49 protein-coding genes and 1 pseudogene (1 of these 50 running past the window's edge) are annotated in these 57,671 nt (G+C 59.3%); 22 read left to right on the plus strand and 28 right to left on the minus strand.

Annotated features, from left to right (window positions below; translation table 11 throughout):
* The 4 genes from AB4N47_RS17730 to AB4N47_RS17745 all read left to right on the plus strand — a co-directional run.
* On the plus strand, positions 1–1,031 hold the final stretch of the coding sequence (locus AB4N47_RS17730; RefSeq protein ID WP_056783195.1) for a glycosyltransferase. Its footprint begins 1,561 nt before the window's first position; only the last 1,031 of its 2,592 coding nucleotides appear in the window; the start codon falls outside the window, past its left edge; it ends in the stop codon at positions 1,029–1,031.
* A 242-nt stretch (positions 1,032–1,273) separates the two neighbouring features.
* A complete protein-coding gene (gene dapE, locus AB4N47_RS17735) occupies positions 1,274–2,425 on the plus strand; it encodes a succinyl-diaminopimelate desuccinylase (RefSeq protein ID WP_071174532.1) in 1,152 nt (383 codons plus the stop codon).
* Positions 2,425–3,234: a putative RNA methyltransferase gene (locus AB4N47_RS17740; protein ID WP_341638562.1), complete on the plus strand. Its 810-nt coding sequence runs from the start codon at positions 2,425–2,427 to the stop codon at positions 3,232–3,234. The genes dapE and AB4N47_RS17740 overlap by 1 nt, the downstream gene beginning before the upstream one ends.
* 75 nt (positions 3,235–3,309) lie before the next feature.
* The gene (locus AB4N47_RS17745) at positions 3,310–3,687 is read left to right on the plus strand and encodes a hypothetical protein (RefSeq protein ID WP_016771488.1); all 378 of its coding nucleotides are present in this window, start codon (positions 3,310–3,312) and stop codon (positions 3,685–3,687) included.
* Between the two features lie 69 nt (positions 3,688–3,756).
* Here AB4N47_RS17745 and AB4N47_RS17750 read toward each other — a convergent pair whose 3' ends face one another.
* The gene (locus AB4N47_RS17750) at positions 3,757–3,966 is read right to left on the minus strand and encodes a cold-shock protein (protein ID WP_016771489.1); all 210 of its coding nucleotides are present in this window, start codon (positions 3,964–3,966) and stop codon (positions 3,757–3,759) included.
* Between the two features lie 236 nt (positions 3,967–4,202).
* Here AB4N47_RS17750 and plsB point away from each other — a divergent pair, with 236 nt between their 5' ends.
* From plsB to AB4N47_RS17765, 3 genes are all read left to right on the plus strand, one after another.
* Positions 4,203–6,704: a glycerol-3-phosphate 1-O-acyltransferase PlsB gene (plsB, locus tag AB4N47_RS17755; protein ID WP_341638561.1), complete on the plus strand. Its 2,502-nt coding sequence runs from the start codon at positions 4,203–4,205 to the stop codon at positions 6,702–6,704.
* A gap of 119 nt (positions 6,705–6,823) precedes the next feature.
* The gene (locus tag AB4N47_RS17760) at positions 6,824–7,222 is read left to right on the plus strand and encodes a YbaY family lipoprotein (protein ID WP_324174979.1); all 399 of its coding nucleotides are present in this window, start codon (positions 6,824–6,826) and stop codon (positions 7,220–7,222) included.
* A 27-nt stretch (positions 7,223–7,249) separates the two neighbouring features.
* On the plus strand, positions 7,250–7,939 hold the full coding sequence (locus tag AB4N47_RS17765) for a DUF4197 domain-containing protein (RefSeq protein ID WP_016771492.1): 690 nt from the start codon (positions 7,250–7,252) through the stop codon (positions 7,937–7,939).
* Here AB4N47_RS17765 and AB4N47_RS17770 read toward each other — a convergent pair.
* The 3 genes from AB4N47_RS17770 to AB4N47_RS17780 all read right to left on the minus strand — a co-directional run bounded on the left by AB4N47_RS17770 (position 7,936) and on the right by AB4N47_RS17780 (position 14,215).
* Positions 7,936–9,327 (minus strand): Fic family protein, encoded by a 1,392-nt coding sequence (locus AB4N47_RS17770; protein WP_341638560.1) that lies wholly within the window; start codon positions 9,325–9,327, stop codon positions 7,936–7,938. The genes AB4N47_RS17765 and AB4N47_RS17770 overlap by 4 nt on opposite strands.
* Positions 9,328–10,039: 712 nt before the next feature.
* Complete coding sequence (locus AB4N47_RS17775; protein ID WP_341639180.1) at positions 10,040–13,108, minus strand: efflux RND transporter permease subunit; 3,069 nt, start codon at positions 13,106–13,108, stop codon at positions 10,040–10,042.
* A 6-nt stretch (positions 13,109–13,114) separates the two neighbouring features.
* Entirely contained in the window at positions 13,115–14,215 is a 1,101-nt protein-coding gene (locus AB4N47_RS17780) for an efflux RND transporter periplasmic adaptor subunit (RefSeq protein WP_071174527.1), read from the minus strand.
* 94 nt (positions 14,216–14,309) lie between these two features.
* Between AB4N47_RS17780 and AB4N47_RS17785 the strand changes: the two genes are divergently transcribed.
* Complete coding sequence (locus tag AB4N47_RS17785) at positions 14,310–14,963, plus strand: TetR/AcrR family transcriptional regulator (protein WP_313870105.1); 654 nt, start codon at positions 14,310–14,312, stop codon at positions 14,961–14,963.
* 76 nt (positions 14,964–15,039) lie between these two features.
* Here AB4N47_RS17785 and AB4N47_RS17790 read toward each other — a convergent pair whose 3' ends face one another.
* Complete coding sequence (locus AB4N47_RS17790; protein WP_445941218.1) at positions 15,040–15,822, minus strand: class I SAM-dependent methyltransferase; 783 nt, start codon at positions 15,820–15,822, stop codon at positions 15,040–15,042.
* A 92-nt stretch (positions 15,823–15,914) separates the two neighbouring features.
* On the opposite strand from AB4N47_RS17790, the gene AB4N47_RS17795 reads away from it, so the two are divergent.
* Entirely contained in the window at positions 15,915–16,535 is a 621-nt protein-coding gene (locus AB4N47_RS17795; protein WP_056783179.1) for a hypothetical protein, read from the plus strand.
* Positions 16,536–16,538: 3 nt separating this feature from the next.
* Here AB4N47_RS17795 and AB4N47_RS17800 read toward each other — a convergent pair whose 3' ends face one another.
* From AB4N47_RS17800 to ppc, 7 genes are all read right to left on the minus strand, one after another.
* Positions 16,539–17,231 carry an extensin-like domain-containing protein gene (locus AB4N47_RS17800; protein ID WP_341639179.1) on the minus strand — a complete coding sequence of 231 codons (693 nt, stop codon included), beginning with the start codon at positions 17,229–17,231 and terminating at the stop codon, positions 16,539–16,541.
* 2 nt (positions 17,232–17,233) lie between these two features.
* Positions 17,234–18,070 carry an isocitrate lyase/PEP mutase family protein gene (locus AB4N47_RS17805; protein WP_341639178.1) on the minus strand — a complete coding sequence of 279 codons (837 nt, stop codon included), beginning with the start codon at positions 18,068–18,070 and terminating at the stop codon, positions 17,234–17,236.
* A gap of 30 nt (positions 18,071–18,100) precedes the next feature.
* Positions 18,101–18,961 (minus strand): DUF72 domain-containing protein, encoded by an 861-nt coding sequence (locus AB4N47_RS17810; protein WP_341639177.1) that lies wholly within the window; start codon positions 18,959–18,961, stop codon positions 18,101–18,103.
* On the minus strand, positions 18,961–19,269 hold the full coding sequence (locus tag AB4N47_RS17815) for a hypothetical protein (RefSeq protein ID WP_042606956.1): 309 nt from the start codon (positions 19,267–19,269) through the stop codon (positions 18,961–18,963). Before AB4N47_RS17815 ends, AB4N47_RS17810 begins: the two co-directional genes overlap by 1 nt.
* A gap of 258 nt (positions 19,270–19,527) precedes the next feature.
* A complete protein-coding gene (tsaB, locus tag AB4N47_RS17820; protein ID WP_186569528.1) occupies positions 19,528–20,202 on the minus strand; it encodes a tRNA (adenosine(37)-N6)-threonylcarbamoyltransferase complex dimerization subunit type 1 TsaB in 675 nt (224 codons plus the stop codon).
* Positions 20,203–20,297: 95 nt separating this feature from the next.
* Positions 20,298–20,948 carry an adenylate kinase gene (gene adk, locus AB4N47_RS17825; RefSeq protein ID WP_024011750.1) on the minus strand — a complete coding sequence of 217 codons (651 nt, stop codon included), beginning with the start codon at positions 20,946–20,948 and terminating at the stop codon, positions 20,298–20,300.
* Between the two features lie 300 nt (positions 20,949–21,248).
* The gene (gene ppc / locus AB4N47_RS17830) at positions 21,249–23,879 is read right to left on the minus strand and encodes a phosphoenolpyruvate carboxylase (RefSeq protein ID WP_341639176.1); all 2,631 of its coding nucleotides are present in this window, start codon (positions 23,877–23,879) and stop codon (positions 21,249–21,251) included.
* A gap of 213 nt (positions 23,880–24,092) precedes the next feature.
* Here ppc and AB4N47_RS17835 point away from each other — a divergent pair, with 213 nt between their 5' ends.
* The 3 genes from AB4N47_RS17835 to AB4N47_RS17845 all read left to right on the plus strand — a co-directional run bounded on the left by AB4N47_RS17835 (position 24,093) and on the right by AB4N47_RS17845 (position 26,065).
* Positions 24,093–24,437, plus strand: coding sequence for a hypothetical protein (locus AB4N47_RS17835; RefSeq protein WP_016771500.1), 345 nt, complete (start codon positions 24,093–24,095; stop codon positions 24,435–24,437).
* A 379-nt stretch (positions 24,438–24,816) separates the two neighbouring features.
* Positions 24,817–25,221 carry a DUF4398 domain-containing protein gene (locus tag AB4N47_RS17840; protein WP_024011747.1) on the plus strand — a complete coding sequence of 135 codons (405 nt, stop codon included), beginning with the start codon at positions 24,817–24,819 and terminating at the stop codon, positions 25,219–25,221.
* Between the two features lie 55 nt (positions 25,222–25,276).
* Positions 25,277–26,065: an OmpA family protein gene (locus AB4N47_RS17845; RefSeq protein WP_024011746.1), complete on the plus strand. Its 789-nt coding sequence runs from the start codon at positions 25,277–25,279 to the stop codon at positions 26,063–26,065.
* A 173-nt stretch (positions 26,066–26,238) separates the two neighbouring features.
* On the opposite strand, the gene AB4N47_RS17850 is transcribed toward AB4N47_RS17845, so the two are convergent.
* The 13 genes and pseudogenes from AB4N47_RS17850 to AB4N47_RS17910 all read right to left on the minus strand — a co-directional run bounded on the left by AB4N47_RS17850 (position 26,239) and on the right by AB4N47_RS17910 (position 41,224).
* A complete protein-coding gene (locus tag AB4N47_RS17850) occupies positions 26,239–26,568 on the minus strand; it encodes a hypothetical protein (RefSeq protein WP_076566070.1) in 330 nt (109 codons plus the stop codon).
* Positions 26,565–27,470 (minus strand): alpha/beta hydrolase, encoded by a 906-nt coding sequence (locus AB4N47_RS17855; protein ID WP_341639175.1) that lies wholly within the window; start codon positions 27,468–27,470, stop codon positions 26,565–26,567. Before AB4N47_RS17855 ends, AB4N47_RS17850 begins: the two co-directional genes overlap by 4 nt.
* A 152-nt stretch (positions 27,471–27,622) precedes the next feature.
* Entirely contained in the window at positions 27,623–28,873 is a 1,251-nt protein-coding gene (locus AB4N47_RS17860) for a flavohemoglobin expression-modulating QEGLA motif protein (RefSeq protein WP_166554750.1), read from the minus strand.
* A 186-nt stretch (positions 28,874–29,059) separates the two neighbouring features.
* Positions 29,060–29,773, minus strand: a complete 714-nt coding sequence (locus tag AB4N47_RS17865) for a TetR/AcrR family transcriptional regulator (protein ID WP_016771505.1) — start codon at positions 29,771–29,773, stop codon at positions 29,060–29,062.
* Positions 29,774–29,878: 105 nt separating this feature from the next.
* Positions 29,879–31,381 (minus strand): lysine--tRNA ligase, encoded by a 1,503-nt coding sequence (gene lysS / locus AB4N47_RS17870; protein ID WP_024011743.1) that lies wholly within the window; start codon positions 31,379–31,381, stop codon positions 29,879–29,881.
* A gap of 79 nt (positions 31,382–31,460) precedes the next feature.
* A protein-coding gene (prfB, locus tag AB4N47_RS17875; RefSeq protein ID WP_099758102.1) for a peptide chain release factor 2 occupies positions 31,461–32,556 on the minus strand; the annotation gives its coding sequence in 2 pieces (ribosomal slippage) (positions 31,461–32,483 and positions 32,485–32,556; 1,095 coding nt in all).
* Between the two features lie 235 nt (positions 32,557–32,791).
* Positions 32,792–33,793 carry a response regulator gene (locus AB4N47_RS17880; RefSeq protein WP_024011741.1) on the minus strand — a complete coding sequence of 334 codons (1,002 nt, stop codon included), beginning with the start codon at positions 33,791–33,793 and terminating at the stop codon, positions 32,792–32,794.
* 48 nt (positions 33,794–33,841) lie between these two features.
* A complete protein-coding gene (gene cheB, locus AB4N47_RS17885; RefSeq protein WP_073476109.1) occupies positions 33,842–34,852 on the minus strand; it encodes a chemotaxis response regulator protein-glutamate methylesterase in 1,011 nt (336 codons plus the stop codon).
* Positions 34,849–37,119 (minus strand): response regulator, encoded by a 2,271-nt coding sequence (locus AB4N47_RS17890; RefSeq protein ID WP_460154295.1) that lies wholly within the window; start codon positions 37,117–37,119, stop codon positions 34,849–34,851. Before AB4N47_RS17890 ends, cheB begins: the two co-directional genes overlap by 4 nt.
* The gene (locus tag AB4N47_RS17895; protein ID WP_341639173.1) at positions 37,116–37,799 is read right to left on the minus strand and encodes a chemotaxis protein CheW; all 684 of its coding nucleotides are present in this window, start codon (positions 37,797–37,799) and stop codon (positions 37,116–37,118) included. Before AB4N47_RS17895 ends, AB4N47_RS17890 begins: the two co-directional genes overlap by 4 nt.
* A pseudogene (locus tag AB4N47_RS17900) lies at positions 37,796–39,069 on the minus strand (CheR family methyltransferase). The gene AB4N47_RS17895 and the pseudogene AB4N47_RS17900 overlap by 4 nt, the downstream one beginning before the upstream one ends.
* Positions 39,066–39,602, minus strand: a complete 537-nt coding sequence (locus AB4N47_RS17905) for a chemotaxis protein CheW (RefSeq protein WP_341639171.1) — start codon at positions 39,600–39,602, stop codon at positions 39,066–39,068. The pseudogene AB4N47_RS17900 and the gene AB4N47_RS17905 overlap by 4 nt, the downstream one beginning before the upstream one ends.
* A complete protein-coding gene (locus AB4N47_RS17910) occupies positions 39,602–41,224 on the minus strand; it encodes a methyl-accepting chemotaxis protein (RefSeq protein WP_039762401.1) in 1,623 nt (540 codons plus the stop codon). The genes AB4N47_RS17905 and AB4N47_RS17910 overlap by 1 nt, the downstream gene beginning before the upstream one ends.
* A 438-nt stretch (positions 41,225–41,662) precedes the next feature.
* Between AB4N47_RS17910 and AB4N47_RS17915 the strand changes: the two genes are divergently transcribed.
* The 9 genes from AB4N47_RS17915 to AB4N47_RS17955 all read left to right on the plus strand — a co-directional run bounded on the left by AB4N47_RS17915 (position 41,663) and on the right by AB4N47_RS17955 (position 52,937).
* Positions 41,663–42,178, plus strand: a complete 516-nt coding sequence (locus tag AB4N47_RS17915; protein ID WP_007949952.1) for an Hcp family type VI secretion system effector — start codon at positions 41,663–41,665, stop codon at positions 42,176–42,178.
* Between the two features lie 135 nt (positions 42,179–42,313).
* On the plus strand, positions 42,314–44,356 hold the full coding sequence (locus AB4N47_RS17920; protein WP_341639170.1) for a type VI secretion system Vgr family protein: 2,043 nt from the start codon (positions 42,314–42,316) through the stop codon (positions 44,354–44,356).
* Complete coding sequence (locus tag AB4N47_RS17925) at positions 44,346–45,086, plus strand: DUF4123 domain-containing protein (protein ID WP_341639169.1); 741 nt, start codon at positions 44,346–44,348, stop codon at positions 45,084–45,086. Before AB4N47_RS17920 ends, AB4N47_RS17925 begins: the two co-directional genes overlap by 11 nt.
* Positions 45,083–49,936, plus strand: coding sequence for an RHS repeat-associated core domain-containing protein (locus AB4N47_RS17930; RefSeq protein WP_445941217.1), 4,854 nt, complete (start codon positions 45,083–45,085; stop codon positions 49,934–49,936). Before AB4N47_RS17925 ends, AB4N47_RS17930 begins: the two co-directional genes overlap by 4 nt.
* Before the next feature lie 15 nt (positions 49,937–49,951).
* The gene (locus AB4N47_RS17935) at positions 49,952–50,377 is read left to right on the plus strand and encodes an SMI1/KNR4 family protein (protein ID WP_341639168.1); all 426 of its coding nucleotides are present in this window, start codon (positions 49,952–49,954) and stop codon (positions 50,375–50,377) included.
* Between the two features lie 490 nt (positions 50,378–50,867).
* Positions 50,868–51,131, plus strand: a complete 264-nt coding sequence (locus AB4N47_RS17940; RefSeq protein ID WP_341639167.1) for a hypothetical protein — start codon at positions 50,868–50,870, stop codon at positions 51,129–51,131.
* 289 nt (positions 51,132–51,420) lie between these two features.
* The gene (locus AB4N47_RS17945) at positions 51,421–51,891 is read left to right on the plus strand and encodes a hypothetical protein (protein ID WP_341639166.1); all 471 of its coding nucleotides are present in this window, start codon (positions 51,421–51,423) and stop codon (positions 51,889–51,891) included.
* 189 nt (positions 51,892–52,080) lie between these two features.
* On the plus strand, positions 52,081–52,455 hold the full coding sequence (locus AB4N47_RS17950) for a hypothetical protein (protein ID WP_341639165.1): 375 nt from the start codon (positions 52,081–52,083) through the stop codon (positions 52,453–52,455).
* 11 nt (positions 52,456–52,466) lie between these two features.
* A complete protein-coding gene (locus AB4N47_RS17955) occupies positions 52,467–52,937 on the plus strand; it encodes a hypothetical protein (protein WP_341639164.1) in 471 nt (156 codons plus the stop codon).
* Between the two features lie 170 nt (positions 52,938–53,107).
* On the opposite strand, the gene AB4N47_RS17960 is transcribed toward AB4N47_RS17955, so the two are convergent.
* Positions 53,108–53,830, minus strand: a complete 723-nt coding sequence (locus AB4N47_RS17960; RefSeq protein WP_341639163.1) for a tellurite resistance TerB family protein — start codon at positions 53,828–53,830, stop codon at positions 53,108–53,110.
* 177 nt (positions 53,831–54,007) lie between these two features.
* Positions 54,008–54,193 (minus strand): hypothetical protein, encoded by a 186-nt coding sequence (locus AB4N47_RS17965; RefSeq protein ID WP_016771524.1) that lies wholly within the window; start codon positions 54,191–54,193, stop codon positions 54,008–54,010.
* Between the two features lie 403 nt (positions 54,194–54,596).
* Here AB4N47_RS17965 and AB4N47_RS17970 point away from each other — a divergent pair, with 403 nt between their 5' ends.
* Entirely contained in the window at positions 54,597–56,225 is a 1,629-nt protein-coding gene (locus AB4N47_RS17970; RefSeq protein ID WP_341639162.1) for a glucan biosynthesis protein D, read from the plus strand.
* A 178-nt stretch (positions 56,226–56,403) separates the two neighbouring features.
* Here AB4N47_RS17970 and AB4N47_RS17975 read toward each other — a convergent pair whose 3' ends face one another.
* Positions 56,404–57,510 (minus strand): NADH:flavin oxidoreductase/NADH oxidase, encoded by a 1,107-nt coding sequence (locus tag AB4N47_RS17975; protein ID WP_130912396.1) that lies wholly within the window; start codon positions 57,508–57,510, stop codon positions 56,404–56,406.
* Positions 57,511–57,671 lie beyond the last annotated feature (161 nt).

Here is a 57,671-nt window from a genome sequence, read left to right on the forward strand (position 1 = left end):
ACCCGAACTGGCTCAAGCACATGGTGCCGCACTTCGCCGACCCAAAAATCGCCGTAGTGCAGTCGCCGCAGGATTATCGCGACCAGAACGAAAGCACCTTCAAGAAGCTCTGCTACGCCGAATACAAGGGCTTCTTCCATATCGGCATGGTCACTCGCAACGACCGTGACGCGATCATTCAGCACGGCACCATGACCATGACCCGCCGTTCCGTGCTGGAAGAATTGGGCTGGGCTGACTGGTGCATCTGTGAAGACGCCGAACTCGGCCTGCGCGTGTTCGAGAAGGGCCTGTCGGCGGCGTATTACCACGACAGCTACGGCAAGGGCCTGATGCCGGATACCTTCATCGACTTCAAGAAACAGCGTTTCCGCTGGGCCTATGGCGCGATCCAGATCATCAAGCGCCACACCCGCAGCCTGCTGCGCGGCAAGGACACCGAACTGACCCGTGGTCAGCGTTATCACTTCCTCGCCGGTTGGCTGCCGTGGGTTGCCGATGGCATGAACATCTTCTTCACCGTTGGCGCGCTGTTGTGGTCGGCGGCGATGATCATCGTGCCGCAACGGGTCGATCCGCCGCTGCTGATTTTCGCGATCCCGCCACTGGCGCTTTTCGTGTTCAAGGTCGGCAAGATCATCTTCCTCTACCGCCGCGCCGTCGGTGTGAATCTGAAAGATGCGTTCTGCGCGGCGCTGGCCGGGCTGGCGTTGTCGCACACCATCGCCAAAGCGGTGCTGTACGGTTTCTTCACCAGCAGCATTCCGTTCTTCCGCACGCCGAAAAACGCTGACAACCACGGTTTCTGGGTGGCGATCAGCGAGGCTCGCGAGGAGCTGTTCATCATGCTGTTGCTGTGGGGCGCGGCGCTGGGGATCTTCCTGGTGCAGGGCATTCCGAGCAATGACATGCGCTTCTGGGTGACCATGTTGCTGGTGCAGTCGTTGCCATACCTGGCGGCGCTGATCATGGCGTTCCTGTCGTCGCTGCCCAAACCTGTGGCCAAAGCTGAGCCGGCACCGGTCGTCTAAATCCGCAACGCAGCACTAAACGGCGGCCAATGGTCGCCGTTTTGCTTTAAGATAACCGCCATTTTGCGGGGCTTGGCGTGATAACCGGTCTGACTGACCACCCCTGTCCCTTGTGGGCGCGAGCCTGCTCGCGAAGGCGTTGTAACATTCAACCTTTAAGGTGCCTGGTAGACCGCTTTCGCGAGCAGGCTCGCTCCCACATTAGAAGCCCAAGCTCATACCCCATGATCCCGGAGTTTTCCATGACGGCCCACGCCGACCTATCGCCGACCCTTCAACTGGCCATCGACCTGATCCGCCGTCCTTCCGTGACCCCAATCGATGCCGACTGCCAGAAGCAGATGATGCAGCGCCTGGGCGATGCCGGTTTCACCCTGGAGCCGATGCGCATCGAAGATGTGGATAACTTCTGGGCCACTCATGGCAACAACGACGGCCCGGTGCTGTGCTTCGCCGGCCACACCGACGTGGTGCCGACCGGTCCGGTTACCGCATGGCAGATCGATCCGTTCAATGCCGTGATCGACGAACATGGCATGCTCTGCGGCCGTGGCGCGGCAGACATGAAAGGCAGCCTGGCATCGATGACCGTCGCCGCTGAACGTTTCGTCGCCGACTATCCGAACCATAAAGGCAAGGTCGCTTTCCTGATCACCAGCGACGAAGAAGGCCCGGCGCATCACGGCACCAAGGCTGTCGTCGAACGTCTGGTCGCGCGCAAGGAGCGCCTGGACTGGTGCATCGTTGGCGAACCGTCGAGCACCACCCTGGTCGGCGATGTGGTGAAAAACGGTCGTCGCGGTTCCCTCGGCGCCAAGCTCACGGTCAAAGGTGTGCAAGGTCACGTGGCCTATCCGCATCTGGCGAAGAACCCGATCCACCTCGCCGCTCCGGCGCTGGCAGAGCTGGCCGCCGAGCACTGGGACCACGGCAACGATTTCTTCCCGCCGACCAGTTTCCAGATTTCCAACCTCAATTCCGGCACCGGCGCGACGAACGTGATCCCGGGTGATCTGGTGGCGGTGTTCAACTTCCGTTTCTCCACCGAATCGACCGTCGAAGGCCTGCAGAAACGCGTTGCCGACATCCTCGACAAGCATGGTCTGGACTGGCACATCGACTGGGCGCTGTCCGGCCTGCCATTCCTCACCGAACCGGGCGCGCTGCTCGATGCGGTGTCGTCGAGCATCAAGGACATCACCGGTCGCGAGACCAAGGCGTCGACCAGCGGCGGCACCTCCGATGGCCGTTTCATCGCGACCATGGGCACGCAAGTGGTTGAACTGGGCCCGGTCAACGCGACCATCCACCAGGTCAACGAGCGCGTGCTGGCAGCCGATCTCGACGTGCTGACCGAAATCTATTACCAGACCCTGATCAAGTTGCTCGCCTGATGCTCGCGTGCCCGATCTGCAGTGAGCCGCTCAATGCGGTAGAGAACGGCGTGGTCTGCCCCGCCGGGCATCGGTTTGACCGTGCGCGTCAGGGTTATCTGAACCTGTTGCCGGTGCAGCACAAGAACAGCCGCGACCCGGGCGACAATCAAGCGATGGTCGAGGCGCGGCGTGATTTCCTCAACGCCGGGCATTACGCGCCGGTGGCCAAGCGTCTGGCTGAATTGGCGGCGAGTTACGCGCCGGAGCGCTGGGTCGACATCGGTTGTGGCGAGGGTTACTACACCGCGCAAATCGCCGAAGCTTTGCCGAACGCTGATGGCTACGCGCTGGACATCTCCCGCGAAGCGGTCAAACGCGCCTGCAAACGCAACCCGGCGATCACTTGGTTGATCGCCAGCATGGCCCGCGTGCCATTGGCTTCAGGCAGTTGCCAGTTTCTCGCCAGCGTCTTCAGTCCGCTGGATTGGGAGGAAGCCAAGCGTCTGCTCAGCGTCGGCGGCGGGCTGATGAAAGTCGGCCCGACCCGTGGCCATCTGATGGAATTGCGCGAACGCCTGTACGACGAAGTGCGCGAGTACACCGACGACAAGCACCTGGCCCTGGTGCCGGCAGGCATGGCCTTGGCGCACAGCGAAACCCTGGAATTCAAGCTGACCCTGGACAAGCCCGAGGACCGCGCCAACCTGTTGGCGATGACGCCTCACGGCTGGCGTGCCAGTGCCGAGCGTCGTGCGGCGGTGATCGAGCAGGCCGAGCCGTTCGAGACCACCGTATCGATGCGCTACGATTATTTCGTTCTTCAATAACTTTTGGTCTCGGGCACAGGCCCGGGGCCGGCTAAATCCGCGAATGGATTTTTCAGACCCGCAGTGAGGACATCCATGCGCCAACCGGACATCGAGATTTACCTGAAAGACGCCGACGTCGACCACAAGGCCATCGCCGCCTGGCTCGGCCAAGCGCTGGGCCCGTGCAGCGACTGGGTGCAGAAAGGCCAGACGTACAAGTGCAAGGCCGGCAACGTGCCGGTGACCTGGCTGCCGAAAGCCGTGGGCAAGTGGAACAGCCTGTTCCTGGAAAGCGACCAGACCCCCTGGGACGACGACATCGCCTGCGCCCGCGCAGCCTTCGCGGCACTGAACGTCGAGGTGCGCTGCGCACCGGGAACGTGGGTCGAAGAAGAAGGTGAAGAAACCGCCGATCGCTGGATTCGCATCAGCGAAGACGGGGAAGAAGAAATCACCTGGAAGACCGCTTAGCGGCAGCTACAAGCTTCAAGCTTCAAGCTGAACTGCTTGCAGCTTGAGGCTTGAGGCTTGCAGCTGCTTTTACAGACCTACAACATCCTCAGCCTGCAATCCCTTCTCGCCGGTGATCACCGCGTACTCAACCTGCTGACCTTCGGTCAGCGAGCGGTGCCCTTCGCCGCGTATCGCGCGGTAGTGCACGAACACGTCCACGCCGTCGTCGCGCTGGATAAAGCCATAGCCTTTGGCGTCGTTGAACCACTTCACGTTGCCGGTTTCGCGTGTTGCCATCTGTTCATACTCCTTTTTTATTATTGAACGGGCTTTTCGCAGGAAAGCCTTCGAGGAACGTCAGCCTGCGTCCGACGTCCATGAGAGGGCACCGGCAACAGAGCGCCGAGTATATGACAGGTGCGGAAACTCTCAACAGGAGATTACTTCGGCGCTTTTTTGCCGATTTTCGCCTAATACGGCAAACTGTCCGCCCCGAGCGCCTGCTCGGTTTTATTCACTCACGCAGAAGCCGTATGACCCGTTCCCCGTTCCGCCGTCTTGTGTTTGGCACCCTGCGCCGCCTGTTGTATCTCTGGGTTCGCTCCGAGACCATCAATCAGTCGTCGTTCACCCTCAACCTCGACCGCAGTCGTCCGGTGTTCTACGTCCTGCAAAACCCCTCGCTGACCGATCTGGCGGTGGTTGACACAGAGTGCACCAAGGCCGGTTTGCCACGCCCGGTGCTGGCGGTGTCGGTGGGTTCACTCATCGAACCAGCGGCGTTTTTCTATTTGACGCCGGACCCGGACTGGCTCGGTCGCCAGGACAAACGCGGCGCGCCGCCGACTCTCACCCGTCTGGTCAGCGCGCTGACTCAGAATGCTGCCGAAGACGCGCAGATCATTCCGGTCAGCGTGTTCTGGGGCCAGTCCCCGGACAGCGAAAACAGTCCGTGGAAACTGTTGTTCGCCGACAGCTGGGCAGTCACCGGACGCCTGCGCCGACTGCTGAGCATCATCGTCCTCGGGCGTAAAACCCGCGTGCAGTTTTCCGCGCCGATCCATCTGCGCGAACTGATCGATCACAACAAGGGCCACGAGCGCACCGTGCGCATGGCCCAGCGCATCCTGCGCGTGCACTTCCGCAATCTCAAAGCTGCGGTGATCGGCCCCGACATTTCCCACCGGCGCAATCTGGTCAAAGGCCTGCTCAATCAGCCGTTGGTCAAACAGGCGATCCTCGACGAAGCCGAGCGCGAAAAAATCTCCCCGGAAAAAGCCAAGGCCCAGGCCCTGCGCTACGGCAACGAGATCGCCTCGGACTACACCTACACGGCGATCCGTTTTCTCGAAGTGGTGCTGAGCTGGTTCTGGAACAAGATCTACGACGGCATCAAGGTCAACCACATCGAGGGCGTGCAGAACGTCGCGCAAGGTCACGAAGTGATCTACGTGCCGTGCCATCGCAGCCACATCGATTACCTGCTGCTTTCCTATCTGCTGTTCCGCAACGGCCTGACCCCGCCGCACATTGCTGCCGGGATCAACCTGAACATGCCGGTGATTGGCAGCCTGCTGCGTCGCGGCGGTGCGTTCTTCATGCGCCGCACCTTCAAGGGCAATCCGTTGTACACCTCGGTGTTCAACGAATACCTGCACACGCTGTTCACCAAAGGTTTCCCGGTCGAGTATTTCGTCGAGGGCGGTCGCTCGCGCACCGGGCGCATGCTGCAACCGAAAACCGGCATGCTCGCGATCACCCTGCGCAGTTTCCTGCGTTCGTCGCGGATGCCGATCGTCTTCGTGCCGGTGTACATCGGATACGAGCGCGTGCTCGAAGGCCGCACCTACCTCGGCGAACTGCGTGGGGCGAGCAAGAAAAAAGAATCGATCTTCGATATTTTCAAAGTGATCGGCGCGCTCAAGCAGCGCTTCGGTCAGGTCGCGGTCAACTTCGGTGAGCCGATCAAACTGGCCGAATTTCTCGACGCCGAGCAACCGGACTGGCGCCAGCAGGAGCTCGGCCCGCAGTTCAAACCGGCGTGGCTCAACGAAACCACCAACCGCCTCGGCGAGAAAGTCGCCCGGCACCTCAACGAAGCGGCGGCGATCAATCCGGTGAATCTGGTAGCGCTGGCCCTGCTGTCGACCACGCGCCTGGCGCTGGACGATCGGGCCATGGCGCGGGTGCTGGATCTGTATCTGGCGCTGCTGCGCAAAGTCCCGTATTCGCCACACACCACCTTGCCGGAAGGCGATGGCCGGGCGCTGATCAAGCATGTGAAAGACATGGATCTGCTCGCCGAGCAGAACGATGCGCTCGGCAAGATTCTGTATCTGGACGAGCAGAACGCGGTCCTGATGACTTACTACCGCAACAACGTCCTGCACATTTTCGCTCTGCCGTCGTTGCTGGCGAGTTTCTTCCAGAGCACCTCGCGCATGAGCCGCGAGCAGATCCTGCGCTACACCCGCGCGCTGTATCCGTACCTGCAATCGGAGCTGTTCATCCGCTGGAACCTGGACGAACTCGACGCAGTGATCGATCAGTGGCTGGAAGCGTTCGTCGAGCAGGGCCTGCTACGTTTCGAGAAAGACCTGTACCTGCGCCCGGCGCCGAGTTCGCGGCATTTCGTGCTGCTGACACTGCTGTCGAAAAGCATCGCGCAGACCCTGCAGCGCTTCTACATGACCGTATCTTTGCTGCTCAACAGCGGCCAGAACAGCATCAGCGCCGAAGAGCTGGAAGACCTCTGCACGGTCATGGCCCAGCGTCTGTCGATCCTCCATGGCCTGAACGCCCCAGAGTTTTTCGACAAGAGTCTGTTCCGCCACTTCATCCAGACCCTGCTCGACCTCGACGTCCTGCGCCGCGACGAAGCCGGCAAGCTCAGCTACCACGAACTGCTCGGCGAGCTGGCCGAAGGCGCGGCCAAGCGCGTGTTGCCGGCGGAGATTCGCCTGTCGATCCGCCAGGTCGCGCTGCACCGCAGTGAAGATGCGGCGGATCAGATCACGCCACAGCCTGAGGCTTGAAGCCTTACCCCTGTGGGAGCGAGCCTGCTCGCGAAGACGGAATGTCAGTCGACATTTAGTTTGACTGACCCAGCGCTTTCGCGAGCAGGCTCGCTCCCACATTGAAAGGAGATTCACCCATGAAAAAACTGTTGACCCTCGCCGCCGCCACCCTGCTCAGCGCCTGCCAATCAACCACCCCCGCCGGCAAGGCCAGCCTCGACGGCGAAGTCTTCTACCTGCAACGCATCGCCCTGCCCCCGAGCGCGACCCTGAGCGTCAGCCTGCAGGACGTGTCGCTGGCCGATGCACCGGCCATCGTCCTCGCCGAACAGAACGGCCCGATCAAAAGCCAGGTGCCGCTGCCGTTTCATTTGAGCTACGATCCGGCGCAGGTCAAATCCGGCCACCGTTACTCGGTCAGCGCGCGCATTGAAGTCAACGGCGAGCTGATGTTCATCACCACCGAAAACCACGCCGTGCAACTCGACGGCAACGACCCGCAGCCGCTGAAAATTCGCGTCGACGCCGTTCGTTAATCCATTTTTCGCCACAAGGAAGCCGCCATGCGCCGCCCTACCCTTCGCTTCGCCGCCGCCTGCGCCGGTCTGCTGATCTCCGCCAACGCCTTGGCCTTGTCGCTCAACGACCTGTCGCAACAAGACGCCACCGGCGGCCTCAAGGACGCCCTGACCCAAGGCGCCCAGATCGCCGTGAAACAACTCGGCACCCCGGGCGGCTTCAGCAACAACCCCGAAGTGAAAATCGAACTGCCGGGCAAACTCGGCAAAGCCGCGAGCAAGATGAAAGCCTTCGGCATGGGCGCCCAGGTCGAAGAACTGGAAACCGCGATGAACAAAGCCGCCGAATCCGCCGTGACCCAGGCCCAGCCCATCCTCGTCGATGCAGTAAAGAAAATGAGCGTGGCCGACGCCAAAGGCATCCTCAGCGGCGGCAACGATTCGGCGACCCAATACCTGAACAAATCCAGCCGCGAACAGATCCGCGCGAAATTCCTGCCCATCGTCAAGCAAGCCACCGACAAGGTCGGCGTCGCGCAGAAGTACAACGCCTTTGCAGGTCAAGCTGCGGCTTTCGGTGTCGTCGACGCCAAGAGCGCCAACGTTGAAAGCTACGTTACCGAACAGGCGCTCAATGGTTTGTTCGAGATGATTGGCAAGCAGGAAGAAACGATTCGTCAGAACCCTGCCGCTGCGGCGACGAGTCTGGCGAAGAAGGTGTTTGGTACGCTTTAAGTCGTTACAACATGGGGGCGATTCAATTCGCTCCCATGCTTGCCTCCACGTAAAGAACTTCGTAAAAAAAACACCCACTCCCGCCCCATCTTCCTTCTCTCAAAAAGCTGCAATTGGTCCAGCTCTTCCAGAATCGACGCCGCCTCGCTACCCGAGCAGGAAAAATTTTCCGCGACATTGCTCGCCGTAAACTCCTTCGCCTCCCCGCTTTTAGCCACCTGATAAACCGCGCGCTGCCGTTCCGTCAGTTGAGCAATTACGCCAGAGCTCGTCAGCCAGCGCTCAAAGTCCTGAGTGTCTGCCAGACTCTTGCGGTACACAGTTATAAAACCGACCACGGCTCGCAAAATCACCGCGCATTGAAACTCGATGAAATAAGTCAGATCCAGCTCATCTGCCTCGGTGTGCAGGTAGGAGCGTCCGTATTTCACCGGTGCATTGCGCAGCAGCAGACTGATCGCAATGTAGCGAAACGCCGCGAACTCATGTTTGAACATGAACCAGTAAAACAAGGCTCTCGCGACCCGCCCGTTACCGTCGCGAAACGGATGTTCATAACCCATGGCGAAATGCAGCGTCACGGCCTTGATCAGTGGATGCAGATAATTTTTGTCCAGAATCGAGGCAGCGGGCCGGTTGATCCAGGCGGACAACCTCGCCAACCGCGCAACCAATCCTGCAGCAGGAGGTGGTCGGTGCACGGTGTTGCCTGAACCATCCTGAACAACCACCTCATCATTGGTCCGGAACAATCCGGGGGAATACTGCTCGTCATCGATCCCCTCCACACCCACTCGATGGATCTCTGCAATCAGCTCAATGCTCAGAGGTTCATAACGCTTTTCCCAAGCGAAATTCATCATTCGATAATTACCCATTACCATGCGCTCATCCGGCGTCCGCGGCTGGCGCTGATGCTTGAGCATGTCCTTGGCAACACGAGTAGTGGTCGCCGCGCCCTCCAACTGGCTACTGGCGATGGCTTCGTCTTCGATCAGGTCATTGAGCAGACAAGAGAAATGCGCCCGCTCACCGATCTGACTGGTCATGTAATCCAGCGCGGCCGTACTGGCGTAACGATCCACCACAGCCAAGGTTTTCTGCGCCAACGGCGTTGGCACGTATTTGCCCCACTGCACCGGCTCGCCCAACGGCAACAAATGAATGTACTGGGCCGCCCGCGCCTTCTTCACCAACGCCCAACAAAGATTCGCGTCCAACCCTACCGCCCAGCGAAAGCGCAACGCCTCGAATGGCAGATAGCGCCCCTGATCATCGAGCGGCTTGAGCAGCGCCAGATAATCCGCAAGTCGTTGCTTGTGTGGCGAGCGGGCCAACAGGTCGAAAACAGGATCCGTTCTGCCGGCTATTGTCGGTGGTTTCTTCATCAGACAGACTCAAGGACTCGGAAAAGCAGAACCCGGAGTACAGCATTGGACGGCCAGCGCCTCAAGATCGGAGGATTCTGAAAAAGCTGTAGGAAGGCAGCGTGAATTGGCGATTCGAAATGAATTGGCTGTCAGACCGCCTTCGCGAGCAAGCTCGCTCCCACAGGAGATCGAGTACATCTGATGGAGAATGGTTGGCCGAGAGGGCGGCATCGCGAGCAGGCTCGCTCCTGCAACTGGAATCGTGGCATCCGGGAAAATCTGGTCGGCTGTCAGGCCGCCTTCGCGAGCAGGCTCGCTCCCACAAAAGCAAAAGCAAAGCAGCACAGCTGCCCGCGGCGAAGCCGCCCCACTCAACAATGAGCGCAAGCTCGAGTGCTCTTGATCTTGATCCACCGGCGACGTCGGAAGGCTGAGTGGAGGGATTGATCCGGGCGTGGGAGCGCAGCGACCGTCTGGCGCAGCCAGACACAGCGGAAGGAGGTGCAGCGAAGCAAACCGGAGCCGCTGCGCCCGGATCGATCCCGCAGCGAAGGAACCCGAGCCTGCGAGGGCCGAACGTAGGAGCAAGCGTTTTGGGTTACCTTTTTGGCGTTTGAAAAAGGTGACCCGCCGTAAGGGCGGAACCGTAATCAGCAACACCCACAGCAACGGATATACACCCAAAACCCCACGTCATGGTCGGCCCGAAGGCCGCCACGACACAAAAACCTCAAGCCTCCTTACGCACCCGAAACCAGGCCGCATACAACGCCGGCAAAAACAACAGCGTCAGCGCAGTCGCAACAATCAACCCGCCCATGATCGCCACCGCCATCGGCCCGAAAAACACACTGCGCGACAGCGGAATCATCGCCAGTACCGCCGCCAGCGCCGTCAACACAATCGGCCTGAAGCGCCGCACCGTAGCCTCGATAATCGCCTGCCAGGGCCTGAGCCCCGATGTAATATCCTGCTCGATCTGATCGACCAGAATCACCGAATTGCGCATGATCATCCCGGACAACGCGATGGTCCCGAGCATCGCCACAAACCCGAACGGCTGGCGGAACACCATCAGAAACAGGGTCACCCCGATCAGGCCCAGTGGCGCGGTGAGAAACACCATCGCCGTGCGCGAGAAACTGCGCAACTGCACCATCAGCAAGGTCAGCACCACGACAATGAACATCGGCACCCCGGCATTCACCGACTTCTGTCCGCGCTCGGAATCCTCCACCGTGCCGCCGACATCCAGCAGATAACCATCGGGCAACTCAGCGCGAATCGGGTCCAGCGTCGGCATGATCTGTTTGACCAGCGTCGCCGGTTGCTCCTTGCCATAAATGTCAGCGCGTACGGTCACGTTCGGCAGGCGGTTGCGGTGCCAGATGATGCCTTCCTCGAAGCCGTATTCCAGCGTGGCAATCTGCGACAACGCCACACTGCGACCGTTATCCGTCGGCACCGCAAGGCTCGGCAACAACGACAATTCAGTGCGCTCGTGCACGGTGCCGCGCAGCAGAATCTCGATCAATTCGTTGTCTTCGCGGTACTGGCTGACCGTCGAGCCGACCAGCGAACTCTGCAGGAATTTCGCCAGATTGGCGGTGCTCACACCGAGGGCGCGGGCGCGATCCTGATCGATGTTCAGATAAACAACTTTGCTCGGTTCCTCCCAGTCCAGGTGCACATTGACCACATGCGGATTCTCGCGAACCTTTGCTGCCACCTTGCGCGCCAACGCACGGACTTCTTCGATGTGCTCGCCCGTGACGCGGAACTGCACCGGATAGCCAACCGGCGGGCCGTTTTCCAAACGGGTGACCCGCGAACGCAGAGCCGGGAACTGTTCGTTGAGGGTTTCGATCAACCAGCTGCGCAGCGACTCGCGCTCTTCGATGGTTTTCGCCAACACCACAAACTGGGCAAAACTCGCCGCTGGCAGTTGCTGATCCAGCGGCAGATAGAAACGCGGCGAACCGGTGCCCACATAGGCGACGTAATTGTCGATGCCGGCGTGCTCCTTGAGCAGCGCTTCGAGGCGTTTGACTTCACTGGTGGTGTTGGCCAGCGAAACGCCTTCGGCCAGTTTCAGGTCGACCATCAACTCCAGCCGGTTGGAAGCCGGGAAGAACTGCTGCGGGACGAAACGGAACAGCATCACCGAGGCAATGAACAGGCCCACAGTCAGCACGATCACAGTCTTGCGATGCGCCACGCACCACTCCACCAGACGCCGGACGCGCTGATAGAACGGCGTCGCATACGGATCCGGTTGACCATCGCCAGTGCCGTGTTTTGCCGCGTGAATTTTCGCCAGATCCGGCAGGAGTTTTTCCCCCAGATACGGCACGAACATCACCGCCGCGACCCATGAGGCGAGCAAGGCAATGGTCACCACCTGGAAAATCGAACGGGTGTATTCGCCGGTGCCGGACTGCGCAGTGGCAATCGGCAGGAAGCCGGCGGCGGTGATCAACGTGCCGGTGAGCATCGGGAACGCGGTGCTGGTCCAGGCATAACTCGCTGCGCGAATGCGGTCGAAGCCCTGCTCCATTTTGATCGCCATCATTTCCACGGCAATGATCGCGTCATCCACCAACAAGCCCAGCGCCAGCACCAGCGCACCGAGGGAAATCTTGTGCAGACCGATGCCGAGGTAATACATGCAAGCGAAGGTCATCGCCAGCACCAGCGGAATGGTCAGCGCGACGACCATGCCGGTGCGCACGCCGAGGGAAAAGAAGCTCACCAGCAAGACGATCGCCAACGCCTCGACCAACACCTGGACGAACTCGCCGACGCCGGTTTTTACCGCTGCCGGCTGATCGGACACCTTGCGCAACTGCATGCCGGCCGGGAGGTTTTTCTGGATCCGCGAGAACTCGCCCTCCAGTGCCTTGCCCAGGACCAGAATGTCGCCGCCATCCTTCATCGCCACGGCCAAACCGATCGCGTCGTCGCCCATGAAACGCATGCGCGGCGCCGGTGGGTCGCTGAAACCGCGACGCACATCGGCGATATCGGAGATGCGGAACGTACGATCGGCGACGCGGATCGGAAAGTTCTTTATCTCATCGACTGTCTGAAAATTCCCCGAGACGCGTAGCTGCAAGCGCTCGCTGCCGGTTTCGAAGAACCCCGCCGTGGACACCGCGTTCTGTTCCTCCAGCGCCTGCTGCACCGCCGCCAGCGGCAAGCCGAGGGTGGCGAGCTTGACGTTGGACAGCTCGACCCAGATTTTCTCATCCTGCAACCCAAGCAGTTCGACCTTGCCGACGTCCTTGACCCGTTGCAGCTGGATCTGGATGCGGTCGGCGTAATCCTTGAGCACGGCGTAGTCGAAGCCATCGCCGGTCAACGCATAGATATTGCCGAAGGTGGTGCCGAACTCATCGTTGAAGAACGGCCCCTGGATCCCCGGCGGCAAAGTCTGGCGGATGTCGCCGACCTTCTTGCGCAACTGGTACCAGAGATCAGGGATCTGCTTGGAGTGCATCGAGTCGCGGGCGATGAAGGTGACCTGGGATTCACCGGGGCGTGAGAACGACATGATGCGTTCGTACTCGCCGGTTTCCATCAGCTTCTTTTCGATACGTTCAGTGACCTGGCGCGAGACCTCCTGCGCGGTCGCACCGGGCCAGCGGGTCTGAATGACCATCGCCTTGAAAGTGAACGGCGGGTCTTCACTCTGGCCGAGTTTGGTGTAGGACAACGCGCCGACAACGGCGAGCAAAAGCATCAGGAACAGTACGATCTGGCGATTACGCAACGCCCATTCGGAGAGGTTGAAGCGCATCGGGGCTTACTCCTTGTTCGCCAGATTGACCACACGATTGGAGCGATCCACTGGCCGCACCTGCTGGCCGTCGAGCAATACGTGAACGCCGGCAGCCACCACCCAATCGCTGGCATTCAGGCCTTCAAGCACCGCCACGCTCTTTTCGCCGAACGGACCGACCCGTACCGGAGTTTTCTTCAACGTGTTGTTGCCGTTGACCACCCAGACGTAAGTCGCGCCGTTTTCAGCGGTCAGCGCGGAAAGCGGTATCGATAACGAGACATTGTCGGCCGATTGCACAAATACCCGGGCGCTCTGCCCCAGTTCAGCCGGGACTTTGCCGCTGGTGAACGAGATACGCGCAGCAAAAGTGCGTGAGCGCGGATCGGCGGACGGGGACAACTCGCGGATCTGCCCGGCGAAGCGTTGATTCTGCTGTGCCCACAATTCCACGGTAACCGGCTGACCAACCTTGAAGCGGCCAAAGCTTTGCTCCGGCAGGCTGATCAACACTTCGCGCTCACCATCGGTGGCAAGGGTGAACACGGTTTGCCCGGCAGCGACCACTTGACCGACTTCCACCGAACGCTTGGCCACCACACCATCCTGTGGCGCACGCAGCACCGCGTAACTGGCCTGGTTGGTCGAAACGTTGAATTCGGCTTTGATTTGTTTAAGGCGGGCTTCGCCAGAGCGATATAGATTTTCGGCGTTGTCGTAGGCCGAGCGGCTGACCATCTGCCGATCCATCAGGGTTTTATAGCGATCCCGTTCGGCGCGGACCAGGTTCAGATTGGCCTCGGCGGCGGCAACCTGCGCGCGGGTGGCTTCCAGTTGCAGACGCACGTCCTGCGGGTCGAGTTCGGCCAGGGGCTGATCGGCCTTGACGCGCTGGCCTTCGTCGACCAATCGTCGGCTGACTTTGCCGCCGATGCGGAACGCCAGATCAGGCTCATAGCGGGCTCGCACCTCGCCCGGATAACTTTCCATCGCCTGCGCCGAAGGCTCGGGCTGTACCACCATGGCCGGGCGTACGGTGACTTTGGTCACCTCTTCCTGACCGCACGCCGATAACAGGAACGCCAGACTGACTGGCACGGCAAAGGACAACGCATGGCGGAACATGGTGACGGACCTTTCGCGAATGAGGCTTGGAATATTTATACTGGCGGGTATGGTATTAATAGCAAACTCACCAGTCCAGTATTAAAAGCGAAGAATGTCGAACAATCTTTCAGCTCCAAACGGCCCGGGCCGCCCCAAGGATCTGGCCAAGCGCCAGGCGATCCTCGATGCGGCGAAAACCCTGTTTCTCTGCCATGGCTACGCCAACACCAGCATGGACGCGGTGGCCAGCGAGGCCGGCGTGTCGAAGCTGACGGTCTACAGCCATTTCAACGACAAGGAGACGCTGTTCTCCGCCGCCGTCGTCGCCAAATGCGAGGAACAATTGCCACCGCTGTTCTTCGAATTGCCGGACGGCATCGCGGTGGAAAATGTATTGCTGAACATTGCCCGGGGCTTCCACCAACTGATCAACAGCGATGAATCAGTGAACCTGCACCGCCTGATCATGGCGCTGGGCAGTCAGGACCCGAAGCTGTCTCTGATTTTCTTCGAGGCCGGCCCAGAGCGCGTGGTCAACGGCATGGAAGGTCTGCTGACGAAAATCCATGCAACCGGCGCGCTGAGCATCGACCAGCCACGCAACGCCGCCGAGCACTTCTTCTGCCTGATCAAAGGCGCGGGAAATTTTCGTTTGTTGTACGGCTGCGGCGAGCCGCTGACCGGAGAGGCAGCGGAACGGCATGTGCGGGAGGTGGTGGGGTTGTTTATGAGGGCCTATGGGGGAGGAGCAGCTGCGAGCTTCTAGCTACAAGCTGCAAGAAAAAGCAAAAGCAAAAGCAGTGAATTGGCTCTGGCTTGTAGCTTGCAGCTTGCAGCTGCTTCTAAGGCTTCAGCGCTTTCTTCGGATAAATGTCATACCGGCTCGATTTGCCATCCAGCGCATGGCTCGGTTTCGGCCCCTCGATGCACGGTGCCTTGCGCGGGCGCTTGACCACCACCCGGTGCGTGGCCAGCGCCAGCGCGGCTTCAAGCAGGGCCGGGGCATCCGGGTCATCGCCGACCAGCGGGCGGAACAGGCGCATTTCCTTTTTCACCAGCGCGGTTTTCTCGCGATGCGGGAACATCGGGTCGAGGTAGATCACCTGCGGCGCCTCCCCTTCCCAACTGCGCATCACTTCGATGGAGTTGCCCTTGAGCAATTTCATCCGCGCCACGATCGGCGCTACATCGAAATCTTCTGCCGCCCGGGCCAAGCCGTCCTCAAGCAGTGCGCCGATCAGCGGCTGGCGCTCGATCAGGCTCATTTCACAACCGAGACTGGCCAACACAAACGCGTCCTTGCCCAGCCCCGCCGTGGCATCGAGGACGCGCGGGCGCACGCCTTGGGCGATGCCGACAGCCTTGGCAATCATCTGCCCGCTGCCGCCGCCATACAAACGACGATGCGCCGCGCCGCCTTCGACGAAATCGACCCGCACCGGTCCCGGGGCGTCCGGGCCAAGCTGCTGCAACTGCAAACCCTGCTCGCCGACCTGCAAGGCGAACTCACCGTCGGCCTCGCCGAGCGGCAGGCCGAGACGTTCGGCCCAGTGTGCGGCTTGCGTTTGAAACGCTGGGGCGAGGGCCTGGAGATGGATGCGGCAGGCCGCGGGTGACTCGATCATGAAAAAACGCTCAAAAAAGTTAAGGATCGACAAAAACCGCCGATAAACCATTCAACGCGCATTTTGCCAGAGCTGAGCGTCAACCGAAAAAAATGTCAGGCATTCTTCCCACATCGATTGGCTACGTTTCGCCCCATGGCGACTTCAGCCGTCATAACACTCAAGCACTGAGCGGCGTCAGTCACCTGTGGCAGGATTTCTTTGCCCAGGCCCTGGCCGAACAGACGAGTGAAGTGGTGCCTGCCTGTGGCACGTTTCCACCGGTTGACCTGAACAGCCCGGAAGAACCAACCGTTGGCAGCGAGCTGCACGCGCACATCGTCAGCCAGCGTGAGTGCGACGTGGTCGAAACCCAGGTTCGCCCGCCGGAGCCACTGTTCCTGCCGATCGCCGAGTTCGAAATGGAGCTGCTGGACAAGCCGTTCCCACCGTTCCCGCCAGAAGAACTCAAGGCTCAGCAAGAGCAACAGGATTTCGACAGCAGCTGGGTACGCCCGATTGTGATCAACAATGGCCAGCCAGTGCCGGAGCCAGGCCCTGCTCCGCAGAAACGTCCGCTGTACCTGCCGATTGCAGAGTTCGACCTGGACTTGCTGCAGAAGCCTTACCCGCCGTTCCCGCCGGAAGAAATCGTCGAGCAACAGAAAGCCCTGGACTTCGATAATGGCTGGGCGCGCCCGATCGTCCTGCAGAACCTGCGCCTCGCCGCCTGATCCTCAGCGACACACGCTCCAGCGCCCGACATCGACATGAAAGTGATTGTGATGAGCGGCGTTGTAGTCCGGACTCAACACCACACTGAATGACTCACAGGCGCCGTCACGCAGCTGGCGCAGAAACTCTGCGTCCTGATTCTGCTTGGGCCAATCCTTGAGCACGCTGATCGTGCGTCCGTCAGCCAGGCGGAAACCGGCGATGTCCAGCGCGTCGGCACTCGCATGTCGGCTAAGGGCACCGCTCTCACGGTTGTAGACATTGCGACAGGCGAAGCTGCCGAGGTGATCGAGCCGCGCGATCTTCTGGCCGTAAACCGATTGCGCCGCCGGTTGCAGGGTGTGGTGTTCAAACATTGCGTAGGCCACCGCCAGCGGGCAACTGGCGATGAAACTGCTGCTCAGCGCCACTCCACCGCCCTGCACCCGCAGAGCACCGATCAGCGGACACTTGGCGCCCGGGCTGTCGGCTTGGGGGCTGACGCGCAGATCCGAGCTGCTCAATGCCTGTGCGCAAAGCTCAGGATCACTGCGCAGGCGCAGGAGTTTGTAACCGGTCAGCCAGTTGGGCGCGGCTTTTATGTCCAATGGCGCCCAAGGGTTCCACTGCGGCGGCACCTCCAGCCAGCCGCGCCAGACACTTACCGCTGCACCACCCATCGCGAGCAACAGCAACCAGAACAGCCAACGTCCCATGCTCAGTCCTTGAAGAATTGATTGGCTTTGGCGTACGGCATCGACTGTGACGTGAAGCCAAAGGTGCCGGATTGCTGGATTTCTTCAGCCGCGCGGAAGAACTCGCCGAACGCCGCCAGCGCCAGTGCCGAGCCGGTGCTGATGCGGCGTACGCCCAGTTCCTCGAGCTGTTGCACGGTCAGTTTCAAACCGCCAGACATCAACACGTTGATCGGCTTCGGCGCCACGGCTCGCACCACTGCCAGCACTTCTTCGGCGCTGCGCAAACCCGGCGCATAGAGCACGTCGGCACCCGCTTCGGCAAATGCCTGCAAACGGCGAATGGTGTCGTCGAGGTCGGGATTACCGTACAGGTAATTTTCCGCGCGAGCCGTGAGGATGAAGGGAAACGGCAGGGTGCGCACCGCCGCGACGGCGGCTTCAATCCGTGCGACGGCGTGTTCGAAGCAATAGATCGGCGCGTCCGGACGTCCCGTAGCGTCCTCGATCGACCCGCCCACCGCGCCCGCCTCGGCGGCACGGAGAAGACTCTGCGCAGACTCCAGCGGATCATCGGCAAAGCCGTTTTCCAGATCCACCGCCACCGGCAAATCCGTCGCTGCGACAATCGCGCGGACATTGGCCAGGGTCTCGTCGAGACTCAACGCGCCATCAGCCTTGCCCTGGGAAAACGCGTAACCGGCGCTGGTGGTAGCCAAGGCCTGATAGCCAAGACTGGCGAGCATCTTCGCCGAGCCGGCATCCCACGGATTGGGAATCACGAAGCTCCCCTGGCGATCATGCAGGGCCTTGAAGGCTTGGGCTTTGAGGAGTTGCTGTTGACTGACTTGGACGTTCATCGACGGGCTCCCGGGCAGAAAAAACCCGCCTCAGAGCAAGCCAAGCTGCTCGGCGGCGGGTTCTCTGTATAGCTCAGGCAGCGCGGGCAAGCCAGGCAAACATTGCATCAGTTGTGCGTGAAAACGTTGCGCCAGTTTCGCTGCCAACAGGTTGTCGGCGGTATGCAGAAAGACGTAGGGCGTGCGGCCCTCTTCGATCCATTCAGCGACTTTCGCCACCCACGGCACAAGAAACGCATCGTTGGCCTCAAGCTCGGGATGGCCGATGAAACGCACCTGCGGAAACTGCGTGAACGCCGCCGGACGGGTCGGTACACGCGGCTTTTTCGACTGCGCGTGGATCACCGAGGACTCGGTCGACAAGCAACTGAACAGCGCGCGCGGGTCAAGACAGATGCGCTCGACACCGCGATCCAGCAACAGACGATTGAGCAGACGCTCGCTCTCGCCCTTGGCGAAGAACTGTTCATTGCGCACCTCGACCGCGAGCGGGCAATCCAGCGCATCGATAAACGCCGCCAGTTCCGGCAGACGCTGCGGCGTGAAGCTTTTCGACAGTTGCAGCCACAGCGGCGAAACACGTTCGCCTAACGGCTTGAGTAATTGCAGGAAGGTTTCGGCAGCGGTCAGTTGCTCACGCAAGTCGCCACTGTGACTGATGTCGCCGGGGAATTTGGCAGTGAAGCGAAAGTGTGCCGGCATGATCTCGGCCCAGCGCTGGACGGTAGCCGGCGATGGACTGGCGTAGAAGGTGGTGTTGCCTTCGACGGCGTTGAACACCTGGCAGTAGAGAGCGAGAAAGTCGGAGGTTTTTGCGTCTACCGGATACAGATACTCGCGCCAGGCATTTTCGCTCCAGGACGGGCAACCGAGGTAGTAAGGCAGATCCATCAGATATACAGATCGAGGCCCAGCACGTCTGCGTCCCAATCGACAAAACCGGCGGTGCTCAGGTAGCTGGCCAGGGCCATGGCTACGCTTTTCTTCATCGCGCGGTGGTAGATCATGTCTTGTTGACGGGCAGGCAGGTTGCTCAGGCGTTGCGCGGTGGCTTGAGCGGCACGAGCGGCCATCTGCTCTTCGCTCGGGAATTCCAGCTCGCCGTCGATGATGTCGACGGATTCATCCAGCGCCGCATTGCCTTTACGCGGCTTGCGCTTGATGGGGTAGGACTGAGTGGAAACGCCGTCTATACGCATAATGTCATGCTCGGTATCAATGATGGCAATTTAGCGGCACTTGACCGACTTAGCAAACCGCCGAGTGATAACTAGAACACATAAAGCGCAAAAGGTTTTAAGCGAGGGGGCAGAAACTGACGATTGGCGATATTTGTATGTGACCAGCAAACCTGTGGGAGCGAGCTTGCTCGCGAAGGGTCCAGCACATTCAACACATGCATTGACTGACCAGAAGCCTTCGCGAGCAGGCTCGCTCCCACAGGAGAAAGTGTCGAATCAGCGGGCTTTCGGGGTGGCAACTTTATCGCGCAGGTAGACCGGTTGCGCATCATCTGCCGGGATCGCCTCACCGCGCTCCCAGGCGAAACGCGCCAGGGTCAACAGGTCTTCGGCGTGGGGCAGCATGCCGGCGTCCGAGCCGCTCAGATTGACCGCAATGCGCCCACCATAACCCCAACCGGTACCGGCACCGAACCAGTCACCTGTGGCATCGGCCGGTAGCGCAGCCACCTCCGGCGGCAGCACCGCTTCGGCGCCAACCAGACGCATCTCCCCCGCCGTCTCGCGGTAGCAGCCCCAATACACTTCGTCCATCCGCGCATCGATCGCAGCCGCGACCTGACTTACACCCTGCTCACTAAAGGCACGCTGGGCGAGCACGGCAAGGTTGGATACCGGCAATACCGGACGATCCAGAGCAAAGGCCAAACCCTGCACCACACCGATGGCAATGCGCACACCGGTGAACGCGCCCGGGCCACGGCCAAAGGCAATCGCGTCGACCGCTTGCAATGTGGTGCCCGCATCGGCGAGCAATTGCTGGATCATCGGCAGCAGCTTCTGCGCATGCAGACGCGGGATCACCTCGTAATGGCTCGTCACCTTGCCGTCATGCAGCAAGGCAACGGAGCAAGCTTCAGTCGCGGTGTCCAGGGCCAGCAAGGTGCTCATCGATGTTTCCAAAACAGGGGTGGGGAAAAAAGTGCGTCAGTATAAACAACTACGGCCCGCAAGCGGGCCGTGGATGATGCAGCCGATCAGACTTTTCAGCTCAGCGCGGCCAACACCTTGGCGGTGATTGCATCGACCGAACCCACGCCTTCGATGTGGCTGTACTTTGGCTTACCGCCGTTGTTGGCGGAAAGGTTCTTATAGAAATCCACCAGCGGTTTGGTCTGCGAATGGTAGACCGACAGGCGATGACGCACGGTTTCTTCAGTGTCGTCCTTGCGCTGCACCAGCTCTTCGCCGGTGATGTCGTCCTTGCCAGCCAGTTTCGGCGGGTTGTAGACGATGTGGTAAACGCGGCCGCTGGCTTCGTGAACACGGCGACCGGCGATGCGCTGGACGATTTCTTCGTCTTCTACAGCGATCTCGACCACGGCATCCAGCTCGACGCCGGCAGTGACCAGTGCTTCAGCCTGCGGAATGGTGCGCGGGAAGCCGTCGAACAGGAAACCGTTGGCGCAATCAGGTTGAGCGATGCGGTCCTTGACCAGCGCGATGATCAGGTCATCCGACACCAGGCCGCCGGCATCCATGATGCTCTTGGCTTGCACGCCCAGTGGAGTGCCAGCCTTGACCGCAGCACGTAGCATGTCGCCGGTGGAGATTTGCGGAATGCCGAATTTCTCGGTGATGAACTTTGCCTGAGTACCTTTACCGGCCCCGGGAGCTCCCAGCAGAATGACGCGCATCGATGTGCTCCTCAATTTTTTATATAAAAGCTTTACAAAACAAAGGATTCGCTCGTAACCGGCGGATCCTGAAAATACGGGTCGTGGCCGCACAAACGGCCAAAGGCTGATCAAGATACACAGCAGGCTGCGCCCACACAAGACGCCAAAAGTCGGAGAAACCGACGCCCGCCGTGACCTCGCGACGCGGTAACCCAAGTCGCAACCCCTACGTTAACTGTCGCCTCGCGGCACTTTCCTACGCCAGGAGAAGCGGCATCCGACCCTTGTCGCGAATGCCGCCCGAGGTGATCAGCAGCCTTAGCCGGTATTGCGCAATCCGGCGGCAATCCCCGCCACAGACACCAGCAGCGCCTGTTCCACCGGGCTGCCCTGCTCGACATCCTGCTGCCGCGAACGCGCCAGCAGTTCGGCCTGCAATAGATGCAGCGGGTCGAGGTAGGTGTTGCGCAAGCGGATGAATTCGAGGGTGTCCGGGCTGTGCGCCAGCAGCTGCGACTGCCCGGTCAGGCCCAGTACCACGGAGCACGCCTGCGACAATAGGTCGCGTAACTGCGCGCCCAATGGCAGCAGATCAGCCTCGACCAAACGTTCGTCGTAGGACTGCGCGATATCCGCGTCGGCCTTGGCCAAGACCATTTCCAGCATATCGATGCGAGTGCGGAAGAACGGCCACTGTTCGCGCATCTGCCCCAGCAACTCACCTTCGCCGCGCTCCAGCGCCTTGCTCAGCGCAGTCTCCCAACCCAGCCAGGCCGGCAGCATCAGTCGCGTCTGGGTCCAACCGAAGATCCACGGGATCGCCCGCAGGCTTTCGATACCGCCGGCACGGCGTTTGGCCGGGCGACTGCCGAGCGGCAAACGTCCCAGCTCCTGCTCCGGGGTCGACTGACGGAAGTACTCAACGAATTGCGGATTTTCCCGCACCACCTGGCGGTAAGCGCTGACACCGTCCGCCGCCAATTCGTCCATCAGATGGCGCCATTCCGGAGTCGGCGGCGGCGGTGGCAGCAAGGTCGCTTCGAGCACGGCGGCCAGATACAGATTGAGGTTTTGCTCGGCGATGTCCGGCAGGCCGAATTTGAAACGAATCATTTCGCCCTGTTCGGTCGTACGGAAACGCCCGGCCACCGAACCCGGTGGTTGCGACAGAATCGCCGCGTGCGCCGGACCGCCACCACGGCCAACGGTGCCGCCGCGACCGTGGAACAGCAGCAGCTCGACTTGCTGTTCGCGGCAGATTTCCACCAAGCGCTCCTGCGCGCGATATTGCGCCCACGCCGCAGCGGTGGTGCCGGCGTCCTTGGCCGAGTCGGAATAGCCGATCATCACTTCCTGCGGGCCATGCAAACGCGCGCGATAGCCCGGTAACAACAACAGACGCTCCATCACCGGCCCGGCGTTGTCGAGGTCGGCGAGGGTTTCGAACAGCGGCACCACGCGCATCGGCCGCAGGACGCCGGATTCCTTGAGCAGCAGTTGCACCGCGAGCACGTCGGAAGCGGCGCCGGCCATGGAGATCACGTAGGAGCCCAGCGACGCTGCGGGCGCGGCGGCGATTTCCTTGCAGGTGTTGAGCACTTCGGCGGTATCCGCCGATGGTTTGAAATGCGCGGGCAGCAACGGTCGACGGTTGCTCAGCTCCTCGGTGAGGAAGTTGATGCGCTGTTCTTCATCCCAATCTTCGTAGCGGCCGAGGCCGAGGTAATCGGTGATTTCGGTCATTGCCGAGCTGTGCCGGGTCGAATCCTGACGCACATCGAGGCGCACCAGGAACAGGCCGAACGTCACCGCCCGACGCAGGCAGTCGAGCAACGGCCCGTCGGCGATAACGCCCATGCCGCACTCGTGCAGCGAGTTGAAACACAACTGCAAAGGCTCGAGCAGATCGCGATTGTCGTGCAGCACATCGGCGGTGGCCGGGATCGGCGCGGTCAATGCAGCGTGCGCCCAATTGCGTGTGGCGCGCAGACGTTCGCGCAATTGTTTGAGCACTGCGCGATAAGGTTCGGCGCTGTCGCCGGCCTTGGCCTTCAGCGCATCGCTGGCCTGCTGCATCGACAGTTCGGCAGCCAGATGATCGACGTCGCGCAGGTACAAGTCAGCGGCCATCCAGCGCGCCAGCAGCAAGACTTCGCGAGTGACGGCGGCGGTGACATTGGGGTTGCCGTCACGGTCGCCGCCCATCCATGAGGCGAAGCGGATCGGCGCGGCTTCCAGCGGCAAGCGCAGACCCGTGGCGGCGAACAGCGCCTGATCGGCCTTGCGCATATGGTTGGGGATTGCCTGCCACAACGAATGCTCGATCACCGCAAAGCCCCACTTGGCTTCATCGACCGGGGTCGGTCGGGTGCGGCGGATTTCTTCGGTGTGCCAGGCTTCGGCGATCAGCCGTTGCAGTTTGCTCTGGATCTGCTCGCGCTCGGCGCTGGTCAGGTCGCGATGATCCTGCGCGGCCAGTTGCGCGGCGATCGCGTCGTACTTCTGGATCAACGTGCGTCGCGCCACTTCGGTCGGGTGCGCGGTCAGCACCAGTTCGATTTCCAGCCGCGCCAGCTGCCGGGCCAGAGATTCGGCGCTGTGCCCTTCACTGCGCAGGCGCGCGAGCAGTTCCGGCAATACTCGCGATTCGAACGGCGCCGGTTGCGACTCCTCGCGGCGATGGATCAGCTGATATTGCTCGGCGATGTTGGCCAGGTTGAGAAATTGATTGAAGGCCCGCGCGACCGGAAGCAATTCGTCTTCACTCAATTGATTGAGGCTGGCGCTCAGTTCAGCGTCCATCGAGCCGCGCCGGTCGGCCTTGGCGCCCTTGCGAATCTGCTCGATCTTGTCGAGGAACGCCTCGCCGTACTGGTCTCGAATGGTGTTGCCCAACAGCTCTCCGAGCAGGTGAACATCTTCGCGCAAGCGTGCATCAATATCGGTCATCAGCAGTTCTCCAGCGGTAATCGGGGACAGCGCAGAAACGAATGCTTTGCCAGAGAGTGCCGCTCTGCGCCGCTTCTTACAAGCAGGCGACGAATTGACTTTAAACCTTGCCGGCGAAAGCTAGTCTCAACAGTAAGCCGTATGACGGCCCGCCGCCGGCGCTGCCGGACACTCACCCAGGCCTGCCATCAGCAGGCGCTAAATGAGGTCATCATGAAAATTCGTGAACTCGCCCAGCATTGGGAAGAAAACGCCAAAGGTCGCCTGACCGACACCGGCTACACGATTCATCTGGACGTCGAGGCCGCCGCGCGCCTGGCGGCAATTGCCGAGATGTATCCCAAACGTCATCCCGAGGAACTGCTCGGCGAACTGATCGGCGCCGCGCTTGAGGAGTTCGAAGCGAGCCTGCCGTATGTGAAGGGTTCGACGGTAGTGGCGACCGATGAGGAAGGTGATCCGTTGTATGAGGATGTCGGCCCGACGCCGCGTTTTCTGGCGTTGTCGCGGCGGCATTTGCATGATTTGTCCTCGGCTGAGAACAAACAGAAGCACTGATTCGACACACATCTAAACCGTGGGAGCGAGCCTGCTCGCGAATGCGGATTTTCATTCAGCATTTGCGCTGGCTGACACATCGCATTCGCGAGCAGGCTCGCTCCCACATGGGCTGTATTCCAGTTCGAAAATTGGTTTATCGACGGACAAATCTACCCCCGCGCGTACCGCTCCAAAGCCCCAAAGTTCCCGTCCCAGAGCCTTGTCCAAACGGTCAATTTAATTTTTGGCGATAGGCCATCTTTTCTGAACTTTTCAAAAATGCCGCCGGTCGGAACAGGTAACCACGCCTGGAACGAGCGTTTCAATTCGCGTCTACAAGCGATGCTTTCGCCTCCTCTGCCAGGATGGATTCAGTTGTATTTTCAGGAGATGCCTAATGGAGTTGAAGACCATGAAAACCCAAACCTCGTTTTCCCACCTGCGCGGTCTGAAACTGGCCGCTCTGGCCATCGGCACCAGCTTCGTACTGGCCGGTTGCGCCGGTAATCCTCCGACCGAGCAGTACGCCGTCACTCAATCGGCCGTCAACAGCGCCGTCAGCGCTGGCGGTACCGAGTTCGCTGCGGTGGAAATGAAGCAGGCTCAGGACAAGCTGAAACAAGCTGAAATCGCCATGCACGACAAGAAGTACGACGAGGCCCGTCGCCTGTCCGAACAGGCTGAATGGGACGCTCGCGTCGCTGAACGCAAGGCTCAGGCCGCCAAGGCCGAACAGGCTGTGAAGGATTCCCAGAAAGGTGTTCAGGAACTGCGTCAGGAAAGCCAGCGCACCGTGCAGTAAGCGCGCATCCCGACCGCAAAGCTGAAACTCTTACCGATAGAAAGGACGACAAATTATGCGTAAGCAACTGATGATTCCCGCTCTTCTGGCCGCAAGCGTTGCACTGGCTGCCTGCTCCACCCCGCCTAACCCGAACCTGGAACAGGCGCGCACCAACTACGCCGGCCTGCAGGCCAACCCACAGGCGAGCAAAGTCGCGGCACTGGAAACCAAAGACGCCAGCGATTACCTGGACAAGGCCGACAAGGCCTATCTGGACAAAGAAGATGCAGCCAAGGTTGACCAACTGGCTTACCTGACTAACCAGCGCGTCGAAGTGGCCAAGCAGACCATCGCTCTGCGCACCGCTGAAAACAACCTGAAAAACGCCGCAGCCCAACGTGCCCAGGCCCGTCTGGATGCCCGTGACCAGCAGATCAAACAACTGCAGGACAGCCTCAACGCCAAGCAGACCGATCGCGGTACGCTGGTAACTTTCGGTGACGTGCTGTTCGCCACCAACAAGGCTGATCTGAAATCCAGCGGCCTGGTGAACATCAACAAACTGGCGCAATTCCTCCAGGAAAACCCGGACCGCAAAGTGATCGTCGAGGGTTACACCGACAGCACCGGCACCGCGAGCTACAACCAGTCGCTGTCCGAGCGTCGCGCGACTTCCGTGCAGATGGCTCTGATCAAGATGGGCGTCGACCCTTCGCGCATCGTCGCTCAGGGTTATGGCAAGGAGTACCCGGTAGCGGATAACGGCAGCGTCTCGGGCCGTGCCATGAACCGTCGTGTGGAAGTGACCATTTCCAACGACAACCAGCCAGTAGCACCGCGCTCTTCGGTGAGCTCGAACTAAGCTCCATCCGGTAACGCAAAAGCCCCGCCTGACTTGATCAGGCGGGGCTTTTTCATGCGCGACCAGAAATTCCTTGTGGGAGCGAGCCTGCTCGCGAAAGCGGAGTGTCATTCACATCAATGTTGAAGGTGAAACCGTATTCGCGAGCAGGCTCGCTCCCACATTTGATGGGGTTACTGCTCAAGCTTCTGCGGAGTTTCCTCACCCATACACCGCACAGCTTTTTTCTGCGCGTTGATCAACACCCCGGTCAACCCTTTCTGCTCGGTATCAAACAACACCAGCACGCCATCGATGCACTGCGCCACTTGCGGCGCGGGTGTCAGCGAGACTTTGTAGTCCTCGCCCGGCACGGTCTTGAGCATGGTGAATTCGCTGAGCAGCAACGCATCCTCCGGCTTGGCAAAATGCAGGTAGCCGTAGTACCACAGCGCCCCGACGGTGCCGAGGATGCTGCAGATACCGGTGATGATCAGCGGGATGGCGTTACGTTCTTCACTCATTGCGGACTCTCATCTTCAGAATTCGGGGGTTTCGGATAATTGGGGATTTCGCCGAGGCGGCGCAGGCCGTCGAAGTGTTCGGGGTCGTCGAGATAGCGCAGCATGACCTGACGCCACACTGGGTCGCCGAAGGTTTGCACATGACCGCCACGGGTCAGTTGCAACACACGCGGCGGCGGCGCTGCCTGATACAGGCGAATGCCGTTGGCCATCGGCACCAGCGGATCGTCGATGCTGTGGAAGATCAGCTTGGGCACGCCGGTCAACTGCGCCATCGAGTTGATCGCGCTGTCGCCGTCCGGCACCAGCCACGACAGCGGCACTTGCAATGGCCAGGTCAGCCACGAAGTGCTGAGGGCGAATTGGCCGACGCTGCGATAACTGGCCGGCACTCCATCCAGCACCAGGGCCTTGAGTTGTTTTTGCCGCTCCGGGTGCTGCGCCAGCCAATGCACCGACATCGCGCCGCCCAGACTCTGCCCGAGCAGCACCAGCGGTTTGCCTTTGACCTCGGGCGCGTTGTCGAGCCAGGCGAACGCGGCGTCGATGTCCTGATAGATAGCCGGCAGGCTCGGCTTGCCCTCGGACAAACCGTAGCCGCGATAGTCGACCAGCAGCACCTGATAGCCGTTCTTCGGCAACCACCAGCTGCCGCCCAGATGCATCGGCAGATTGCCGCCGTTGCCGTGCAGATGCAGGACCGTGCCTTTGACCTCGACGCCAGGTTTGGCCGGCAGCCACCAGGCGTTGAGCTTCAAGCCATCGGCGGTGGTCAGGGTGACGGTGCGGTATTCGAGTTTGGCTTTGTCCGGGGTGAAGATCTGGCCCGGTTCCGGGTAGAACAGCAGCGAACTGCAACCGCCGAGGGTCAAGAGCAGGCAAAGGATGCCGAGGATTCTCATCCGGTGAAACCTCGCAAAGAAGAGAACTGAACACAAATCAAACCTGTGGGAGCGAGCCTGCTCGCGAAAGCGGTGTATCAGCCGACATCAATGTTGAAGGTGAAATCGCATTCGCGAGCAGGCTCGCTCCCACAAGGGGTTGGGTGCTGGGTCTAGAGGATATTGGAGTAATCCGCCTCAATCCGGTCCAGACTCAAATGGTTGAGGAAGTTGGAGAAACACATCCACGCCGACAACGCATTCAGATCCCGGAACTGATCAGGTAGATATTTGGGCGGCACCACCAGTCCTTCGTCCACCAGTTGGCGCAAGGTCCGCATGTCTTCCAGTGTGGTCTTGCCACAGAACAACAACGGAATCTGCTCAAGCTTGCCCTTGCGCACGGCCAACTGAATGTAGTTGTAAACCATGATGAAGCCCTTGAGATAGGACAAGTCTTTGGTGAATGGCAGACCGGTCGGCGTCGAGCCACGGAACACCCGGCTGGCATTGCCGTAGCTTTCGGCCATCTCGAAACCCTGCTCGCGGAAGAATTCGTAGATCTGCAAAAAGTCCGCGCCCTCCTCGACCATATGAATCGCACGGGTGCGGTTGGTCAGTTTGCGCAGGCGACTCGGGTAAGAGGCGAAGGTGATGATTTCCATCAGGATCGCCAGGCCTTCCTGGGTCACCGTTGACGAGGGCGGGCCTTTCGACAGGAACGTGCAGATCGGCTGGTTCAAGCCATTGAGCGTAGTGCCGACGTGCACCAGACCTTCGTGGACTTCCAGGGCGCGCACGTCGCGGTCGTTGAACAGCGCGTCGGTGCGGATCTTGATGTAGTCGGCGCCCGCCGCAGCGTCGGCGACGATGCCGTCGGACTCGAACACGCGAATGGTTTCCTCGGCCTCGCCGAACACTTTGTTCAAACGGGTTTGCAGCAGGTGCACCGCGTCTTTGGCGGTGAGGATTTTCGGCTCGTCCTTCAGATCGCCGCGCCCGTCGATGTTGTTCAGGTAGTCGGACATCATCAGGCCGAGGTCGGCGAGGGTCGGGTCACCGGCGTGGAAGGCATCGGACGCCGCGCCGTACAGCTCCTGCGAGATCAGCCCGAAGTCCTCGGTGCCGCGCGCTTCGAGCATGCGCACCACCATGCGGTATTCCTTGCACATGCGCCGCATGATCTGCCCGACCGGGTTGAACTGGCCGAGCTGGCGGGTGATGTCGCGCTCGATGTTCTGGAATTCCAGTTTGACCTGGCTCGAATCGAACGACAGCGGGCGGTTGAGGTAGTAGTCGCGATCCACCGCCGGCATTTCCTTGCCCTTGGCCTTGAGGAAGCCCTTGCGCACGTTGTCGTCCCACTTGACCGCATCGAGCACGCGGATCGGCGTCTGCGCCAGCACAATGCGATCGGACAACATGCGTATCGTCTGCTGGTAATCGTCCACCCGAAACTCCTGTAGAAAACGTGACGTAGCCAATCATAGGCGCTGAGGCCTTTGTGGGAGCGAGCCTGCTCGCGAATGCACTGTGTCAGACAACGCAGATGTTGAATATCAGAGCGCTTTCGCGAGCAGGCTCGCTCCCACAGGGTGTAGCGTGAAACGCTAGACCGACGCCAGCACCAGGTGCATATACCGCGTCAGAATCCCGAGCATGTCCTCTTCGGCCAATGGCTCGGCGTCATTGAGCAGGCCCTGATATTCCATCCGCCCGATAATCGCCGTCAACACCTTGGCATCCTGTTGCGGTTCGCGCGAGCCCAGTACCTGGAACAACTGGCAGGTACCCTGCAACAGAATCTGTTGATGGGAGCGCACCAGAATGGCCAGACGCGGATTGAGCAGCGCCTCCTGGCGGAACGCCTGTTCGGCCATCAGATGCTCGCGCCGGTTGATCAATTGCCGGTGCACGTAATCGGCCATCAGCCGCGCAATATCATCGGCCAATTGCGAGCGCGACTCCGGGCTGCCGTCGGCGCTGACCACCATTTCGCGCAACAGACCCTCGTTATTGATCCACAACTTGGCCATGTACGCCGCGCTGCGCTCCACGTATTGGGCGAAGGTATCGGTGAGCAGGTCATCGATGTCCTTGAAGTAATACGTGGTCGCCGACAGCGGCACGCCGGCCTCCGCCGCGACCGCACGATGGCGCACGGCACGCACGCCGTCGCGCACGACAATGCGCATCGCGGCGTCGAGAATGTCCTGGCGACGCTGCTCACTGCCCTGTCGGCTGGCCTTGCGGCCCTGGTACTGAACACTTTCAGCGACCGCAGTGGCGATACCCGCTGCACCTTCTTGAGCTAATGCACCCATCACGACAGCACTTCCTCTACTAATGCCAAATTAACCAATTGATACATTTGTACCAGACAGGCAATAAAAAGCCGCCTGTTTTAGGCGGCTTTTTAACTGAAACGTTTACGCTTGCGGTCGCATGTGCGGGAACAGGATCACATCGCGGATCGACGGCGAGTTGGTGAGCAACATCACCAGACGATCGATGCCGATACCTTCGCCGGCGGTTGGCGGCATGCCGTACTCCAGCGCACGGACGAAGTCGGCGTCGTAGTGCATGGCTTCGTCGTCGCCGGCGTCCTTGTCGGCCACCTGCGCCATGAAGCGCTCGGCCTGGTCTTCGGCGTCGTTCAACTCGGAGTAGGCGTTGGCGATTTCACGACCACCGATGAACAGCTCGAAGCGGTCGGTGACGTTCGGGTTCTCGTCGTTACGACGGGCCAGCGGCGACACTTCGAACGGGTACTGCGTGATGAAGTGCGGCTGCTCCAGCTTGTGCTCGACCAGTTCTTCGAAAATCATCACCTGCAATTTGCCCAGACCTTCGAAGCCCAGCACCTTGGCGCCGGCCTTCTTGGCGATGGCGCGAGCCTTGTCGATGTCGTTCAGATCATCGGCAGTCAGCTCAGGGTTGTACTTGAGGATCGAGTCGAACACCGACAGACGCACGAACGGCTCGCCGAAGTGGAACACCTTGTCGCCGTACGGCACGTCGGTGCTGCCCAGTACCAGCTGCGCCAGCTCGCGGAACAGTTCTTCGGTCAGGTCCATGTTGTCTTCGTAATCGGCGTACGCCTGATAGAACTCCAACATGGTGAATTCAGGATTGTGACGAGTCGAAACGCCTTCGTTACGGAAGTTGCGGTTGATCTCGAAGACCTTTTCAAAACCGCCAACCACCAGACGCTTCAGATACAGCTCTGGCGCGATACGCAGGAACATTTCCATGTCCAGCGCATTGTGGTGGGTTTCGAACGGCTTGGCTGCGGCGCCGCCGGGAATGGTCTGCAGCATCGGCGTTTCGACTTCGAGGAAGTCGCGCTTCATCAGGAAGCTGCGGATGTGCGCGATCACTTGCGAACGCACGCGGAAGGTCTGGCGCACGTCTTCGTTGACGATCAGGTCGACGTAACGCTGGCGGTAGCGCTGTTCGGTGTCGGTCAGGCCGTGGTGCTTGTCCGGCAGCGGGCGCAGCGACTTGGTCAGCAGGCGCACGTTGGTCATTTCAACGTACAGGTCGCCTTTGCCGGAACGCGCCAGGGTGCCTTCGGCGGCAATGATGTCGCCCATGTCCCAGGTTTTCACCGCGGCCAGGGTTTCTTCGGACAGTGTCTTGCGGTTGACGTAGACCTGAATGCGCCCGGTCATGTCCTGGATCACCATGAACGAGCCACGGTTGAGCATGATGCGACCGGCAACCTTGACCGGGATTGCAGCCTCTGCCAGCTCTTCCTTGGTCTTGTCCGCGTACTGTTTCTGCAAGGCATCGCAGTAGTTGTCGCGGCGGAAGTCGTTCGGGAAGGCATTGCCCTTGGCGCGCTCGGCAGCAAGCTTTTCCTTGCGCAGGGCGATCAGGGAGTTTTCTTCCTGTTGCAGGGCTTGCGGGTCGAGTTGTAGGTCGCTCATGTCTTTAAGTATTCCATCAGGTTCGTTGCCCCCAGCCTTCGACTGGGGATCGCGGGCGAGCCCGCTCCCACAGAGGGTGTTACAGGCCGGATTTCAGGCTGGCTTCCAGGTACTCGTCGATATCGCCGTCGAGCACCTTGTCGCAATCGCTGCGTTCGATGTTGGTACGCAGATCCTTGATCCGCGAGGCATCGAGCACGTAAGAGCGGATCTGGTGACCCCAGCCGATATCCGACTTGGTGTCTTCCAGCGCCTGCGAGGCCGCATTGCGCTTCTGCATTTCCTGCTCGTACAACTTGGCCCGCAGCATTTTCATCGCGGTGTCCTTGTTGGCGTGCTGGGAACGCTCGTTCTGGCAGCTGACCACGGTGTTGGTCGGTACGTGGGTGATACGTACGGCCGAGTCGGTGGTGTTTACGTGCTGACCACCGGCACCAGAGGAACGATAGGTGTCGATCCGCAGGTCTGCCGGGTTGATTTCGATTTCCACCTTGTCATCGATCTCTGGCGAGACGAAAACCGCGGAGAACGAGGTGTGGCGACGGTTGCCGGAGTCGAACGGGCTCTTGCGCACCAGACGGTGCACGCCGATCTCGGTACGCAGCCAGCCAAAGGCGTATTCGCCCTTGATGTGCACGGTCGCGCCCTTGATCCCGGCGACTTCACCGGCGGACAGTTCCATGATGGTCGCATCGAAACCGCGTTTGTCGGCCCAGCGCAGGTACATGCGCAGCAGGATGTTGGCCCAGTCCTGCGCTTCGGTACCGCCGGAACCGGCCTGGATGTCCAGGTAGGCGTTGTTCGGGTCCATTTCATGGCTGAACATGCGGCGGAATTCCAGCTTGGCCAGATTTTCCTCGAGACGGGCCAGCTCGGCGACGACATCGCCCACTGCGCCTTCGTCATTCTCTTCAACGGCCATGTCCAGCAGGTCGCGGCAATCGGCCAGACCGCCGTTCAGTTCGTCGAGGGTGTCGACGATCTGCGCCAGCGCGGCACGCTCGCGGCCCAGCTCCTGGGCGTATTCAGGTTTGTTCCAGACACTCGGATCTTCAAGCTCGCGATTGACCTCGGTCAGACGCTCATGCTTTTGATCGTAGTCAAAGATACCCCCGAATAGTTTCGGAGCGCTCGGACAGGTCCTTGATGGTGTTCAGGATCGGGTTGATTTCCATGACGGGCAGCACTCGTTGGCGAACTTTTGAAAGCCGGCGAGTATAACGTAAACAGGCTGTCGCGGCAGCCCGTCTGGCGGGTGTGGGGGTGATTCACTTGACACTGACCTGACGCGATCTCCTGTGGGAGCGAGCCTGCTCGCGAAGGCGACCTGCCAGCCGCCGGCAATGTCGAGTGCACAACCGCTTTCGCGAGCAGGCTCGCTCCCACAGGTGGATTGCATTTTCAGGAAAGTTACTCAATCCCGACCTGATTGCGCCCATTGTTCTTGGCCAGATACAACCCGCGATCCGCCGCCGAGATCAGCAGACGGCAATCACTCCCCGCTTGGGGCACCATGGTCGCCAGACCAATGCTGATGGTCAGACTGGAACCCTCGGCCGGTGTGTTATGCGGAATTTTCAGCGCCGCCACGGTCTGGCGCAGTTTTTCGGCCAACAGCCGCGCGCCGCCCGGCGAAGTGTTCGGCAGGACCAGCACAAACTCCTCGCCGCCGTAACGCGCCGGCAGATCCGATGGCCGCGAGCTGGCGTCACGGATGGCTGCGGCGACTTTGCGCAGTGCTTCATCGCCTTCAACGTGTCCGAAACTGTCGTTGTACGACTTGAAGTAATCGACGTCGATCATCAGCAACGACAGCTGCGTCTGATCACGCAGCGAACGGCGCCACTCCAGTTCCAGGTACTCGTCGAAGTGGCGGCGGTTGGACAGCCCGGTCAGGCCATCGGAGTTCATCAGCCGTTGCAGCACCAGGTTGGTGTCGAGCAATTGCTGCTGGCTAACCCGCAACGCACGGTACGCGGCGTCGCGTTGCAGCAATGTCATGTAGGAACGCGAGTGGTAGCGGATGCGCGCGACCAGTTCGATGGTGTCCGGCAGTTTCACCAGATAGTCGTTGGCGCCAGCGGAGAACGCCGCGCTCTTGATCAGCGGGTCTTCCTTGGTCGAGAGAACAATGATCGGGATGTCCTTGGTCGCCGGATGATTGCGGTATTCGCGCACAAGGCTCAGGCCATCGAGGCCGGGCATCACCAGGTCCTGCAGGATCACCGTCGGCTTGATCCGCACCGCCTGGGCGATGGCCTGCTGCGGGTCGGAGCAGAAGTGGAAGTCGATGTTTTCCTGATTCGACAGCCCACGGCGCACCGCTTCGCCGATCATCGCCTGATCATCCACCAACAACACCATGGCGGCGTTTTCGTCGGTTTTAATGTCGTCGATCTGTAAATCATTCATGAGCGGTCACCTGAGTACTGCGGGGGCCTGGATTGCCGATCAACCTGTTCATTTGGGGAAAATCTCCAGCAATCGTGGCGCTATCTTTTCCAGCGGGCGGATTTCCACCGCGGCATCGATCGCCGCGGCAGCCTTGGGCATGCCGTACACCGCACTGCTGTGCTGATCCTGGGCGATGGTCAAATAACCCTGCTGGCGCATGAGCTTAAGCCCTTGCGCGCCATCGCGCCCCATCCCGGTCAATAAAACCCCGACGGCGTCACCGTTCCAGTAACTGGCGACGCTCTCGAAAAACACGTCGATCGAGGGGCGATAGATCTCGTTGACCGGTTCGGCGGTGTAGGCCAGCGTGCCGTTTTTCAACAGGCGAATATGGTGATTGGTCCCGGCCAGCAGCACCGCGCCACTTTGCGGCGGCTCGCCTTCACGGGCCAGACGCACATCGAGGCCGCTGGCACTGGCCAGCCATTCGGCCATGCCGGCGGCGAACACCTGATCGACATGCTGCACCAGCACGATCGCGGCGGAAAAATCTCTCGGCAGGCCTTTGAGCAACACTTCCAGCGCCGCCGGCCCACCGGCAGACGAACCGATCGCCACCAGCCGCTGACGTGACGGCGAACTGCGCGGCGAACTCGGCGCCGGGCGCGCGCGTGGCGCCTTGTCGCCGATCAGCCAGCCGATGTTGAGGATCTTGCGCAACAACGGCGCCGCCGCTTCCTGGGCATTGCCGGCGCCGATCGCCGGCGTGTCGACCACGTCCAGCGCGCCGTGGCCCATGGCCTCGAACACGCGATGCACGTTCTGTTGACGATCCACGGTGACGATGACAATCGCGCACGGCGTCTCGGCCATGATCCGCCGCGTGGCTTCGACGCCGTCCATGATCGGCATGATCAGATCCATCAGAATCAGGTCTGGTGTGCACTCGGCGCAGCGTTGCACCGCCTCGGCACCGTTGCTGGCGACCCAGATCACCTGATGCGCCGGCTCGAACGCCAGCGCTCGGCGCAGGGCCTCCACCGCCAGGGGCATGTCGTTGACAATTGCGATCCTCATGCCCGCGCTCCCCCGATGAGCTCGACCACTGCATCGAGCAGGGCGTCGTCATGAAAACTGGCTTTGGCTAGATAATAGTCGGCGCCGGCATCCAGTCCACGGCGGCGGTCTTCTTCGCGATCCTTGTACGACACGACCATCACCGGCAGCGATTGCAGACGGTTGTCGCGGCGCAGCAGCGTGACCAGCTCGATGCCGTCCATGCGCGGCATGTCGATGTCGGTGATCAGCAGATCGAAGTTCTCCGAACGCAGCGCATTCCAGCCGTCCATGCCGTCCACCGCCACCGCGACGTCGTAGCCACGATTGAGCAGCAGTTTGCGTTGCAGCTCGCGCACGGTCAGCGAATCGTCGACCACCAAGACTCGTTTGCGTGCCGCTTCGGCAGCTTGATTGCCGTGGCGGGCAATGCGCTCCAGGCGCCCGGTATTGAGCAGCTTGTCCACCGAACGCAGCATGTCTTCGACATCGACGATCAGCACCACCGAGCCGTCATCGAGCAAGGCCCCGGCGGAGATGTCCTGAACCTTGCCCAGACGCTCGTCCAGCGGCAAAACCACCAGCGTGCGCTCACCCACGAAGCGCTCGACAGCCACCCCATAAATCGCCTCGCGCTCGCGGATCACCACGACTTTCAGGGTAGCTCCATCGTTCTGACTGGCCGGGCGATTGAGCAACTGGCTGGCCGCGACCAGCCCGACATGCTGGCCTTCGTGCCAGAAATGCTGACGCCCCTCGACCTGCACAATGTCTTCCGGCGCCAGATCGCACATGCGTTCGATGTGCGCCAAGGGGAATGCGTAAGCCTCTTCGCCGACTTCCACCACCAGACTGCGCACCACCGAAAGCGTCAGCGGCACTTCCAGATGGAAACGACTGCCCTCGCCCGCCGTCTGCTCCAGCACCACGGCCCCGCGCAATTGGCGAACCATGTGTTGAACAGCGTCGAGACCGACGCCACGCCCGGACACTTCGGTGACTTTGTCGCGCAGGCTGAAGCCCGGCAGAAACAGGAAGGTCAGCAGTTCCTCTTCGCTCAATTGCGCTGCGGTTTCGGCTGGGGATAACTGCCGTTCGACGATGCTGCGGCGGACTTTCTCAAGATCGACGCCACCGCCGTCATCGCTCAATTCCAGCACCAGCAAACCGGCTTGGTGGGAAGCGCGCAGGCGGATCAGGCCCTCTTCCGGCTTGCCCTTGAGCAGGCGTTGTTCCGGGGATTCGATGCCGTGATCGACGGCGTTGCGCAGCAAATGAGTCAGCGGCGCTTCGAGCTTTTCCAGCACGTCGCGATCGACCTGGGTTTTCTCGCCTTCGATCTCCAGGCGCACTTGTTTGCCAAGGCTGCGCCCGAGGTCGCGAACCATGCGCGCCTGCCCGCTCAACACGTCGGCGAACGGGCGCATGCGACAGGCCAGCGCGGTGTCATAGAGCACTTGCGCGCGCTGACTGGCGTGCCAGGCGAATTCGTCGAGCTCGGCGTTTTTCTCGCTGAGCAGTTGCTGCGACTCGGCGAGCAAACGTCGCGCATCTTCCAGCGACTCGAGCGCTTCCAGGCTCAGCGCATGCTCCTTCAGGTGCACATTGAGATTTTCCAGCGCGCGCAGACCGTTGTTCTGCATGCGCTTGAGACGCTGCATGGTCGCCAGATGCGGCTTGAGACGCTGGGTTTCCACCAGCGATTTGCTCGACAGATCGAGCAGGCTGTTCAGGCGCTCGGCGGTGACGCGCAAGACGCGCTCGCCGCCCTCGGTGGTGCGTTTGTTTTTACGCGGGGTCGGCTCGGCGGGCTCGTCCATGATCGGCGCTGTCACTGTTGGCGCGGGCTCGATCTGCAACTCGGCCATCGGCGGCGTGGCAACCACAGCGGCTGGCGCCGACGGATCGAGCAAACGCCCCATCAGCGTCACGTAGGCTTCAATGTCCGCAGGTTGCGGCGCGTTAGCCGGCGTGGCGATGCGCATCAGCAGGTCGGTGCCCTGCAACAACGCGTCGATGTGCTCGGGACGCAGCAACAAACGCCCTTCCTGCGCGCTGACCAGACAATCCTCCATGACGTGGGCGACGCTGACGCCGCTGTCGATACCAACGATCCGCGCTGCGCCTTTGAGCGAGTGCGCCGCACGCATGCACGATTCCAGTTGATCGGCCTGGGTCGGATTGCGCTCCAGCGCCAGCAGCCCGGCGCTGAGCACTTGGGTCTGGGCCTCGGCTTCGAGGCTGAACAGTTCGAGCAGAGAGGCGTCGCGCATTTGCTCGGGGGTCATGTCAGGCTCCGGGTCACGGCGGACAACAACTGTTCTTCGTCCAGCCAGCGCAGGCTGCGACCGCGATATTGCAGAACGCCACGGGTGTACTTGGCACTGGCCTGCGCGCCGGACTGCGACGCCGCGTCGAGGATGCGTTCGTCGATCGCATGAATGCCGTCGACCTCGTCTACCGGCACCACCACCGGCCCGCCATGGGCAGCGATGATCAGCATGCGCGGCATGACTCGCCCGCCGCTGGCCGGCGCAACGCTGCCGTCGAGGTCGAGCAATTCCACCAGCGACAGGCACGCGACCAAGGCGCCACGGACATTGGCCACGCCGAGCAAGGCCCGCGAGCGCTGGTGCGGCAGCGAATGTATCGCCTGCAACGGCGCAACTTCGACAAGCGTGCGCGTGGCCAGTCCGAGCCATTCCTCGCCGAGGCGAAACATCAGCAGCGAGCGGGTTTTGACATCGGTTTCGGCCTTGCTGACCATCGCTTCACGCTGGTCCTGCTGCAACGAATAGCGGTCGAGCAGGCGCGTGGCGGCGGCGGAATATACCGAGCAGTTGCGGCAATGGATGTGCTCTTCCAGCAACGGGCAGGACTTGTCGCCATGAATGCCGATGCGGTTCCAGCAATCGTCGATGGCCCGGGCGTCTTCGTGGGTAACGTTCAAGGTGTCGGACGCGCTCATCGTTTACGCTCACTGTCGGCGGTGCGGCCGCTGCGGGCGGCGCGCTCCTGCAATCGTCGGGCACCCGCCGTGTCGCCCTGGGCCTGCAGCAACGCGGCCAGGTGCATCAGCGCTTCGGGATGTTGCGGTTCGAGGTACAAGGCCTTGCGATAGAAACTCTGGGCCTCGAGGCTCAGGCCGGCGACATCGCTGAGCAGGCCGAGCCAGTAGAACACCTGCGCCACGGGTTCATGGCTGCGCAGATAGTCTTCGCACGCGGCACGGGCCTCGGCGCTTTTGCCTTCATTGGCCAGTGCAGCGATTTGCGCCAGCAGCGTCGCGGCATCGGGGTTGGCAGTTTTTTCGTCACCGGCAAAGCCGTCACGGCAGCGAACGGCCGATTGCGCACTGGCGCTGGCGGCGGCGCGCTGCGCAGTGGTTGGCTGACCGGCACGGCAACCGGTTTGGGCGTCGGCAGCGGTTCGGGGTGCGGCTCGCTGTGACGGCTGAAAGCGAACGACTGCGGGATGCCGATCGAGCGCATGCCCAAACGCCCGAGCAGACTGCCCTCCGCCGGGCCGATAAACAGCACGCCGTCGACATGAGTCAGGCGCTTGAGCACTTCGAACACCTGCTTCTGGGTCGGCTGGTCGAAGTAGATCAGCAGGTTGCGGCAGAACACGAAATCGAAGGCAGGCTCGCTCGCCAACAGCGTCGGATCGAGGACATTACCGACTTGCCAGCGCACCTGTCCGCGAACGTATTCGTTGACCCGGTGGCCGTCCTGCTCGGCAAAAAAATGTCGTTCGCGGTATTCCAGATCCTGACCGCGAAATGAATTTTTGCCATACAAGGCACGCCGCGCCTTTTCCACCGAGAGCGGGCTGATGTCCATGCCATCGACTTTGAACTGATGCGGCTTGAGCCCGGCATCGAGCAAGGCCATGGCGATCGAATAGGGTTCTTCGCCGGTCGAGCACGGCAGGCTGAGGATGCGCAACGCGCGCATGTTGTTAAGTTCTTTAAGCCGAGCTCGTGCCAGTTTGCCCAGCGTCGCGAAAGATTCCGGGTAACGGAAAAACCACGTTTCCGGGACGATCACCGCTTCGATCAGTGCTTGCTGTTCATCCCGCGAGCCTTGCAACAGCTGCCAGTATTCGTCGGCATGAGCAGCCTGGGACAACGTGGTGCGCTGGCGCACGGCACGCTCGATGATCGCCGCGCCCACCGACGCGACATCGAGGCCGATGCGTTCCTTGAGGAAATCGAAAAAGCGCTGATCACCGCTCATGGCTGCGCCTCTAACTGCGCCGGATCACGCGGCGGATCGGGGAACAGCACACTGCGCACGGCGTCATCGAGCAAGTCATCGACCCGCACCCATTGCAGCAATCCCTGCGCATCTTCGCGCACCGGTCCCAGGTACGGCGCCTCGCGGTTGTCGAGGCCGTAGGGCTGGAAATCTTGCGGATGACAGCGCAGCGTGTCGGTGGCCTGCTCGAGAATCAGCCCGAGCCACTGCGCTGCTTGCGCTTGTTCCGGCTGATAATTGACCAGCACCAACCGCGTGCTGGTGCGCGCCTCGGCGGGCTGACCAAACGTCAGCGCGCTGAGGTCGATCACCGGCACCACCGCACCACGATAGGCAAATACCCCGGCCACCCAATGCGGCGCTCGGGCGATCGGTTTCAACGGCAGGCGCGGCAGCACTTCGGCCACTTCGGTGGCGCGCAGGGCATAGCGCTCGCTGCCGATGCGAAAGAGCAGAAACAGCGCCTGCTTCGCCACTGGCGCACTGCCCCGTTTGGCGATGATTTCGCTCATCAGACTTTGAATCGCGAAACGCCGCTGCGCAGGCCGACGGCCACCTGGCTCAGTTCGTCGATGGCGAAACTGGCCTGACGCAGCGATTCGACGGTCTGGCTGCTGGCATCGCCCAACTGCACCAGCGCATGGTTGATCTGCTCAGCGCCGGTGGCCTGGGCCTGCATGCCCTCGTTGACCATCAACACCCGCGGCGCCAGCGCTTGCACTTGATGGATGATCTGCGACAGCTGCTCGCCGACCTGCTGCACCTCCGACATACCGCGGCGTACTTCTTCGGAAAACTTGTCCATGCCCATCACCCCGGCCGACACCGCCGACTGGATCTCGCGGACCATTTGCTCGATGTCGTACGTGGCCACGGCGGTCTGATCGGCCAGACGACGGACTTCGGTGGCGACTACGGCAAAACCGCGACCGTACTCGCCGGCCTTCTCGGCTTCGATCGCCGCGTTGAGTGACAGCAGATTGGTCTGGTCGGCGACCTTGACGATGGTCACCACCACCTGATTGATGTTGCCGGCCTTCTCGTTGAGGATCGCCAGTTTGGCATTGACCAGATCGGCCGCGCCCATGACCGAGTGCATGGTGTCTTCCATGCGCGCCAGGCCTTGCTGGCCGGAGCCGGCGAGCACCGAGGCCTGATCGGCAGCGGTGGACACTTCGGTCATGGTGCGCACCAGATCGCGCGACGTGGCGGCGATTTCGCGTGAGGTTGCGCCGATTTCGGTGGTGGTCGCTGCGGTTTCGGTGGCGGTGGCTTGTTGCTGCTTGGAAGTGGCGGCGATCTCGGTGACCGAAGTGGTCACCTGCACCGAAGAGCGCTGGGCCTGGGACACCAGCGACGTCAGCTCGGTCATCATGTCGTTGAAGCCGGTTTCGACTGCGCCGAACTCGTCCTTGCGATCGAGGTTCAGGCGCGAACTCAGATCACCGGTGCGCATGATGTCGAGGATGGTCACGATGCGGTTCATCGGCGCCATGATCGCGCGCATCAACAGCAGCCCACAGAGACCGGCGGCCAGCACCGCAACCAGCAGGGAAATGACCATGCTGACTTTCGCCGTTGCGACCGCGTCGTCGATGTTGGCCATGGCCTCGTCGGCGACGCGCTTGTTCTCGCCAATGATGTCGTTGAGTTTCATGCGCCCGGTGTACCAGGCCGGGGTCAGTTTTTCATGGAACATCCTGACGGCGTCGGCCTCAAGATTGCGCTTGTGCAGGTCCAGCACGGCATCCTGAATCTGGACGTAGGTGTCGTGGTACTTCTCGAACAGGGCGAACTCGGAGCGGTCTTCATCGGTGGCCATGGTCTTGCGATAGTTGGCCATCTGCTCTTGCAGACGCGCCTCGAACGCCTTGTAGTCCGCCGCGTCTTCGCTGGAAATGCCCTGGCCTTCCTTGAGACCGAGCAGCTCTTGGGTCTGCAGATAACTGTCGACCCATGCGCCGCGAATCATCGAACTGTAGTAAACGCCGGGGATGGCATCGTCGCGCACGCTGTTTTCGCTGGCCTCGATCTTCAGCAATCGTGAATAGGACAGCACCACCATCAACAGCATGATGGCGATAATCACCGCAAAGCTCGCCAAAATGCGTTGGCGCAACGTCCAGTTCTTCACAGTGAATCCTCGTGCCTGATCGAAATGCGGGGAGTATAGCCGAGCGCGGTGTTTCATTTATAAGACGCTTTCGCTGGCAGCACTGTCCCTGTGGGAGCGAGCCTGCTCGCGAAGCAGTCACCTCGGTCCCGGCAAATCCCCTACTGCGCAAGAAGTTGCGCAGCAGGTCGTAATATTTCAGGGGTTAAATCCTCTGCAGCCCACAGCGTTCAAGCCCTGCAGCCAAGTGCGCAAGAAGTTGCGCAGTACTGCGCAACTTCTTGCGCACTTTCTCCCGACTTTCCCGCTAGAAATCCCCCCGAATGATGACCAACCACCGCGCCGCCCCCGCCATCCGGGCATCGCACAAAACCTGGCACGCTCCTTGATAACTCTCAGCCACCCACCGGGCGATTTCGCCTCCGGGCACCCTCAATTTATCCGCAAGGAGAGCACCCCATGGCAACACCAGCGTACATGTCGGTTACCGGCGAAAAACAAGGCCTGATCACTGCCGGCGCTTTCACCGCCGACTCCGTTGGCAACACCTACCAGGAAGGCCACGAAGACCAGGTCATGGTTCAGGCTTTCACCCACGACGTGATCATCCCGCGTGACCCGCAATCCGGTCAGCCAACCGGTCAGCGCGTACACAAGCCAGTTGTGATCACCAAGGTCTACGACAAGGCTTCGCCACTGCTGCAAGCAGCACTGACTTCCGGCGAGCGCATGAGCGAAATCGTTATCCAGTGGTACCGCACTTCGGCTCAAGGCACCCAAGAGCACTACTACACCACCAAACTGGAAGACGCGATCATCGTCGCCATCAACAACAAAATGCACAACTGCCAGGATCCAGGCAACGCGCACTTCACCCACCTGGAAGAAGTGCAGTTCACCTACCGCAAAATCACCTGGACCCACGAAGTATCCGGTACTTCGGGTTCCGATGACTGGCGTGCTCCAGTCGTTTAATTACGGCTGACCGTTACACGCATCGGCCAGCTCTGCTGGTCGATGTTGTTTACGCCCCTCCAGAATTTCGCGTCCGTTGAGCCGCTTTTTTTGCGGTCGTCGACGAGCGCCGCTGTACAGCACGAGGAACAAGGGATGTTCGCGCCGGCCAATGAAACCCACTTTGCCCTGACCATTGAAGGGCTTTCCGCCGACTTTCAGGTGTTTACCCTGCAAGGCCGGGAAGCCATCAGCCAGCCTTTTGTGTTTGAGGTGGAGCTGGTCAGTGAGCAGCCGTCGCTGGACCTCGAAGCCCTGCTGCACAAACCGGCCTTTCTGCAGCTGTCGCCTGACGGCAGCGGCATTCATGGGCAGATCTACCGCGCTGCGCAAGGCGATTCCGGCAAGCGCCTGACCCGTTATTCGGTGACGCTGCGCCCGCAACTGGCGTACCTGGCGCACCGCATCAACCAGCGCATCTTCCAGAACCTCAGCGTGCCGAAAATCATCGGCCAAGTGCTGGAAGAGCACGGCATCCAAGGCAACGCCTACGAATTCAAGACCGGCTCGATCTATCCCGAGCGCATCTACTGCGTGCAATACGACGAGTCGGATCTGCACTTCATCCAGCGCCTGTGTGAAGAAGAAGGCATTCACTTCCACTTCCAGCACAGCGCCAACGCGCACAAGCTGGTGTTCGGCGATGACCAAACGGTGTTCCCGAAGCTCAAGCCGGTGCCCTATCAGCAAGACTCCGGCATGGTCGCCAGCAACCCGGTGATCAAGCGTTTCGACCTGCGCCTGGAAACCCGCACCAGCCGCACCACCCGCCGCGATTACGATTTCGAAAAACCGCGCCTGACCCTGGAAAGCGAAAACCGTGGCGACGCCCTGCCAGACCTCGAAGACTACGATTACCCGGGCCGCTTCATCGACCGCGAGCGCGGCAAGCATTTGGCCAAACGCGCCCTCGAACGCCATCGCAGCGACTTCCAGCTCGCCGAAGGCAAGAGTGATCAGCCACTGCTGGTCAGCGGTCATTTCCTCGCCCTGACCGAACACCCGAAAGCCAAATGGAACGACCTCTGGCTGCTCACCGAAGTCCTGCACGAAGGCAAGCAGCCGCAAGTGCTCGAAGAGTCGGTGACCAGCGACACCACGGCGCTGAAAGACGATTTCCATCAGGGCTACCGCAACCGCTTCCAGGCCACGCCATGGGACGTGCCCAACCGCCCGCCGCTGCGCCACCCGAAACCGCGCATTCTCGGCAGCCAGAGCGCGGTGGTCACCGGCCCGAAAGGTGAAGAAATCCACTGCGACGAGTACGGCCGGGTCAAAGTCCAGTTTCACTGGGACCGCGAAGGCCAGGCCGACGACAAGACCAGCTGCTGGCTGCGTGTTTCCAGCGCCTGGGCCGGCGCCCAGTACGGCGGCATCGCCATCCCGCGCATCGGCATGGAAGTGCTCGTCACGTTCCTTGAAGGCGACCCCGATCAGCCACTGATCAGCGGCTGCCTGTACCACAAGGAAAACACCGTCCCCTATCCACTGCCGGCGAACAAGACCCGCAGCACTTTCAAGACCCTGAGCTCCATGGGCGGTGGCGGCTACAACGAACTGCGCATCGAAGACAAAAAAGGTCAGGAACAGATCTACCTGCACGCCCAGCGCGACTGGGACGAGAACATCGAGCACGACCAGAAAATCCGCGTCGGCAACGAACGCCACGACACCGTCGAGCAAAACAGCTACACCGAGTTCAAGGCCGAAGAACACCACACCGTCTACGCCGACCGCAAAGTCGAAACCCGCGCCAACGACCACCTCACCGTCGGCGTGAACCAGCACATCAAGATCGGCACCGGCCAGTTCATCGACGCAGGCCAGGAAATCCACCTGAGCAGCGGCATGAAAGTGGTGATGGAAGCCGGCGCCGAACTCACGCTGGTCGGCGGCGGCAGCTTCATCAAGATCGACGCCGGCGGCGTGACCTTGAGCGGCCCGGTAATCAACATGAACTCCGGCGGCAGCCCCGGCGTTGGTACGGGCGCCGCGCCGTTGATGCCCGGCGTGCTGAAACAGGCGGATGCCGACAAGGCCGGCCAGGTCCTGACCCCGGCCCAGATCAACACCCTCAAACGCAACGCGCCGTTCTGCGAAGAATGCGAAAAATGCAAGGCAGGTGCCTGTGCCATCTGATCGATTGACACCCAAAGACTGGCTGGCGCAACAGCCGTTGCAGAGTGGCGAGCGTTTGTATCTGGTGATCAGTGCGGCGAGCGATGCCGACGCCCTGAAAACCCTGTACCTCACCGAACCCACCGCCCAGCTCCTGCCGATCTGGGGCGGCACACCCTACTCCACTTGGCAACCGGTGATGCCCTACGTCACCGAACTCAAACCGAACTCGGCACTCCTGCCCTGGATCGCCGAAACCGACGTCCTCGACTGGGGCTGGCTGGCCGTCTCACGCGCCGAACCGAACGACGTGTTCGAGCACCTGCGCAGCCTGACACAGGTGAAGATGCCTGACGGGACGGAGGTGTTTTTCCGCTTCTGGGATGGGCGGCACATCTACCCGATTTTGAAGGGGCTTGGGGAGAAGGCTGGGGAAGTACTGCCGGTGTTTGAGCGGTATCTGATTAATGGGCAAACGCTGGAGGTTGGGACACGGGTTTTGCCGAAGGTGCGGGACTGGCCGTGGTGGGAGGTGCCCGAGAAGCTACTCAAACAGCTTGCCGAGGGCGACCTAAACACTGTCATCGACAACCTGATGCAGTGGCTGGGTGAAGACTGTCCTGAGCTGTATTTCGCATTTCCTGAAAACAACCTGCGCCGCAAAGTCGAACGCTTCGTCCGACATCAACCGAATACCGAAGACATGGCAGAGCGCCTCGCCGCGCAGCTGACAAAGGAAGTCAACGCATGATTAGCAGCCCACTGGGAACCTTGGTTCTTCAGGTACTGGACGCCAAAGCTCCCGACGTTAACCTGATCCTTAAAGACTTCAATAATTGCCTGAGCGACTACAAAAATTGGGCGGATGGTTTCTGGACAGGCTGGGCTATGGACGTCGACCAGAAATTCAAGGTTGGCAATGAGGTCAGCGTTACGCAGCGTAGAACCAGGACAGGGGCAGTCGAGACCTTTGCCGTGTGTCCAAAGGATGGCAAGTTTACGCTGATCCATGCATTCGAGACCGCACGCTACGTGCCCATCGGCGATACCCCGGTGCGCATCGAACAGGTCGAAAAAGCAATGATTGGCTACTCCGTGGTAGGAGCCCCGATCAATAAAAAGATTGGCCCCAGTGGTATCGAAACTATCGATAACTGCATCCCGGGGAAACACTATCGCATCACCTTTTTTCCAGACGTCTCCGAAAGCGATGTCAAAGCTCTTTATGGTTCTTATAAAGGTGTGATCAGCGATCTCGACGGCTGGTTGAGAAGCGAGTGGGCGAGCAAGTTCCAAGCGCAGTGGAGCACCTACTCTGCGGCGGATCGTGCGGGTCGCGCGATGATTCTGCTGAAAGAAGCGCTCGATAGCTTCGAGCAGGCGCTACTCAGTTTATGGGATGACTTGAAAAACCTTGTCGGTCTTCTGGCCGATCCGATAGGGAATGCCAAAAAGCTTCGCGACTACTTATCAGACCTTGAACTCGAAAAGCTCTACGCGACCTCCAAAGAAGCAATTGCCTCTGCCTTGTTGATACTCAACGACGAACCGCTGATGTTTATCTACATCTCGGCAATTGTGGCCTGGGTGGGCATGCTGCCGCCGCAGGTGATCGTCAACGTGATCGCAAGCATCGGCGTCGAGTTCCTGATCAACGTAGTCATCGGTATCTGTCTTACGGGCGGAGCCGGCCTTGCCGTGCGGTTGGGGACCAAGGCCCTGAGCAAAATGAAGCCTGGGGGAGCACTCAAATACCTTGAGGGTTTGGCTGAACAGTTGATGTCGGCTAGCAGCAAACATAGCCTTCCGGCCCATACAGAGCTTTCCAAGCCTGTAATGCTCAAGGCCAAGGATGTTCCACTGAACGCAGGTAAGAAGGCACCTCTTTCCATCGGTGTTACTGATACTGGTGGTGGCCCTGTGCCTCTTCCCAAGACCGCTGATACCCCCACGCTTAAGGAGCCGAACGCCTCGGTATTTGCTCGGAAGAAAACAGAACCGCAAAGCCTGCTGGTGAAAAACGAACCGGTTAATGACGCACCTAAGCAGTCCACGAACCCGGCTAATCAAGCGGCACAGTGCAAATCCAAAACCCGTTGCGAGGGCGACCCCATTTCGATGGTCACCGGTGAGGAACTACTAACCCTCACTGATGGAAAATTGGACGGCCTGCTACCGCTGGAATGGGTACGTCTTTACCGCACCAGCGCGGTAGAGATCGACAACCGTCTAGGCTTCGGCTGGAGCCATCCGCTATCACATAGTTTACAAATCAGCGATGACGTCGTGCTGTGGACTGACAACGAAAACCGTCGGACCGAGTTCCCTCTACCTAACGAACAGCGTCCGTCCATCACCAATAGCCTTTCCGAGGCGGCGATTTTCATAGGGGATGCGCCAGGCGAATTGATCTTGGCTCAGGCCGGAGAGGACACACGTTTTTATCATTTCCGCGCCGGACGCCTGACTACCATTAGCGATGCCTACGACAACCAATTGCACATCAGCTATGACTTGGTTGATCGCATCCAGCGCATCGATAACGGAGCGGGACGTTCTTTGCTCCTGCGCTATGAAGATCGCCATATTGTCGCCGTTGACTACCAACAATTAGGTCAGGAGTACAACGAACGAGGCGAACGCCAAGACCCGTGGCAGACGGTCAAGACACTGGTTAGCTATAAGTACAACGAGCGTAATCAACTGATAAGCGCCACCAATGCCGTTGGGGAAGTCGAGCACTATCACTATGACGAGCAGCATGTAATCCAACAGCGCCAACTGGCCGGCGGCGCAAGCTTTCACTGGGAGTGGGAACGCGAAGGCAAGTGGGCCCGTTGTACTCGTCAGTGGTCCAATATTGCGCAGATCGATGCGCGTTATGTTTGGGACGATGAAGGCACAGTTACTGTCGCTAATGCAGACGGCAGCGAGCAGATTTACGTCCACGATAAAAACGCTCGACTGGTCAGCGAGACCGGTCCGGATGGTGCAGAAACACAAAGAGCCTATGATGAAAAAGGTCAGCTAATTGCTGAAAAGGACCCTCTTGGCGCCATCACAGAATATCGATACAACGAAGCCGGACGCCTGGTCGCAATCATTCCCCCTGAAGACCAACCGACTACTTACGAGTATCACAACGGTTTCATACGAGTAGTCCGTCGGGGCAAGGCCACTTGGAAATACCAGCGGAACCTTCAGGGCGACATCACCCAGCAGACCGACCCCGACGGCAATGAGACGTGCTACCGCTATGACCGCCGAGGCCGCTTGCTGGAAATTACCCACCCCGACGGTAGCCGCCATCAGCTCGACTGGAACGGCCTTGGGCAATTGCTTGAAGAACGTCTGCCCGATGGAGGCCAGCGCAAGTACCGCTACGATTCATTCGGCGGATTGATCACCCGCCAAGACGAGAGCGGCGCCATCACCCATTATCAATGGGACGCAGCGCAGCGCTTGGCGCAGATCACTTTACCCGGTGGCACGACACGCACTTTCAGTTACAACGCCTACGGCAAAGTCACCGCCGAACGCGACGAGCTGGGCCGTATCACTCGCTACGAATACGCCGACAACCTGCACTTGGTCAGCCGCCGCATCAATCCGGATGGCAGCCAACTTCGCTACCGCTACGACAACTCGCAACTCAACCTCACCGAGATTGAGAACGAGCGCGGCGAACGCTATCAGCTCGACTACTACTCAAATGGCCTGATCCAGCAAGAAATCGGCTTCGACGGTCGCCGCACTGCCTACGAGTATGACCTCAAAGGCCAGTTGCTGAAGAAAACCGAATTCGGCGACGACGGCAGCGAACTGGTCACCGAATACCAGCGCGACGCCTCCGGTCGCCTCCTGGTCAAAACCCTGCCCGACAGCGAAGAGATTCACTACAGCTACGACGCACTGGGTCGCTTGGTAAATATTGATGATGGTCATTGGCCGCTTGCATATGAATACGATGTACAGGACCGCCTGATCACTGAACACCAAGGCTGGGGCACCACACGTTACGAATATGACAGCGTCGGCCAATTGAGCCATTGTCGCCTGCCCGATGGAAGCACGCTCGACTACCGTCATTTGTCCGGTGGGCGCCTGAGCAGCATCGACCTCAACGGTTCTCGCCTGACCAGCCACCAATTCAGCGCCGGTCGCGAACTACAACGCCAACAAGGACTGTTGCTCAGCCAATACCAGTACGACGAACAAGGTCGTTTGCAAGCACACAGCGTCAGTCAGCGTGATAAGAACCTGTTCCAGCGTCGCTATGAATACGACGCCATTGGCAACCTTTCCGGCGTCGACGATAGCCGCAAAGGCAATCGCAGCTATCACTACGACCCACTCGATCGTCTGATCAGCGTGCGCGGCGCCACACCGGAAAGCTTCGCCCATGACCCGGCGGGTAACCTGCTTGGCCAAACCAACGAAGGCACCGCCAACCTCGCCAACGTCAAAGGCAACCGCCTGTTGATGCAGGGTGACCGGCATTACGACTACGACGCCTACGGCAATCTGATTCGCGAACGCCGCGGCGCCGCCCAGAAAGTCGTCACCGAGTACCGCTATGACCGCCAGCATCGCCTGATCGGCGTCAGCCTGCCAGGCGGAAGCACAGCTAGCTACAAGTACGACGCCTTCGGCCGCCGTATCGAAAAAACGGTCGACGGCCGTACCACCGAGTTCTTATGGCAAGGCGAACGTCTGATCGCAGAAAGCGCAGAAAACCGGTATCGCAGCTATATCTACGAACCTGGCAGTTTCCGTCCTCTGGCAATGCTCGACGGCGAAGGCCCCCTGAAGGCAACGCCGTTCTATTACCACCTTGACCACCTCGGTACCCCTCAAGAACTCACCGACTACAGCGGCGAAATCATGTGGTCGGCGAAGTACCGTGCCTATGGCAACCTCGCGGCATTGGATGTCAGTGAAATCGACAACCCGCTGCGGTTCCAAGGTCAGTACTTCGATGCGGAGACGGGCCTCCATTACAACCGCCATCGTTACTACAATCCGGGAACTGGGCGGTTTCTGACGCCGGATCCGTTCAAACTCGCAGGAGGGTTGAACAACTACCAATACGTCCCTAACCCCACTATGTGGGTGGATCCGTTGGGATTGGAGTGCCTAGAGGCGGATGGAGGCAAGGCAAAAACTGCCGGAGCAGTGGATCCGGTTGCAGCAAACCGTAATGAAGCACTAAGCGGTATGGCGACGCCATTGGATCCCCACGCATATAGCGTTTTATACGAGACCAAAATTGGCCCGGATGTGCTAGCAGTTCCGAACCGCGCAGAACATTTCAAGGTTGCAAACGAAAGCCTCTTAAAGTCAGCCGATACTGATGCAGATTTTAATAAAATAATGGAAACCATGGTGCCAGGATTCAGACGTGTAAAGGGCACCAAGATACCTACCAAAGGCATTAGCCCTGGTAAGGAGGTCACATGGCATCACGTACCGGGAACGGATACACTCCAACTGGTATGGCGCTATCAACATGAACAATCGAAAGGTCCTCAATGGAATGCTCTTTGGCAGAAGATGTTCCACCCCGGAAACAAAGGGGGCTTTGCGGATGGAAAGAAATAATTACGGAGGGCTGACATGAAGATTGACTGGAGTACTTTCGGGATTGAACAGGGATCCTCAGTGGATGCCAATACGATTTCCCAAGTAGAAAAACTACTTGGTGTAATTTTCCCAGAGTCCTACTTGGACTTAGTTAAATATTCCGACGAAGCCTCTCCTGAGGTGTCTTCATTTTCATATGACGACGAAGGAACTTGCATAAGCGAGTTCTTTTCATTTTCGCCCGACGCAACCCCGTATACCATCTCATGGTACTCAGGGGCAGGAAAACCCCCAGGGCTTCCGAATGGATTGGTCCCTATCGCACGGGATGCGGGCGGTTACCTTGTTTGCCTGAATTTCAATACGCCCTCAATTACGGTTGAAATTTTTGACCCAAACTCAAGTAAAACCCACTTAGTTTCTAATAACTTTGATGATTTTATTGGTTTATGGGCGTGAGTAGAAAAAGGGACGAAAACAACCGTGCGCATCCCCTCTCCGACTTTGCGTACATCATGCTAGGGCGTTGGGAGTGACACAGTGCATTTAACCTGATTTAGAAATAGCGAAGTTTCTTTTTTCACAGCTACTACACGATGCTGATGTTCGCTTTGAAAAGCGAAACCCAAACAATGGCTCGATAAAGGCGTTCGGCACTATGATTATACTCGGCCAGACTGTCGTCATAGCGATTCAGTGCTACCGTAATTATAACTTAGCTCAAGGAACGCCCCAGCCGAAAAATAATTATCACTTCTTCTGATCAGTGAAATCGAAAACGAACGCGGACTTGGACCAAGAATTCCATCAGGAAATGAAGCTGGCGATAACGACCTATGGATTCCGGGTCGAAAATTGCCAGATGGAAACAGTGAAGCAATAGTCGACGCTAAAGGCCCGCTTGCACCAAAATTTGAAATATCACCACTGTCTCTATAAGAGGATGATCATGAAATTCAATGACACTTCTATCAATACAGACGAGCGATTTACCATAGGAATAGAAGCAGTTAGTGGAACGTATTATGTTTCTATCCATGTTAACAACCGCTTGGTTGACTATGATGAGTATTACGAAATAAGCAAAGAGTCGTACGAACTCTTTCTTAAAGATCCGTCTGCAGCACTGATTTTTGTAGAGAGTTGTAAAGCTAGACAAGAAGACGAATCTCTCATGTTCAAGCCAGGCGCAGACCGCGGAGTTGCGACCTAAAAAATTTCTGACGAGCCGAACTTGCTATTTTCTCGGGAAGGCTCTAGCCCTTTTTCGGGATAGGTATCTCGTTTCAGCCGATTGCGGCCCTCACAGTCGCATGCTTTTGACTTGGACTGCTAACTCTAAATGACAGCCAACCGTTCTTAGAAAAATAATGACACCGGTATATTCCCAAGCTAGAGCATACTTAGGTTCCGAATCCACAAATTCGTGATTCAAAAAATGCTCATCAAAGCATTGACATTGGAACGTTTTGTGACAAACCTTGATGGCTGGAAAAAGCTCAATGAAGACTACTTTTGAGACGGCTTTAGAACTTCATGAAACATCTGACTTCTTTAAAGGGACTGGAAAGTATTTTTCCCGCGGATCCGACTGGGGAGACCATCTCTTCATCAGCAACTGGCAGGAAATGTGTGGAGTTTTAAAAAATCAAAAAGCAGCACAAAGCCTGTTAACGACCATATTCGAAGATTACGCAAAACATTTAAAAGAAGACTATTCAGATGCAGAGGCATTGCTTTCAAACATAAGCGCTTACTACACACTAAAAAACAAAATCGCGTTTCTGTCAGCCACTAATTACGACCTAATTGAAAGCCTTGATGAACAAAGCAAGAAAAATACAGGGAAATTATTTCGCCTCCTTAGACAGCAGCACGATACAAAAAACAAAGAATCGCCAAAATACAAGTTTGACGACGAGATCAAGCGGTTAAAACTGAAGGGTTGCCTGCTTAATCTCGAAATTTTTTGAGCAGAGCGTATAATGCTAAATTTTTACGCCACCGTGCACTGATACATGACATGCCCTGTTGAACAAACCAAAAACTTTAGCCCTTGGTTTAAGCACGCATTAAAAATGGGTGACAGCGGAGCAAAAAAAAATCCACCCAACCCCACGCACAGCCAACTTCGACAAACCACAGATACCTCCTGAAGAATGATGAGAATTTTTTATGTGATTGCTAGAAAGGATATGGAGCCAAATCTTCTGCACAGTTCAAACTGGCCGAAAATTATAGGCTACTCATTCGAAGACAACTATTTTCACTTATCCCAAGGCAAAGGCCACGGCTTTGCCGCGAACGTCATGCCCGAATGGAAAGCTAGAAGTCCAGAGTGGACTGAAATATTTACAGTTTTAGACTCCACTTGGTTCTTAGATATGATTGCCAACAACAACTTCAGCAGCGAAAAGGCTTTTCTTGAAAAGCTAACCGCGCATATTGACAACCTAGACACAATTAGATTTTGGCCAGTCCGAAATAAAAAATTAAAATGGGTACAGATTTGCTTGCCAAGCCAACTTGACAACTGAGAACAACCTCAATGACAACAAACTTTGAAATAGCTTTGAACAAAAATCAGTTCCCTGCCTACTTCAAAGGTAGTGACCAATATTTCACAAGAGATCCTGACTGGGGAACCCAGTTGCATATCATAAATTGGCAAGGACTGTGCACCTATTTAGAGCCGCTAGAAACCTCGATCGAAATATTGAAAGATGCATTTAGCGAATACTTAAATTCGGTTGAGCTGACAAAAAAAGACGCCAGCGACTTGCTTGAAAACATTGGCTGCTATTATTACCTAAGAAACAAATACCCTTTCTTGTCAAAAGACGGATTTGATCTCGTGTGCGACACGACTGAAAGTGAGAAACAGAAAATCTCACGTATCATGGTTTTTCTGGGAGAAACAATCGAAGCCAACAATGATGCTCAGGACCTTGAACTCTATAATCGTCGCATGAGGAAACTCATTGATGACGGTGGCCCAACCAACATTGAGAACCTCTAAATTGTTCGACGAAACCCAACATATTTTTAGAAAAACGGAACAGATTTATTTTCTAATCACGAGAAATAAATCTGTCCCCATTTGTCTTTCTCATTTGTCTAACTCTGGTTTCCTCAATCCCGCAGACGGAAAAATCGCAACTCAACGCTGCGATTTCTCAAACCCATAATTCAAACCGCCGCCAACCGCACCTGCCTCTCCAACTCCACCTTCAACCCCGGCTCCAGCTTTAACTGCCGCGCCAGTTCATCCAGATAGCTCTTCTCCATAAAATTCTCCTCATCCACCAGCATCACACTGGCGATGTACATCTCCGCCGCCATTTCCGGCGTGCTCGCCGCGCGGGCGACGTCGGTGGGGTCGAGGGGTTTGTTGAGTTCGGCGTGGAGCCAGTGTTGCAGTTCCTGGTCGTTGTCGAGTTTTGTGAATTCGCCTTCGATCAGTTCGCGCTCGCGCTCGTCGATGTGGCCGTCGGCTTTGGCGGCGGCGACCAGGGCTTTGAGGATTGCCTGGCTGTGCTGCTCGACTTGAGCGGGTGGCAAGCGGTCGAGGGTTTGCGGTTCGCGTTGGGGTGCGCTGCCTTTTTGGGCGTTGTAGTTGCCGTAAGCCTTGTAAGCCAGTACGCCCAGCGCAGCCAGGCCGCCGTAGATCGCGACTTTGCCGCCGACCTTGCGGACCTTTTTATTGCCGAGCAGCAGCCCCATCGCGCCTGCGGCCAATGCGCCGCCACCCGCGCCGGAGAGCAGGCCGCCGAGGCCGCTGGAGCCAGACGAGCCACCGAGCAAGCCGCCCAGCCCGCTGGCAGCCGATTTGCTGGAAGCGCCGCCAGTCTTGTTCTGCAGCATTTCCTGCCCGGACTTGAGCAGTTGATCGAGCAATCCACGGGTGTTCATGTTCCGTCTCCAAACAAGGGTTATCCGGATCTAAGGCCCTCAGCCTAGTTCGAAAGTGCCCCAACCCGCGCCGCGAGTATGCTTCGAGATGTTGCTCGCCACTCAGAAGGGCCCGTTCCGAGCGTTACCCAATGAAAAGGGGCAGGCCTTTCGACCTGCCCCCTTCTCCCCTCCTCCTTAAAACCGCGAAACACTCCGCATCGCATCCACCAGATAGCGCATGGCGATCCGGTCGCTTTCCGATAGCTCTCGATAACGTTCCACCAGTTTCAATTCCTCGGAATTGAGACGGCGTCTTCTGCGCCCGCCGCCCAAGCAAGGAAAGATGCCCAACATTTCGGTGATGCCCTGTATTTTTGCCATGGACGATGTCCTTCTCTATTGAGTCAAGAAACTGCTGAACCTCACATCGCCCTGCCTCTTCGAGCAGCGTCGTGTGCCCCGCCGGCACGAAGGCTTGTATCCGGTCTTGCTCATAGAATAGGAATTAAATCGGCGTTGAAAAGTGGTTTTTAGAGTAATTAATCGAAAAAAGCAGATATGCCCTCTAAATCAGAGAGCCCTGTCAGAAAAATTACAGACATGTCTTGTTTCATTGCCAGATGACGCAACGCAAACAAGCCTTTTTGCCCGACAATCGAACCGATTAAGCTAGCGGGCATCTGTTTATAGTCCGTTGCGTTTGGCCGAAGGCATGACCGAACCGTAATTTCCGATCCGACAGGTGCCAGGAACGGCGCTGGATTGCACACGACAGGTTGTATTTATGCACCGCAGGAATTTGCTCAAAGCGTCTATGGCCATTGCGGCCTATACCGGTCTTTCCGCGTCGGGTCTGTTGGCCGCTCGCGCCTGGGCGGCCAATGGTGGCGCCGCCGATGGCGAGGCCCAGGCCTTCGATTTCGAGGCGTTGAAGCGTCAGGCCAAGCAGCTCGCCGGCAATGCCTATCAGGATACGAAACAGGTATTGCCGCCGACCCTGGCGACCATGACTCCGCAGAACTTCAACGCGATCCGCTACGACGGCGGCCATTCCCTGTGGAAGGAAAACAAAGGTCAGCTGGACGTGCAGTTCTTCCACGTCGGCATGGGTTTCCGTCAACCGGTGCGCATGTACAGCGTTGATCCGAAGACGCGCATGGCGCGCGAGGTGCATTTCCGCCCGGCGCTGTTCAATTATGAGAACACTTCGGTCGACACCCAGCAGCTCAAGGGCGATCTGGGTTTTGCCGGCTTCAAACTGTTCAAGGCACCGGAGCTGGATCGGCATGACGTGGTGTCGTTTCTCGGCGCCAGCTATTTCCGCGCGGTCGATGCTACTGGCCAATATGGCCTCTCCGCGCGCGGCCTGGCCATTGATACCTACGCGAAGAAGCGCGAAGAGTTTCCCGACTTCACCAAGTTCTGGTTCGAAACTCCGGACAAGAACGCCACGCGTTTTGTGGTCTACGCCCTGCTCGACTCGCCGAGCGCCACCGGTGCCTATCGCTTCGACATTGATTGCCAGGCCGAGCGCGTGGTCATGGAAATCGACGCGCACATCAACGCACGCACCACTATCGAACAGTTGGGCGTGGCGCCAATGACGAGCATGTTCAGCTGCGGCACCCACGAACGGCGCATGTGCGACACCATTCACCCGCAGATTCACGATTCCGACCGTCTGGCCATGTGGCGCGGCAATGGCGAATGGATCTGCCGTCCGTTGAACAACCCGGCAAAGCTGCAATTCAACGCATTTGCCGACAAGGACCCGAAAGGTTTTGGCCTGGTGCAGACCGACCACGAATTCGCCAACTATCAGGACACTGTCGACTGGTACAGCAAGCGCCCGAGCCTGTGGGTAGAACCGACAACCGCATGGGGCGAAGGCTCTATCGATCTGCTGGAAATTCCTACGACCGGCGAGACGCTGGATAACATCGTCGCGTTCTGGACGCCGAAGAAACCCGTGGCTGCCGGTGATTCGCTGAACTACGGGTACAAGCTGTACTGGAGCGCCCTGCCACCGGTCGGCACGCCACTGGCACGGGTGCACGCAACGCGTTCGGGCATGGGCGGCTTCACCGAGGGTTGGGCGCCGGGTGAGCATTACCCGCCAGTCTGGGCGCGGCGCTTTGCCGTGGACTTCACCGGTGGCGGCCTTGAGCGCCTGCCACAGGGCACCGGGATCGAGCCAGTGATTACCTGTTCCAACGGCAAGGTGCAGGACTTCAGCGTGCTGGTGCTGGATGACATCAAGGGTTATCGGATCCTGTTCGACTGGTATCCGACCAATGACAGTGTCGAGCCGGTGGAACTGCGCCTGTTCATTCGCACCAATGACCGCACGCTGAGCGAGACCTGGCTGTACCAGTACTTCCCGCCGGCGCCGGACAAGCGTAAATACCCTTGAGGTTCTAAGGCGGCGGTTCTGGCGTCATTCGCGAGCAGGCTCGCTCCCACAGGGGTCCGCATTCCTACTGTGGGAGCGAGCCTGCTCGCGAAGAGGCCCGCCTGGACAACGCAAACTTCTGCCGAATAGAAAAGCCCCGACCATCACTGGTTCGGGGCTTTTGCTTTCCAGCCTTCAATCAATCACGCAAATCCGACTCATGAATGGGCTGATCCCGATGGGTCGCGCGCTGATACTGCGCCGGCCACACTGCTTTGCGCCCGCCCAGATCATCGTCGGCATGCAGCGGCCAGTACGGATCGCGCAGCAGCTCTCGGGCGAGGAAAATGATATCGGCCTGACAGGTGCGCAGAATGTGCTCGGCCTGGGCAGGCTCGGTAATCATTCCGACAGTACCGGTGGCGATGCCTGACTCTTTGCGTACCCGCTCGGCAAAGCGCGTTTGATATCCGGGTCCGACCGGAATTTCCGCGTTTGCAGCTGTCCCTCCTGAAGACACGTCAATGAGATCGGCGCCCAGCGTGTGAAGGCGACGCGCCAGTTCCACGGTTTCGTCCGGGTTCCAGCCGTCTTCGACCCAATCAGTCGCCGAGACGCGGACAAACACCGGCAATTCCTCCGGCCATACCGCCCTCACCGCTTCAGTGACTTGCAGCACCAGACGGATACGATTCTCGAACGAACCACCGTACTGATCGCGACGCTGGTTGCTCAGCGGCGAAAGAAACTGATGCAGCAGATAACCGTGCGCGGCATGCACTTCAACCACGCTGAACCCCGCCGTCAGCGCGCGTTTGGCCGCGTCGACGAACGCCTGAATCACGTCGGCAATCTGCCCTTCATCGAGCTGTTTCGGTTGCGTGTGCTGCGGATCGAAAGCAATCGGCGATGGCCCGACCGGGGTCCAGCCGCCATCCTCGGGTTTGACACTGCCATGCTTGCCGATCCACGGCCGGTGGGTGCTGGCCTTGCGCCCGGCGTGGGCCAGCTGAATGCCGGCGACCGCGCCCTGGGCGGTGATGAAGCGAGTAATGCGTTGCAGCGGTGCGATCTGTTCGTCGTTCCACAGGCCAAGGTCTTCGGCGGTGATGCGCCCGTCGGCGGTAACCGCCGTGGCTTCGGTAAACACCAGTCCGGCACCGCCCACCGCGCGGCTGCCCAAGTGCACCAGATGCCAGTCGTTGGCCAGGCCGTCGACGCTGGAGTACTGGCACATCGGCGACACGGCGATGCGGTTGGGCAGGGTCAGTTGGCGCAGGGTAAAGGGTTCAAGCAGCAGACTCATGGGGCACCTCTCGAATCAGTGGGCAGGCTCCAGGGTTCTGTTTGAAAAGTCGACGAGTGACAGAAAAAGGGTGCAGCACCCGCCCCCGCGGGCAAAAATTCGACAAGACGTCACAAGGCCAATCAAGCAGTGCTTAGAGCCTAGTCGACAACGGGGGATCT

Source organism: Pseudomonas sp. S3_G06 (assembly GCF_054667565.1).

Bases quoted from the DNA above. Each gene is read 5' to 3' on its own strand.
- AB4N47_RS17775 (WP_341639180.1), bottom strand. From the start codon at position 13,108: ATGCGCTTCAACCTCTCCGAATGGGCGTTGCGTAATCGCCAGATCGTA.
- dapE (WP_071174532.1), top strand. From the start codon at position 1,274: ATGACGGCCCACGCCGACCTATCGCCGACCCTTCAACTGGCCATCGAC.
- AB4N47_RS17940 (WP_341639167.1), top strand. From the start codon at position 50,868: ATGAAATTCAATGACACTTCTATCAATACAGACGAGCGATTTACCATA.
- AB4N47_RS17815 (WP_042606956.1), bottom strand. From the start codon at position 19,269: ATGCGTATAGACGGCGTTTCCACTCAGTCCTACCCCATCAAGCGCAAG.
- AB4N47_RS17770 (WP_341638560.1), bottom strand. From the start codon at position 9,327: ATGAAGAAACCACCGACAATAGCCGGCAGAACGGATCCTGTTTTCGAC.
- AB4N47_RS17945 (WP_341639166.1), top strand. From the start codon at position 51,421: ATGAAGACTACTTTTGAGACGGCTTTAGAACTTCATGAAACATCTGAC.
- AB4N47_RS17740 (WP_341638562.1), top strand. From the start codon at position 2,425: ATGCTCGCGTGCCCGATCTGCAGTGAGCCGCTCAATGCGGTAGAGAAC.
- AB4N47_RS17810 (WP_341639177.1), bottom strand. From the start codon at position 18,961: ATGGATCTGCCTTACTACCTCGGTTGCCCGTCCTGGAGCGAAAATGCC.
- AB4N47_RS17960 (WP_341639163.1), bottom strand. From the start codon at position 53,830: ATGAACACCCGTGGATTGCTCGATCAACTGCTCAAGTCCGGGCAGGAA.
- AB4N47_RS17750 (WP_016771489.1), bottom strand. From the start codon at position 3,966: ATGGCAACACGCGAAACCGGCAACGTGAAGTGGTTCAACGACGCCAAA.
- ppc (WP_341639176.1), bottom strand. From the start codon at position 23,879: ATGACCGATATTGATGCACGCTTGCGCGAAGATGTTCACCTGCTCGGA.
- tsaB (WP_186569528.1), bottom strand. From the start codon at position 20,202: ATGAGCACCTTGCTGGCCCTGGACACCGCGACTGAAGCTTGCTCCGTT.
- AB4N47_RS17760 (WP_324174979.1), top strand. From the start codon at position 6,824: ATGAAAAAACTGTTGACCCTCGCCGCCGCCACCCTGCTCAGCGCCTGC.
- AB4N47_RS17930 (WP_445941217.1), top strand. From the start codon at position 45,083: ATGATTAGCAGCCCACTGGGAACCTTGGTTCTTCAGGTACTGGACGCC.
- AB4N47_RS17880 (WP_024011741.1), bottom strand. From the start codon at position 33,793: ATGAATGATTTACAGATCGACGACATTAAAACCGACGAAAACGCCGCC.
- AB4N47_RS17935 (WP_341639168.1), top strand. From the start codon at position 49,952: ATGAAGATTGACTGGAGTACTTTCGGGATTGAACAGGGATCCTCAGTG.
- plsB (WP_341638561.1), top strand. From the start codon at position 4,203: ATGACCCGTTCCCCGTTCCGCCGTCTTGTGTTTGGCACCCTGCGCCGC.
- AB4N47_RS17920 (WP_341639170.1), top strand. From the start codon at position 42,314: ATGTTCGCGCCGGCCAATGAAACCCACTTTGCCCTGACCATTGAAGGG.
- AB4N47_RS17965 (WP_016771524.1), bottom strand. From the start codon at position 54,193: ATGGCAAAAATACAGGGCATCACCGAAATGTTGGGCATCTTTCCTTGC.
- AB4N47_RS17765 (WP_016771492.1), top strand. From the start codon at position 7,250: ATGCGCCGCCCTACCCTTCGCTTCGCCGCCGCCTGCGCCGGTCTGCTG.
- AB4N47_RS17785 (WP_313870105.1), top strand. From the start codon at position 14,310: ATGTCGAACAATCTTTCAGCTCCAAACGGCCCGGGCCGCCCCAAGGAT.
- AB4N47_RS17855 (WP_341639175.1), bottom strand. From the start codon at position 27,470: ATGAGAATCCTCGGCATCCTTTGCCTGCTCTTGACCCTCGGCGGTTGC.
- AB4N47_RS17805 (WP_341639178.1), bottom strand. From the start codon at position 18,070: ATGAACGTCCAAGTCAGTCAACAGCAACTCCTCAAAGCCCAAGCCTTC.
- AB4N47_RS17800 (WP_341639179.1), bottom strand. From the start codon at position 17,231: ATGGGACGTTGGCTGTTCTGGTTGCTGTTGCTCGCGATGGGTGGTGCA.
- AB4N47_RS17970 (WP_341639162.1), top strand. From the start codon at position 54,597: ATGCACCGCAGGAATTTGCTCAAAGCGTCTATGGCCATTGCGGCCTAT.
- AB4N47_RS17780 (WP_071174527.1), bottom strand. From the start codon at position 14,215: ATGTTCCGCCATGCGTTGTCCTTTGCCGTGCCAGTCAGTCTGGCGTTC.
- AB4N47_RS17905 (WP_341639171.1), bottom strand. From the start codon at position 39,602: ATGAGCGAAATCATCGCCAAACGGGGCAGTGCGCCAGTGGCGAAGCAG.
- AB4N47_RS17795 (WP_056783179.1), top strand. From the start codon at position 15,915: ATGTCAGGCATTCTTCCCACATCGATTGGCTACGTTTCGCCCCATGGC.
- AB4N47_RS17865 (WP_016771505.1), bottom strand. From the start codon at position 29,773: ATGGGTGCATTAGCTCAAGAAGGTGCAGCGGGTATCGCCACTGCGGTC.
- AB4N47_RS17890 (WP_460154295.1), bottom strand. From the start codon at position 37,119: ATGACCCCCGAGCAAATGCGCGACGCCTCTCTGCTCGAACTGTTCAGC.
- lysS (WP_024011743.1), bottom strand. From the start codon at position 31,381: ATGAGCGACCTACAACTCGACCCGCAAGCCCTGCAACAGGAAGAAAAC.
- AB4N47_RS17915 (WP_007949952.1), top strand. From the start codon at position 41,663: ATGGCAACACCAGCGTACATGTCGGTTACCGGCGAAAAACAAGGCCTG.
- adk (WP_024011750.1), bottom strand. From the start codon at position 20,948: ATGCGCGTCATTCTGCTGGGAGCTCCCGGGGCCGGTAAAGGTACTCAG.
- AB4N47_RS17950 (WP_341639165.1), top strand. From the start codon at position 52,081: ATGAGAATTTTTTATGTGATTGCTAGAAAGGATATGGAGCCAAATCTT.
- AB4N47_RS17895 (WP_341639173.1), bottom strand. From the start codon at position 37,799: ATGAGCGCGTCCGACACCTTGAACGTTACCCACGAAGACGCCCGGGCC.
- AB4N47_RS17790 (WP_445941218.1), bottom strand. From the start codon at position 15,822: ATGATCGAGTCACCCGCGGCCTGCCGCATCCATCTCCAGGCCCTCGCC.
- AB4N47_RS17745 (WP_016771488.1), top strand. From the start codon at position 3,310: ATGCGCCAACCGGACATCGAGATTTACCTGAAAGACGCCGACGTCGAC.
- AB4N47_RS17835 (WP_016771500.1), top strand. From the start codon at position 24,093: ATGAAAATTCGTGAACTCGCCCAGCATTGGGAAGAAAACGCCAAAGGT.
- AB4N47_RS17975 (WP_130912396.1), bottom strand. From the start codon at position 57,510: ATGAGTCTGCTGCTTGAACCCTTTACCCTGCGCCAACTGACCCTGCCC.
- AB4N47_RS17850 (WP_076566070.1), bottom strand. From the start codon at position 26,568: ATGAGTGAAGAACGTAACGCCATCCCGCTGATCATCACCGGTATCTGC.
- cheB (WP_073476109.1), bottom strand. From the start codon at position 34,852: ATGAGGATCGCAATTGTCAACGACATGCCCCTGGCGGTGGAGGCCCTG.
- AB4N47_RS17860 (WP_166554750.1), bottom strand. From the start codon at position 28,873: ATGTTGTCCGATCGCATTGTGCTGGCGCAGACGCCGATCCGCGTGCTC.
- AB4N47_RS17845 (WP_024011746.1), top strand. From the start codon at position 25,277: ATGCGTAAGCAACTGATGATTCCCGCTCTTCTGGCCGCAAGCGTTGCA.
- AB4N47_RS17840 (WP_024011747.1), top strand. From the start codon at position 24,817: ATGGAGTTGAAGACCATGAAAACCCAAACCTCGTTTTCCCACCTGCGC.
- AB4N47_RS17955 (WP_341639164.1), top strand. From the start codon at position 52,467: ATGACAACAAACTTTGAAATAGCTTTGAACAAAAATCAGTTCCCTGCC.